The organism is bacterium (genome assembly GCA_021371935.1).
GTDB lineage: Bacteria > Armatimonadota > UBA5829 > UBA5829 > UBA5829 > UBA5829.
The window spans coordinates 230,686-288,356 of record JAJFVF010000002.1 but is presented as its reverse complement, the minus strand read 5'-3'; the positions used below and the strand labels follow the sequence as shown (position 1 = coordinate 288,356).

At 50.3% G+C, this 57,671-nt stretch carries 52 protein-coding genes and 4 tRNA genes (2 of these 56 only partly in view); 30 read left to right on the top strand and 26 right to left on the bottom strand.

The window, feature by feature from the left end; all coding sequences use genetic code 11:
* A protein-coding gene (locus tag LLG46_01375; GenBank protein MCE5321944.1) for a site-specific DNA-methyltransferase crosses the window boundary here: on the bottom strand, positions 1-779 show its 5' portion. Its footprint begins 40 nt before the window's first position; the window shows 779 of its 819 coding nt (coding positions 1-779); the start codon lies at positions 777-779; the stop codon falls past the left edge of the window.
* A gap of 233 nt (positions 780-1,012) precedes the next feature.
* Here LLG46_01375 and queA point away from each other — a divergent pair, with 233 nt between their 5' ends.
* The 16 genes from queA to pheA all read left to right on the top strand — a co-directional run bounded on the left by queA (position 1,013) and on the right by pheA (position 15,602).
* Complete coding sequence (gene queA / locus LLG46_01370; protein MCE5321943.1) at positions 1,013-2,023, top strand: tRNA preQ1(34) S-adenosylmethionine ribosyltransferase-isomerase QueA; 1,011 nt, start codon at positions 1,013-1,015, stop codon at positions 2,021-2,023.
* A gap of 22 nt (positions 2,024-2,045) precedes the next feature.
* Positions 2,046-2,984, top strand: a complete 939-nt coding sequence (locus LLG46_01365) for a helix-turn-helix domain-containing protein (protein MCE5321942.1) — start codon at positions 2,046-2,048, stop codon at positions 2,982-2,984.
* Positions 2,985-3,075: 91 nt separating this feature from the next.
* Entirely contained in the window at positions 3,076-4,254 is a 1,179-nt protein-coding gene (locus tag LLG46_01360; protein ID MCE5321941.1) for a glycosyltransferase family 4 protein, read from the top strand.
* Positions 4,251-5,399 (top strand): aminotransferase class V-fold PLP-dependent enzyme, encoded by a 1,149-nt coding sequence (locus LLG46_01355; protein ID MCE5321940.1) that lies wholly within the window; start codon positions 4,251-4,253, stop codon positions 5,397-5,399. Before LLG46_01360 ends, LLG46_01355 begins: the two co-directional genes overlap by 4 nt.
* Positions 5,396-5,620, top strand: coding sequence for a DUF3343 domain-containing protein (locus LLG46_01350; protein MCE5321939.1), 225 nt, complete (start codon positions 5,396-5,398; stop codon positions 5,618-5,620). The genes LLG46_01355 and LLG46_01350 overlap by 4 nt, the downstream gene beginning before the upstream one ends.
* 60 nt (positions 5,621-5,680) lie before the next feature.
* Entirely contained in the window at positions 5,681-6,073 is a 393-nt protein-coding gene (locus LLG46_01345; protein MCE5321938.1) for an ASCH domain-containing protein, read from the top strand.
* Positions 6,074-6,084: 11 nt separating this feature from the next.
* Positions 6,085-7,821, top strand: coding sequence for a glycoside hydrolase family 2 (locus tag LLG46_01340; protein ID MCE5321937.1), 1,737 nt, complete (start codon positions 6,085-6,087; stop codon positions 7,819-7,821).
* Between the two features lie 106 nt (positions 7,822-7,927).
* A tRNA-Val gene (locus LLG46_01335) sits at positions 7,928-8,003 on the top strand.
* 1 nt (position 8,004) lies between these two features.
* A tRNA-Asp gene (locus LLG46_01330) sits at positions 8,005-8,081 on the top strand.
* A 52-nt stretch (positions 8,082-8,133) separates the two neighbouring features.
* A tRNA-Phe gene (locus tag LLG46_01325) sits at positions 8,134-8,209 on the top strand.
* Between the two features lie 25 nt (positions 8,210-8,234).
* A tRNA-Thr gene (locus LLG46_01320) sits at positions 8,235-8,309 on the top strand.
* A 15-nt stretch (positions 8,310-8,324) separates the two neighbouring features.
* Positions 8,325-9,113: an NTP transferase domain-containing protein gene (locus LLG46_01315; protein MCE5321936.1), complete on the top strand. Its 789-nt coding sequence runs from the start codon at positions 8,325-8,327 to the stop codon at positions 9,111-9,113.
* Positions 9,114-9,603: 490 nt separating this feature from the next.
* Positions 9,604-12,048: a heparinase II/III-family protein gene (locus LLG46_01310; GenBank protein ID MCE5321935.1), complete on the top strand. Its 2,445-nt coding sequence runs from the start codon at positions 9,604-9,606 to the stop codon at positions 12,046-12,048.
* Between the two features lie 239 nt (positions 12,049-12,287).
* Positions 12,288-13,145 carry a glycosyltransferase gene (locus LLG46_01305; GenBank protein ID MCE5321934.1) on the top strand — a complete coding sequence of 286 codons (858 nt, stop codon included), beginning with the start codon at positions 12,288-12,290 and terminating at the stop codon, positions 13,143-13,145.
* Between the two features lie 136 nt (positions 13,146-13,281).
* The gene (prs, locus tag LLG46_01300; GenBank protein ID MCE5321933.1) at positions 13,282-14,481 is read left to right on the top strand and encodes a ribose-phosphate diphosphokinase; all 1,200 of its coding nucleotides are present in this window, start codon (positions 13,282-13,284) and stop codon (positions 14,479-14,481) included.
* A gap of 56 nt (positions 14,482-14,537) precedes the next feature.
* Positions 14,538-15,602, top strand: coding sequence for a prephenate dehydratase (pheA, locus tag LLG46_01295; GenBank protein MCE5321932.1), 1,065 nt, complete (start codon positions 14,538-14,540; stop codon positions 15,600-15,602).
* A 36-nt stretch (positions 15,603-15,638) separates the two neighbouring features.
* Here the strand turns inward: pheA and LLG46_01290 are convergent, their stop codons facing one another.
* The 12 genes from LLG46_01290 to LLG46_01235 all read right to left on the bottom strand — a co-directional run bounded on the left by LLG46_01290 (position 15,639) and on the right by LLG46_01235 (position 27,692).
* Positions 15,639-16,724 carry a hypothetical protein gene (locus LLG46_01290; protein ID MCE5321931.1) on the bottom strand — a complete coding sequence of 362 codons (1,086 nt, stop codon included), beginning with the start codon at positions 16,722-16,724 and terminating at the stop codon, positions 15,639-15,641.
* Positions 16,725-16,806: 82 nt separating this feature from the next.
* A complete protein-coding gene (locus LLG46_01285) occupies positions 16,807-17,436 on the bottom strand; it encodes a prepilin-type N-terminal cleavage/methylation domain-containing protein (protein MCE5321930.1) in 630 nt (209 codons plus the stop codon).
* The gene (locus tag LLG46_01280; protein ID MCE5321929.1) at positions 17,411-17,785 is read right to left on the bottom strand and encodes a type II secretion system GspH family protein; all 375 of its coding nucleotides are present in this window, start codon (positions 17,783-17,785) and stop codon (positions 17,411-17,413) included. The genes LLG46_01285 and LLG46_01280 overlap by 26 nt, the downstream gene beginning before the upstream one ends.
* Before the next feature lie 6 nt (positions 17,786-17,791).
* On the bottom strand, positions 17,792-18,193 hold the full coding sequence (locus LLG46_01275; protein MCE5321928.1) for a type II secretion system protein GspG: 402 nt from the start codon (positions 18,191-18,193) through the stop codon (positions 17,792-17,794).
* Positions 18,194-18,228: 35 nt separating this feature from the next.
* Positions 18,229-19,458: a type II secretion system F family protein gene (locus LLG46_01270; GenBank protein MCE5321927.1), complete on the bottom strand. Its 1,230-nt coding sequence runs from the start codon at positions 19,456-19,458 to the stop codon at positions 18,229-18,231.
* A gap of 1 nt (position 19,459) precedes the next feature.
* Positions 19,460-21,172, bottom strand: coding sequence for a GspE/PulE family protein (locus LLG46_01265; GenBank protein MCE5321926.1), 1,713 nt, complete (start codon positions 21,170-21,172; stop codon positions 19,460-19,462).
* Positions 21,173-21,180: 8 nt separating this feature from the next.
* Entirely contained in the window at positions 21,181-22,506 is a 1,326-nt protein-coding gene (locus LLG46_01260) for a hypothetical protein (GenBank protein ID MCE5321925.1), read from the bottom strand.
* The gene (locus LLG46_01255; protein ID MCE5321924.1) at positions 22,493-23,161 is read right to left on the bottom strand and encodes a hypothetical protein; all 669 of its coding nucleotides are present in this window, start codon (positions 23,159-23,161) and stop codon (positions 22,493-22,495) included. The genes LLG46_01260 and LLG46_01255 overlap by 14 nt, the downstream gene beginning before the upstream one ends.
* Positions 23,161-23,724, bottom strand: a complete 564-nt coding sequence (locus LLG46_01250; GenBank protein MCE5321923.1) for a hypothetical protein — start codon at positions 23,722-23,724, stop codon at positions 23,161-23,163. The genes LLG46_01255 and LLG46_01250 overlap by 1 nt, the downstream gene beginning before the upstream one ends.
* Complete coding sequence (locus LLG46_01245) at positions 23,725-24,324, bottom strand: PilN domain-containing protein (GenBank protein MCE5321922.1); 600 nt, start codon at positions 24,322-24,324, stop codon at positions 23,725-23,727.
* A 2-nt stretch (positions 24,325-24,326) separates the two neighbouring features.
* The gene (pilM, locus tag LLG46_01240; protein ID MCE5321921.1) at positions 24,327-25,496 is read right to left on the bottom strand and encodes a type IV pilus assembly protein PilM; all 1,170 of its coding nucleotides are present in this window, start codon (positions 25,494-25,496) and stop codon (positions 24,327-24,329) included.
* Positions 25,497-25,625: 129 nt separating this feature from the next.
* Positions 25,626-27,692, bottom strand: coding sequence for an alpha-galactosidase (locus LLG46_01235; GenBank protein ID MCE5321920.1), 2,067 nt, complete (start codon positions 27,690-27,692; stop codon positions 25,626-25,628).
* Between the two features lie 353 nt (positions 27,693-28,045).
* On the opposite strand from LLG46_01235, the gene LLG46_01230 reads away from it, so the two are divergent.
* Positions 28,046-28,462 (top strand): ATP-binding protein, encoded by a 417-nt coding sequence (locus LLG46_01230; GenBank protein ID MCE5321919.1) that lies wholly within the window; start codon positions 28,046-28,048, stop codon positions 28,460-28,462.
* A gap of 14 nt (positions 28,463-28,476) precedes the next feature.
* Here LLG46_01230 and LLG46_01225 read toward each other — a convergent pair whose 3' ends face one another.
* From LLG46_01225 to LLG46_01190, 8 genes are all read right to left on the bottom strand, one after another.
* Positions 28,477-29,448: a hypothetical protein gene (locus LLG46_01225; GenBank protein MCE5321918.1), complete on the bottom strand. Its 972-nt coding sequence runs from the start codon at positions 29,446-29,448 to the stop codon at positions 28,477-28,479.
* A 12-nt stretch (positions 29,449-29,460) separates the two neighbouring features.
* The gene (locus tag LLG46_01220; protein MCE5321917.1) at positions 29,461-30,582 is read right to left on the bottom strand and encodes a hypothetical protein; all 1,122 of its coding nucleotides are present in this window, start codon (positions 30,580-30,582) and stop codon (positions 29,461-29,463) included.
* 87 nt (positions 30,583-30,669) lie between these two features.
* Positions 30,670-32,448 carry a glutamate mutase L gene (locus LLG46_01215; protein MCE5321916.1) on the bottom strand — a complete coding sequence of 593 codons (1,779 nt, stop codon included), beginning with the start codon at positions 32,446-32,448 and terminating at the stop codon, positions 30,670-30,672.
* Between the two features lie 76 nt (positions 32,449-32,524).
* Positions 32,525-35,149, bottom strand: a complete 2,625-nt coding sequence (locus tag LLG46_01210; GenBank protein ID MCE5321915.1) for an NTP transferase domain-containing protein — start codon at positions 35,147-35,149, stop codon at positions 32,525-32,527.
* Positions 35,150-35,752: 603 nt separating this feature from the next.
* Entirely contained in the window at positions 35,753-35,956 is a 204-nt protein-coding gene (locus LLG46_01205) for a type II toxin-antitoxin system HicA family toxin (protein ID MCE5321914.1), read from the bottom strand.
* Between the two features lie 20 nt (positions 35,957-35,976).
* Positions 35,977-36,177: a type II toxin-antitoxin system HicB family antitoxin gene (locus tag LLG46_01200; protein MCE5321913.1), complete on the bottom strand. Its 201-nt coding sequence runs from the start codon at positions 36,175-36,177 to the stop codon at positions 35,977-35,979.
* 216 nt (positions 36,178-36,393) lie between these two features.
* Complete coding sequence (locus LLG46_01195) at positions 36,394-37,605, bottom strand: electron transfer flavoprotein subunit alpha (GenBank protein ID MCE5321912.1); 1,212 nt, start codon at positions 37,603-37,605, stop codon at positions 36,394-36,396.
* A 1-nt stretch (position 37,606) separates the two neighbouring features.
* Positions 37,607-38,404: an electron transfer flavoprotein subunit beta/FixA family protein gene (locus LLG46_01190; protein ID MCE5321911.1), complete on the bottom strand. Its 798-nt coding sequence runs from the start codon at positions 38,402-38,404 to the stop codon at positions 37,607-37,609.
* Between the two features lie 115 nt (positions 38,405-38,519).
* Here LLG46_01190 and LLG46_01185 point away from each other — a divergent pair, with 115 nt between their 5' ends.
* Positions 38,520-39,893 (top strand): sodium:alanine symporter family protein, encoded by a 1,374-nt coding sequence (locus tag LLG46_01185; GenBank protein ID MCE5321910.1) that lies wholly within the window; start codon positions 38,520-38,522, stop codon positions 39,891-39,893.
* 1 nt (position 39,894) lies between these two features.
* Here the strand turns inward: LLG46_01185 and LLG46_01180 are convergent, their stop codons facing one another.
* From LLG46_01180 to LLG46_01170, 3 genes are all read right to left on the bottom strand, one after another.
* On the bottom strand, positions 39,895-41,817 hold the full coding sequence (locus tag LLG46_01180; GenBank protein MCE5321909.1) for a polysaccharide biosynthesis protein: 1,923 nt from the start codon (positions 41,815-41,817) through the stop codon (positions 39,895-39,897).
* A gap of 211 nt (positions 41,818-42,028) precedes the next feature.
* Positions 42,029-43,138, bottom strand: coding sequence for a hypothetical protein (locus tag LLG46_01175; GenBank protein ID MCE5321908.1), 1,110 nt, complete (start codon positions 43,136-43,138; stop codon positions 42,029-42,031).
* A complete protein-coding gene (locus LLG46_01170) occupies positions 43,135-44,973 on the bottom strand; it encodes a hypothetical protein (protein ID MCE5321907.1) in 1,839 nt (612 codons plus the stop codon). The genes LLG46_01175 and LLG46_01170 overlap by 4 nt, the downstream gene beginning before the upstream one ends.
* 244 nt (positions 44,974-45,217) lie before the next feature.
* Between LLG46_01170 and LLG46_01165 the strand changes: the two genes are divergently transcribed.
* From LLG46_01165 to smpB, 5 genes are all read left to right on the top strand, one after another.
* Entirely contained in the window at positions 45,218-46,525 is a 1,308-nt protein-coding gene (locus LLG46_01165) for a phenylacetate--CoA ligase (protein ID MCE5321906.1), read from the top strand.
* 43 nt (positions 46,526-46,568) lie between these two features.
* Positions 46,569-46,985, top strand: a complete 417-nt coding sequence (locus tag LLG46_01160) for an ACT domain-containing protein (protein ID MCE5321905.1) — start codon at positions 46,569-46,571, stop codon at positions 46,983-46,985.
* Between the two features lie 192 nt (positions 46,986-47,177).
* Positions 47,178-47,930, top strand: coding sequence for a YebC/PmpR family DNA-binding transcriptional regulator (locus LLG46_01155; protein ID MCE5321904.1), 753 nt, complete (start codon positions 47,178-47,180; stop codon positions 47,928-47,930).
* Positions 47,931-48,005: 75 nt separating this feature from the next.
* On the top strand, positions 48,006-48,230 hold the full coding sequence (locus LLG46_01150) for a hypothetical protein (protein MCE5321903.1): 225 nt from the start codon (positions 48,006-48,008) through the stop codon (positions 48,228-48,230).
* Between the two features lie 173 nt (positions 48,231-48,403).
* Entirely contained in the window at positions 48,404-48,880 is a 477-nt protein-coding gene (gene smpB, locus LLG46_01145) for an SsrA-binding protein SmpB (GenBank protein ID MCE5321902.1), read from the top strand.
* On the opposite strand, the gene LLG46_01140 is transcribed toward smpB, so the two are convergent.
* Together LLG46_01140 and LLG46_01135 are read right to left on the bottom strand one after the other, a co-directional pair.
* Complete coding sequence (locus LLG46_01140) at positions 48,877-50,085, bottom strand: DUF4349 domain-containing protein (protein ID MCE5321901.1); 1,209 nt, start codon at positions 50,083-50,085, stop codon at positions 48,877-48,879. The two genes, smpB and LLG46_01140, sit on opposite strands and share 4 nt — an antisense overlap.
* Before the next feature lie 112 nt (positions 50,086-50,197).
* On the bottom strand, positions 50,198-50,749 hold the full coding sequence (locus LLG46_01135; protein ID MCE5321900.1) for an RNA polymerase sigma factor: 552 nt from the start codon (positions 50,747-50,749) through the stop codon (positions 50,198-50,200).
* Positions 50,750-51,098: 349 nt separating this feature from the next.
* On the opposite strand from LLG46_01135, the gene recF reads away from it, so the two are divergent.
* The 7 genes from recF to LLG46_01100 form a co-directional block, all read left to right on the top strand.
* Positions 51,099-52,283, top strand: coding sequence for a DNA replication/repair protein RecF (gene recF, locus LLG46_01130; protein MCE5321899.1), 1,185 nt, complete (start codon positions 51,099-51,101; stop codon positions 52,281-52,283).
* Complete coding sequence (locus LLG46_01125) at positions 52,280-52,789, top strand: DUF721 domain-containing protein (GenBank protein MCE5321898.1); 510 nt, start codon at positions 52,280-52,282, stop codon at positions 52,787-52,789. The genes recF and LLG46_01125 overlap by 4 nt, the downstream gene beginning before the upstream one ends.
* 39 nt (positions 52,790-52,828) lie before the next feature.
* Positions 52,829-54,283 carry an RtcB family protein gene (locus LLG46_01120; protein ID MCE5321897.1) on the top strand — a complete coding sequence of 485 codons (1,455 nt, stop codon included), beginning with the start codon at positions 52,829-52,831 and terminating at the stop codon, positions 54,281-54,283.
* A gap of 167 nt (positions 54,284-54,450) precedes the next feature.
* On the top strand, positions 54,451-55,758 hold the full coding sequence (gene mtaB, locus LLG46_01115) for a tRNA (N(6)-L-threonylcarbamoyladenosine(37)-C(2))-methylthiotransferase MtaB (protein MCE5321896.1): 1,308 nt from the start codon (positions 54,451-54,453) through the stop codon (positions 55,756-55,758).
* Between the two features lie 110 nt (positions 55,759-55,868).
* Positions 55,869-56,213: a histidine triad nucleotide-binding protein gene (locus LLG46_01110; GenBank protein MCE5321895.1), complete on the top strand. Its 345-nt coding sequence runs from the start codon at positions 55,869-55,871 to the stop codon at positions 56,211-56,213.
* Between the two features lie 177 nt (positions 56,214-56,390).
* Positions 56,391-57,167, top strand: a complete 777-nt coding sequence (locus LLG46_01105; GenBank protein ID MCE5321894.1) for an AAA family ATPase — start codon at positions 56,391-56,393, stop codon at positions 57,165-57,167.
* On the top strand, positions 57,145-57,671 hold the 5' portion of the coding sequence (locus tag LLG46_01100; GenBank protein ID MCE5321893.1) for a ParB/RepB/Spo0J family partition protein. The gene runs 343 nt beyond the window's last position; only the first 527 of its 870 coding nucleotides appear in the window; the start codon lies at positions 57,145-57,147; the stop codon falls past the right edge of the window. Before LLG46_01105 ends, LLG46_01100 begins: the two co-directional genes overlap by 23 nt.

Genomic DNA, 57,671 nt, shown 5'->3' with positions numbered 1-57,671 from the left:
TAGAATCCACCGCTGAGGGCGCGGTAACGCCAGAGGTTGGTGTCTTTGCCTTTGCCTTTTTCATTGCCTTCGATATTTTTCACTATGATCGACTTGGTGCGAAAGCCCACTTCATTCATTTTCAGCATGCACTTGAACCCGAGCGGGTCGAGTTCTCCTGCGCTGTATTTGTCACCAATTACGAGAATGGCAAAGCGGCCATTTTCAAGCGTATCGTAAGCATTTTGAACCACTTTTGTGAAACCGGCAAGAAATTCATCTGTGGAAGGGCAGTTTGACAGATCTGCCTTTAGCTCGCTGAACTTGATTATATCGGCGTATGGCGGGTGCAATACAGCCAGTTGCGCCTTATCGGCACCCATCTCCTGCAGCGCATTTTGGACGCTCTTTTTAGCATTGTTTGAAGCACTGTCACCCTGAATAATCCTTATGCTGTTGCCGACTGCCCCGGCGGGCAGCTTGCCTTTCACATACTCGACAAGCTCATGCTTGAGCTCGATACCAATCAACCTTCTATTCAAGTTGACCGCTTCTATGGCTGAAGTGCCAGAACCGAGAAACCAGTCTACTACAATATCGCCTTCACGACTGTAGCGCCTGAATACCTGGTTAGGAATTTGAGGAATGAAGTTTCCATGATAGTCAAAAGAATGACCATTCGTTCTATCGCGTGATTTCATATCCCACCATGAATCGGTAAGAATATCCTCATATTCTTTCCAGCGCGACAGGTCGATATCCGAATATTCGAGTTTTCGAGGACGTCTTTTGTCAACCACGATGAGATTCTATCAGTAATTATCAGCCACGGTCAATACATGCAGCAACCAATCCAATTTTATGACGGCTGTTGAAAAACATTTCGCCGCCTGCTAAATTCGTGGCAGCAATATGGCGGCAAATTACATACTTTAACCTTGACATTGCGCCCTACTGAGGATACAATCAAGGTCGTAGGTTTCGTATAGGTTTAGGCGGGCGAAGTTGTACATAATATGCCCCTTTGTAAGATATGCATTTAAGTGAGTTTGATTATCCGCTCCCACAGGCACTGATTGCACAGGAGCCTTTGGCGCAGCGGGACAATTCCAGGCTGCTCGTTGTAAACAGGCAGGATCAGACAATCGAGCACAGGAAGTTCTTTGAGATTCTTGAATATTTGAGGGACGACGACCTCATTGTCTTTAACGATACCAGGGTCACAGCCGCCAGGCTTTACGGGCACAAAGAGACCGGCGGGCATGTCGAGGCTCTGCTGATGAAGCACACTGGGCAGGGGCTTTGGGAAGCAATGGTAAAACCCGGCAGGCGGGTCGGGGTTGGAAGCACCATTTTATTTGATGGCGGGCTGAGCGCATTTGTTAAAGACCGCGATGATCAGGGCATCAGGACACTGAAATTCAGTGCTGCTGTTGACCCGGATATGTTGATCAAGGCGGCAGGTCAGGTGCCGCTGCCGCCGTATATTCACAAGCAGCTGAATGATCCTGAGCGTTACCAGACTGTGTATGCACATGCCGGTGGGTCTGCTGCCGCGCCGACAGCAGGCTTGCATTTTACACCTGAAATTCTTAACAAGATAGCCGAAAGAGGCATACAGAAAGTCTTCGTGACGCTGAATGTGGGAATTGGAACATTTAGGCCAGTGCGGGTGGATAACATTGATGACCACGAGATGCATACCGAAGAGTTTGAGATCACTGAGTCGGCGGCTGATGCGATAAACTCCGCGCAGGGAAGAATTGTATGCGTCGGCACAACGACAGCGCGCTGTCTTGAAAGTGCTGCAGTCTCGAAACGCAGAGTCAGACCGGGTGGGGGAGCGACCAATCTTTTTATCAAGCCCGGATATGAATTTAAGATTGTGGAAGCGTTGGTAACCAACTTTCACATTCCAAAATCGACTTTACTGGTGCTTGTGAGCGCATTTGCGGGCATAGACACTATTAAAAGAGCGTATGAAGAAGCGCTCCGGGAGCGATATAGGTTCCTGAGTTTCGGTGATGCAATGTTTCTTTGCTAATCAATGAGAAGGGGGAAGAGTTATGGCTAACTACGATAACAGATTAGGTGAGTGGTTTAAGCAGGTAGAACGCAGTGCTCAGGAACTAAAAAAGAAAAAAACGGACGATGTTCCGATACAAATAGAAGATAAGCAAGAACCTATAGAACAGATTAATACCACATCTCAGCCAAGGCCTGTCAGTCAGCCGACTTTTGATGGTATGGCCGCAGAGAGTGTGGATTCTTCAGTCGCAGTGGATTCTTCAGTTGCAACCATTGAGGCTGGTGAAGACACCGTAGACGAGCCGAGGGCTCATATGGATAGACCCGCAGCCGGTCGAGCCGCAGGCTCCCCTGGGCTTTTCGACGACAATGACATTTCTCCTGTGGAAGACTTTTTCTCTTTCATGGACCATAAAACTGAGTCCGATGAGCAAACAGATGAAGCCCAAACAGTTCCACTGCAAAGCGATATGCCGCAATCCAGTGTGCTGCTCGGAAGTGAAGGCACGGGAGTCCCGCGTCCAATTGATCTCAACACCGCCGACCGGCCAAAAGATCAGAATGAAACCTTACTAGCCCAGGAGACGTCGTTTGCGCAGCCTGATATCGAGCCGACAGTCATATTGCCCGTCGAGGAACAGGCAGTCAAAGAAGACTCAGACCTGCAGCAGAATTGGGACCGCATGCCGCACCATTTGCAGACACTCTTCGGCATCGCCGGTGAAGAAGTCGCGCAGAACTCATATAAAGCGTTCAAGGAAAGCAGGGGTGAACTCATTCAAAGACTCCTCGATCCACCGCTGACTCTTGAAGAGGCCGCCAGAATTCTCAACGTCTGCCCGACAACCGTCAGACGATATACCAACCGCGGTGTGCTTGCTCACTTCAGGACAGCAGGCAACCAGCGCCGGTTCAGGCTCTCTGATGTTCTGAGCTTTATGGAGAGCAATGGCCGCACATTACAGGATGCGGAGTAACAGGCATCTGTTTATTATATAATTAGTAATGATTCACTCCTGGTGGCGGTATCTTTATCGCCACCATCACTTTGTGAGCCAGATTGTATTTATGCGCATAGGCATTTTTTCAGAGAGTTATGAACCCATCATCAACGGCGTAAGCGTGAGCGTGTGCACGTTGCGCGATGAGCTGTCCAGACGCGGTCATGATGTTTTTATCTTTGCGCCGACTTTTAACGGCTATGAAGACGAGTCGACCAATGTGTTCAGATTCCCCTCTGCTCATACTCCCCTGATGCGGGACTATCCGTTTCCCATCCCATTTGCACCCGAACTGCGGCGCACCTTTGCCGCGCTCAAGCTGGATATCGTCCACACCCAGACTCCATTTCTGTTGGGAGTCGTGGGTGCAAGATGGGCCAGAAAATACGGCTCCGCGCTGGTTTCGACGAACCACACGCTGTATACGGAATACGCCCACTATGTCCCAGTCCGGCCAAAGTCACTGACACGCGGCTTTCTGACAAGACTAATGAAGTGGTACTATTCGGGCTGCGACGGGATCGTGGTACCTTCAAACCCTGTGGAGCGGACTCTGCGCTCATATGGGATCAAAAACCGCATCGAAGTCATCAAGACTGGCGTGGTAGCAATACCGCCGTCAGAACCCGAAATGCGCAAAGAAACGAGAGTGCGCTATGGTATCGCGGATGATGAATTCCTGCTGCTGTATGTCGGCCGTATAGCCCGTGAAAAGAACCTCACAATGCTCCTGGATGCGTTCAAGATCATATCTACAAAGCGCGATAAGGCCCGGCTGTTGATGGTTGGGGGAGGTCCGGCTCTGGAAGAGACGAAGCAGTATACATCCGGGATCGGGCTTATGGGCAAAGTCGTTTTTACCGGCATGCTTAAGCGCCATGAGATCGAACCAATATACACCAGCGCAGATATATTTGTTTTTCCATCGACCACGGAGACCCAGGGCATAGCGATATGTGAAGCGTTGAGTGCCGGTCTGCCCGTGGTGGCGGCAAATGCGGGCGGCATCCCGGAAAATGTCCAGCCGGAGATCGACGGATTCTTGACAGAAAACGACCCGGGCGAATTCGCTGACCGCATTGAATTTCTTATCTCGCATGAGGCCGAGCGAACAAAAATGGGGGGAAATGCAAGGCGCAATGCTTCCCAGTTCTCAATCGAAAGAATGGTAAGTGACTTTGAAAGTCTCTATGCTTCAATTATAGAGAGCAAGAAAAGCGCAGCCCCTGTTGGAGTTCGGTCATGATATATCTGGACAACGCAGCCACATCCTGGCCGAAACCTGCACAAGTCGTTGAAGCGATGGTCGGATATATGCGTCACTCAGGCGGAAACCCAGGACGCTCGGGGCACCAGCTATCAGTCGATGCAGGCCGGATTGTGTATAACACGCGCGAAGCAATCGCAAAACTGTTTAATGTAAGCGATCCCCTGCGAGTAATACTGACTATGAATGCAACCCACGCCCTCAATATCGCGCTCATGGGCATGCTCAAGGCCGGCGACCGGGTGGTGACTACATCCGTCGAGCACAATTCTGTGATGCGGCCGCTTCGTGCCCTGGAAAAACAGGGAGTGGAGCTTGAGATAGTTAATTGTGACCCGTCTGGAAAGATAGACATAGCCGACTGGCAGCGTGCACTTGCCGGGGGAGCAAAACTGGCAGTTGCAGTGCACGCGAGCAATGTCACCGGCAGGATTTTTCCAATAGCACAGCTTGCTCAGGCAGCTCACAGCTCGGGTTCAAAAATACTCGTCGATGCCGCTCAGACTGCCGGCGTGGAGGATATCGATATGGAGGCCATGGATATCGACATGCTGGCCTTTACGGGGCACAAGGCTTTGTTGGGTCCGCAGGGCACTGGCGGACTGGTTCTGGGCAAGTCGGTAGATCCATCAGAGATAGACCCAATAATGCGCGGGGGGACGGGCAGCGCATCCGCTTCTGAAGAACACCCCGATTTTTTGCCTGACAAGTTTGAGAGCGGGACACCAAACGGTGTAGGCATAGCCGGTCTGGGAACAGGTGTATGCTATATTGCCGAGCGCGGGCTCGATAATATCCGTGCCCACCATAATGATCTTATGCTCAGTCTTGTATCAGGTCTTGCGGAAATTGATAAAGTCAGAGTATATGGACCCAGCACTAATGAGCGCCGGGCAGGATTGGTTTCATTCCGCATTGAAGGGTATGAGAATTCCGACATCGGGCTGACACTGGATGAAAAATATGAGGTAATGTGCCGTGTCGGACTGCACTGTGCTACAACTGCTCACAAGACTCTCGGCACTTTCCCAGACGGAACAGTTCGTTTTAGCATCAGTCCACTGACAACTGCGTCAGAGATAGATCAGGCTCTACAGGCAGTTAAGGAAATTGTGTCGAAATGAACTATGCAGTTATTACATTCCACAACTCATCGGGAGCATTTCGGGCAGAGAGCGTGCTCAAGGCAGCCGGCTTGGAGTGTAAACTGATCCCGACACCACGCAAACTGGCCAGTGATTGTGGGGTGGCGCTTCGCTTTGACATCCTCAGCACTAATGATGTGAAAAGCGTGATTGAGAGGGAAAATATACATATTATGGTGCTGCAACCTATGCCTGCTTGACAGCATATCCGGCGGGGTCTACAATGGCTTCATTGCTTATATGGAGAAACCAGTAAATAAATGTTTGCAATCAACTTCTATCCTGAGCTTTATGCGGATGCACTTATGCGAGGGCGCAAGAGTGCGACTATCAGGCTCGGTGACAAGTCACATAAATATCAGAGTGGCCAGATCATCTGGATAACCGTTGGTCGGCGATATCAGGTGCGTCAGAAACTCTTTACGGCCATTATAGATGATGTCGTGGTCAAAAAAGTCGGCGACCTCACCAACATGGATATCGAAAAAGAGAACCTGGAGTTTCGCAGTGCTGAAGATGTAATGACCCTGCTATCGAGGATCTACGACCGCGTGGTAACTCCTATGGATACTGTGACCATCATCACATTCTCTCCAGTAAGAGAAGCCGGAAGCAGGGAAGAGTTCGAAGAGATATTTGACCGCTGGGTCTAATAAAGAGGAGTATGAAAGTGCTAAAAAAAGTGGTCACCCCTTTAGTGTTTTGCTGCCTATTTGTTGCCACCATGTGCCAGGCAAACAATGTTGATTTAAGCTATCCCCGTCCTGATTTTCGACGCAGTGAATGGACAAGTCTAGATGGCAAATGGGACTTTGCATTCGATGACAAAGATGCAGGCTTGAACGAAAAATGGTTTGCTGGGCATCACTTCAACCGCAAAATCAACGTTCCCTATCCTTATCAAGCAAAACTATCCGGTATCGGTGAGACTGAGCATCACAAAGTTGTATGGTATTCGCGCAGCTTTAACGTCCCCGAAAAGTTTTCAGGCAAGCATGTTCGCCTCAATTTTGGTGCAGTGGACTATGCCGTGACAGTGTGGATCAACGGCAAAGAAGCTGGTAAGGACGAAGGTGGCTATGTGCCGATGAGCTTTGATATCACCCCGTTCTTAAAGGATGGCGATAACCAGGTAGTCGTTAGAGTGTTCGATGATCCATATGATCCTGCCCAGCCGCGTGGAAAGCAGCGGCCAAGCGGTCAGAACCGGTGGCATTACACACATATTACAGGCATATGGCAGCCGGTTTGGCTGGAGGCTGTGCCCGGCAGCGCCATAGAGTCATTCAAGGTCACACCCAGGATTGAACCACGCGGGGCTGATATTGCAGTGAATGTGTCCGGCGGTGATGAAGTCAGGGTAACCGTTTTGCATAACGGCAGGAAGGTCACAAGCGTTTTAGCGCCGGTGAACAGCTCAAAGGCGCAGATCAGTCTGTCGATGCCTGACGCTCAGCTCTGGTCACCTGAGAACCCCGTGCTCTACGACATTGATCTTGAGCTATTGCAACACGGGATGCTTGTCGATAAGGTGCAGTCCTATTTTGGGATTCGCGCCATAGGCATTGACGGAAACAAAATTTTGCTCAACAACAAGCCGATTTGGCTGAACATGGCTCTGGTGCAGGGTTATTGGCCGGACGGACTGTTAACTCCGCCTTCGCCCGAGGACTTCGTGAAAGATATCGAGTGGTGCAAGGAGCTTGGTTTGAATGGGATCAGGATGCACCAGAAGGTGGAGGATCCACGTTTCTTGTATCTGTGTGATAAGATGGGGCTGTTGGTGTGGGGTGAGATGGCAAATGCGGCTGAGGGTCATTTTTCTTTGCGAGCAGTGCAGATTGCAAATGCGATATGGGAGCGAACAATCAAGAGAGATTACAATCACCCATGCATAATGGCCTGGACCTATTGCAACGAAGGCTGGATGCACCAGAAGGAAGATGCAGCTGAGGCCTTGCAGTATGTAAAGGCATATAGGCTCTTGAAGCAACTGGATCCCACCCGGCCTGTGGTCGACAACAGTGGGTGTCTGCATGTAAAAACCGATATTTTTGACGTCCATGGGCATGGCAACAAAGAGGTTATATCCTGGATGCGCGGTGAAGGTGGGCCGGAATGGCCTTATAATTATCAGGGTCAGCCTTTTATTCGCAGCGAATGGACATTGAACGATTTCGATAAGGCTGATGAGAAATGGTATAACAGTTATGTGAGTTGGGTTCTCGACACTGCCAAAACCGGCATGCTGTGCGGTCAGTGTTATGTCCAGCTCAATGATATAGAAACTGAGTGTAACGGCTACATGACCTATGACCGCAAGTGGAAAGTCGATGTGAAGCGCATAGCCGATATACATGCCGAGGCAACCCAAATATACGAGGCGGGATTGAAGCAATAGCTTTATCTCCAGCCAATGCGAATTTTGTGTTGACATCGGTATCGGCATATTGTTATAATTAACCTTGCGCAGGGGAAGATACCACCCTAGACGCCTGCTTAGCCATGGGCGAATAGCTCAGTTGGGAGAGCGCTTCCCTTACAAGGAAGATGTCGGGGGTTCAAGTCCCTCTTCGCCCACCATGGGGGTGTAGCTCAGTTGGTTAGAGCGCCTGCCTGTCACGTAGGAGGCCGCGAGTTCAAGTCTCGTCATCCCCGCCATTTGGTCGGAGGTTCGTATGGACCTCCGATTTGCAACATAAGCCCGGGCCGTGCCGAGGTAGCTCAGTTGGTAGAGCAGCGGACTGAAAATCCGCGTGTCGCCAGTTCAACTCTGGCCCTCGGCACCATTTATTATGGCCTTACCGCTGTCCGGCCGACGTAGCTCAGAGGTAGAGCAGGGCTTTCGTAAAGCTCAGGCCGTGGGTTCGAATCCCTCCGTCGGCTCCACCTGCAGAGGACATTTTGAACACCGCATGCAATAGAAAAATCACTAAAGCTGTAATACCTGCCGCGGGAAAAGGCACCAGGCTTATTCCCCTGACTAAAGCCGTCCCCAAAGAGCTTCTGCCACTTGGAAATAGACCCATCCTGGAATATATCATAGACGAGACAGCCTCTGCCGGCATCACTCAGGTGCTTTTTGTGATCTCTGAAAGCAAGACTGCAATACGCACCCATTTCGGGAACAAATCCGGTGGGATCGAGTTTGAATATACATTCCAGGACGAGCAAAAAGGTCTGGCAGATGCCGTATACTGCGCAAAGGACTGGGTTGGTGACGATCCTTTTGCAGTAGTGCTTGGTGATTCCATTATCACAACAGACCAAACCGTGCTCCCATTCAAACGAGTCCTGGATACATATGAGAACACCAGCGCGTCGGGTGTGATCGTGGTCCAAAAGACCCCGCTTGATGAGGTTTCACGTTACGGCATAGTCAAACCAAAGCACTCGGTTGCCCCAGAGTTCGAGATAGACGGCCTGGTCGAAAAACCCAGACCTCAGGACGCCCCCAGCGAGTATTCCATCGCTGGCAGATATGCATTCTCCCCAACGATATTTGACTGCATCAAACGCACACCGGTCGGCGCAAATGGAGAGTATCAGATCACGGACTCAATAGGCTGCATGCTCGAAGATGGCAACAGGGTATGGTGTGTGGCGCTCGGAGAGAACGAAATTAGACGCGACATAGGAACCTTTGAAACATACTTCGAGGCTTTCGAGTTTTCAATAAAGCAGATTTCTTAACGTCAATATTATTATATACCGTCATAGAGACTCCTCAACCATATCCGGCAAGCATCTTTTCCAATTGAGCCTGCACAGATATTCTTGTTTTTCCGCATTACATCTCCATTATATGCGAATTCATTTACGGATTTTGATAGACATGTCAGTGTGAAAACCGGCCGTTTTAGTGCGTAAATGAACAAGAGCTAAAAAAACAGATAAATGAAATCGAATGCTTGTCAGACAATTCTCTGTGATTTCGATAGTAAATCGTTAATTTCGTGCAGGAGTTTGTATCGATTGTGGGGAAGTACTGTTCAGTTGTAGCTGGCAGGCAGCACGCTGTGTGAAATACTTGGATGATCGGTGTCTACATTGGCATCTTAATCCAACTGCTGTGCGATGCTGGCCAAGGCCTGCCTAGTAAGCCATCTTGCTCACGACTAGGATTGATCACGAGCAAAATGGTGACAGAGTTCCAAGAACTGGATAACTGGAGCAGAGCACAATGGTAGAATGGAAGCTAAGCGCAGCAGGCAAAGCCCTGCACTCTGCGCATGTTTCGGATGGCAGTATTAACATCGGGCAACTGGCGCGTGTTATAAATATGTCTCCGAGGCCGTTCGTGCTGATCAATGAACGTGAATTGAGCGTTCTGCGGCGTGGACTCACTAAGGACGGCTGGAAAAGAATCCTCTATTTACAACCTGCAGAACTTCGACACAATATTTACATGGGCGCCGGTGTATTGTCGACTGCAAATCAATGGCTGGAAAAAGATATTCATATCCCCAAGCCCATTACAGGGATGTGCCAGTTTGCATGCGAATGTGGCGTGGAACTAAAAATCCCGGAAGACCTTGAGATTCAAGAACAATACTTATGCCCTGCATGTTCGCGTAAATACTCAGGCGATATCTACGATAACGCGATTCGACATATGCAACATGCCCGCTTGGCAGGAGCAGCACTCTCACTGGCTCTTGTCTACAACATTGAAAAGGACAAAATCTACTCCGACAAGGCTGTCCAAATACTGCTTAAGTATTGTGAGTATTGTCAGGAAACAGGCACAATTAATAACTCCGATGCTGAAGCTGCATGGGCCATAGCAATAGCACAGGCTTATGACCTGACCTACTACTCCAGAAGTCTGAATGAGCACGACAGGGAAACAATTGAAACACAACTGCTCAAACCTCTTGCCGACAGATTCCGCGATCTTGGAGATGAGGGGATATCAGGAGCATGGTGCCTGTCTGCAGTCGGCGTAATAGGACTGAGTATCAAAGATGCCCACCTGGTCTCTGCCGCTATAGACTCCTTTGGGAAATGGATAAGGACACAAATTTATGATGGTGGAATTTTCCCGACAAACCTGAAAGAGCATTATAGCGCGACATCGGCTCTGCTGCATCTGGCTGAAGCTTGTTATCGCGGAGGGATCGACATTTTTTCCATGGGTTCACAGACTCAATCCCTTAAAGCAATGTTCCTTGCTCCACTAAACCTTATGTATCCGTCTTTCCGTTTCCCTGCACTGAGTGACGGAGAATTCGACTCGTTTCTTCCACTTGATCTATATGAAGTGGCATATAGGAGATGGGGTGATCCGGAACTGTCATGGGTATTAAAAAATGGCTATAAGTTTGGTCACGCTCCGGTAAACAACTATCAGTTCCAGCATCCCGAACTCTTTAGCAGGTCCGGATTTTATGCTTTTTTGTTCGGACGCGATTTGCCCGGACGTTCAGCAGTTCCATCTGTAAAAAGCGCCGATTACCCATCGCTGGGAATTTGTACATTGAGAAGCGGCGATGACCTGATGGCGACTATTGACTATTATGCCCATCGAACGAACAATCACCTGGGCAGACTGGGATTCACGTTTTCTGCTTGCGATGATGTTGTAGTTGCAGATTACGGCACGCCAATACAGTTCGATAGTGCAGTTTCCGAATGGTCGAGAAGCACTGCTGCACATAATACAGTGATGGTTGATGGGAAATCACAGTCGCTGTCAGGCAAAAGCGGACTTGCAGCCCTGTGTAATGGGACTTTCATTCAAGGAGCCGAATGTATAGCGAAGAACTGCTACCCAGGCGTAAGTCACAAGCGAAAGATTATAGTTTTGGACCGCATATGTATCATACTAGATACACTCACAAGTGATAGTGAGCATGAATACGACTGGCTGATGCACAGTCAAGCCATTGCACACATTCGTGGATGTTCGGAACCCATTACAGCACCGGAGCCAAACACTCCAATGATAAAATGGGACAAAGCATACAAGACAGTCAACGGATGTCGAGTCGATTGGCAGCTTTCAGATGCTACACTTGCTGCTGCAATATGGCACTCTAGCGGCGAAGGAATGCTTGCTCTTGGAAATTGTGCCACGCAAACTTCACACAAAAGCGTGTCGATATTGAGCTGCCGTCAACATGGAAGAGAAGTGGTTTTTCTTGCAGTGCTTACGCCATTACCTGCCTCAGATGAAATTACCATTGAGAGAAATGGAAACCTAATTACGCTCACAAAGAAAGAAAGCATCGATTATATGTTCATACGGGGATGCGACAATGTTGGGGAAGATATTGCTCACAATGGCGGTTTGGTACTCGAAACCGATGCAAGTTTTGCTGCGATCAGAGCCCATAATGGCATAGTCAGGTCTATGGTGATTTCTGACGGCTCCTGGCTGAAGTGGAACGGCACATCCATATTGGAATGCTCTTCACAAGTCGGCTGTCTTGAACTGGTATTTGAAGAGAGGGGTCCGCAGATGAAGTATCATGGTGAGGCCTCGGGTATGGTAAAGATCAGGACCAATGCACGAGCCCTGAAAGTAAACGGTGTTCGAGCACAAGCCTATAACACCGATGGCTATGCAACTCTGCGAATAACCGGGCATATGATTGCCGATGAAATGCATCCGCATAAGAATTAACCCAATGCTCCTGTCTTGGATATTTGTGCTAAGCAGGAGCACACTAATTTTGACGATTACAACCAGTTAGCCCGGATTATGCGGAAAGAGCATTATTCACGCTCCTCGTGTTTATTGCGAGTTAGTAGCAACCGGAAAATTTGCCGCAATTTGACTGCTTAACTCGATCATTTGAGAAACAATCGCACGGAAAGCCACTGGGAATTATTCAAAACACAATTCTTCCTTTGCACGCCACCTTGGCCAATTATCGATTTTGCGATACAATCATATGGATGGAAGCGCAAAATCCGAATGTGTCGGTTGTGGTTCCCGTCTACTGCGCCACGGATGAACATGAAGAATTCCTCCGCGAGGCTTTAGAATCGGTCGCCGCACAGACATACACTGATATCGAGCTTATAATTGTTGACGACCTCTCGCCACGAGACATCATGCCGATTGTGGAGGATGTCAGTGGGCTTAAGGACATCAGCATATTAAGGAACATTGTAAATGCCGGGCATGCCGAGTCTCGAAACGCGGGTATAAGAGTTGCAAGGGGGAAATACGTCGCTTTCCTTGACCATGATGACATTTGGCTGCCCGATAAACTGGCGCGGCAGGTAGATGCAATAGACTCGAACCCGGACGCCGCAATGGTCTTCTGCGATATGATAGTCTTTGGCGAGCATGTCAACAGACTGCAAATAGACCAGCGAATAATTCCGGAAAGGCCCAGCTTCTACTGGTTTGTGACGCATGGCAACTATACGGTTTCGGCAAGCGCGGTATTGATTAAGAAGCAGGTCATGCTCGATATAGGATTGTTCGACAGCCGTTATTCGACCTGCGACGACTTTGACGCATGGCTCAAGGTGCTGATGAGAACGTCCATAGTTCATATGCCTGAAAGCCTGGCGAAATACAGGCTGCACAATCTGAATGTGAACTACGGCGTCGACCGCCTGAATGATAACAGACTGCTGACGTCGTTGATATGGCAATACTGGCAGACAGCGCCGATGTGGGAAAAAATCAGGCTTCTGCCCAGGCTTGGACGTAAATACATAGGCAGAGCGTACTTTACGTTTTGCCGGTTTAGGAAATTCAAGTAGCCGTTTGAGTTATTGACTGAGGCTCTTGGCTATTCAAGGAATCGTGGCATGCACACACTCGCGACTGCTCCGCAGCACTGTAGTGTCTGCCACGAAGAAAACGAAAATGCTCCGCATTTTCGAAGGAGAAAACAAAGTGATAACCAGCGATACCCCGGTGCTAATAGTCGGGACGGAATCGGATAACCCTTTCGCTATCGACATAGGAGTCTTCTGCGGACAGGCAACCGATATCGCGGATATACTGTCGCTGAAAACCTTTGCCAACAGTGAGTTTTGTCCAAGGTTCATTAGCGACGAGAAGGACATGCTCGATATCGGCAAAAAACTCAAAGGCATTACAGTCGCGATGGTATCCACAGTCTCTAACACTCTCTCTCGAAACGAACTGAGCCTGAGAAGCTTCCTGGTCGCTCGTGCAGCAAAAGATAATGGAGCCGAGAAAGTAATCCTGATTGAGCCGGACCTCTACTACAGTGCCCAGGATCGCGGTCCGCGTCTCGAACATGGTAGTGTTGCATTCGAGCGCACACCGGAGGATTACAAAAAGTTCGACGGGCAGCCGTTTACCAGCAAGTTTTATGCCGAAGCTCTGACCCTGGCGGGGGTAGACACGGTCATCACGGTTCACAATCACTCCAGCTCGGTCGAAAAAACATTCAGCAACACCATGTCCGGCGGATTTGTAAATTTATCTCCGGCTGAGGTTTTTGCGGACTATATCAAGTCATCCGACGTCACCCCCAGCCTGCACAAAGGCAAAGGACTGTTGGTATGCGCACCTGATGCCGGAGCGAGGGACTTCGCCGCCCAGGTTCACGACAGTCTGGACATGCCGGCTGCAAACCTGCTCTATATGACCAAACAACGCAGGGATGAGCGCAATGTATCGGTCTGCGTGGATCCCGAATCGCCATGCGGCACCGATTCAATCGCGGGCAAAGATGTAGTTGTGTTTGATGACATGGTCCGCACCGGCAACACTATTCGGGAGTGCTGCAAGATTCTTAAGGATGCTGGCGCAGGCCGTGTGGTCTTCTTTGTGACCCACTTTTATTCTTCACCTGAGGTGCGTGAGTGTCTTAGCGCGCCGGTCATCGACGAGATCGTCACGACCAATACCCTTCCCTGCATCCTCAATCGTGATATGCAGGGACGGCTGAGGCGAAAGCTCACCGTGCTCAAACTGGAGAAATGGATATCGCGATGCCTGCTCGATTATCTGGGACTGGGGACTTCTCACCTGGTGTGGGAGGACTATAGCGTGGACATGTCTTCCAAGAACCCGCGCTGGATGTCGATGGCCGATATGCGCGTCAAATTCCCTGTTGAATAAATGGATTATCAGTCAAAGAGATAGACCCACTTTTGACTTTCAAACTTGAGGAAGAAATGGACATATCAGAATACCGCAAAAGAATAGATGAGATAGATAAGCAGCTTGTCGAAATGATTAACGAGCGTGCGAACTGCGCTCTGGAAATCGGCAAGATGAAAGACAAAGGCTCCAAGAGCATTTTTGCGCCGGAGCGTGAGAAACAAGTGCTTTCTGGAGTGCTCAAAAATAACAAAGGACCCCTAAGCGATGCCGCGATGAGCGCTGTATTTCGCGAGGTAATATCGGCCTGCCGAGCGCTGGAAAAGCCTATTAGTGTGTCATACCTGGGTCCGGCGGGAAGCTATTCTCATATTGCCAGTATCATGAAATTCGGAGACTCCACGGATTTCATCCCCGTCAACACTATACCGGACGTCTTTAGCGCCGTTGAGCATAGTGAGGCCAACTATGGCGTTGTTCCGGTAGAAAACTCCACAGAAGGAATTGTCAGCCATACGCTCGACATGTTCTTGCTATCGGACCTGCGAATATGTGCTGAGATATACGCACCTATATCACATAACTTACTTTCAGCTGGAAATGATATCTCCCAGATCAGACGGGTATATTCGATTGCACAAGCCATTGCTCAATGCCGCAACTGGATTGCGACCCACCTTCCCGGCGTAGAAATTTTAGAAGTTTCCAGTACGGCCAAGGGTGCAAAGATGTGTGAAGACTATCCGACCAGCGCCGCCATTGCATCCAACCTTGCCGCGCGCGAGTATGGTCTAAATATAATAGCCGAAGGAATTGAGGACAATCCGCACAACAGAACCCGCTTTCTGGTGGTCGGCAACTCGAAGCCTTCCCCCAGCGGCAAAGACAAGACCTCAGTGGTATTTGCAGTTCCCAACAAGGCCGGTGCGCTTTACCATGCCCTGACTGTTTTTGAAAGTCAGGCAATCAACCTCACGTTGATAGAGTCACGTCCAACCAAGCAGATGCCGTGGGAGTATATCTTCTTTGTGGACTGCCAGGGACATGAAAACGATGAGAATATGCAGAGGTCTCTGAAGAAACTCGGCGAGCAGGCGCTCTTCGTCAGAGTACTCGGCAGCTATCCTGAGGCTGAGTAGAACAGCCCGTATTATGCGCTTCCCGCAAAATGCGGGCTACAGCCCCGGCAGCTTTAACTGCCTCATCACATCGATTGTCAGCAGAGAGTTTCCATTTATCACAGATGTGTATTCGGTCGCAAATTCATCAGCAGATGCAGAGCCGTATATGGTCGGGTATCCTCTGATGTCGATTCCGCCGGTGCTTAGTGAATTGTGAGAATAGAGCAGTGCGCTGACATATCCGGAGCTGTTATTGATCGTAATCTTATCCAGCGTAATCAAAGCCAGGAATGAGCTTGAATTTGCAGAACTCAATGAGCCTGTTACAATTATATCGTCTGTTGCGACAAGAGTGTATGTGCCTGTGTATGTTCCGCTTACATATGCCTGGCCCATAACATAGATTACCCCGCCTGACAGCCCGTATATTGGGAAATTTATATTCGTATTATTCCAGTATACTCGTGATGCAATTGAATAATAGTAACTTAGGTCGATGCTGGGAAATGCAATTGCCGGGCTGTTGGGATATCGCGGTGTAGCCGCGCCGTTTGCAGTAATCGAGCTTGCAGCCCATGCGCCTGAAGTCATGGTGGTGCCGTAGTTTGTCAGCCATATTTGGCCATTTGTGCGCACACCTCCGTAGCCGTTATTGTTTATTATTGCATCACCTTCAATAATGCTTTTTTTGACACACAATGCATAGTGATAAGGCAGCAGACCCTGCACTATACGTTTGATAGTATGTTTGCAATTACCGTATGTTCCTGTAGACGTCACAAGCATCAGAGAAGTCTCTCTGGCTCCGTCATCAGTGGCTACAATATGGATTGTGCCTGATGTTGTATCAACATCAGTAGTATAAGGCAGCTTTTCACCCTGATAGTGGACTTTCCAGTAGGCATAGTCCACGCCTGCCTCGGCGAGATCGGCTGCTGCTTGCTTCTTTTGACGGCTGACCTGAGTAATATACTGACTTTCTGAAGATCTCAGCATTGCCAGCCCTAGAGTTATCCCCACAAGCAGAGTGGTAAGGGCAAGCAAATATGCCGCTCCGTGTCTTCTCTTGTAAAGATATGGAGATGCTTTCATGCTAAGTAAATCACGGTAGGTCGCTTGTATACCACTATAGTTTTTCACATTAGTAACACCACATACAATCGTGCAATTTACTAGGTCAGATTTCCGCAGGAAATGTGACTCGTTACTGACCGTAAATTGCTTAGTTCCTCAGGCAGAATGTTGCTGTCTGATTCAGGGTCTTTTGCGTCGTCTTGATCTTATACACCGACTCTGCTGTGACAAGCACACGGCTCAGGCCGTCACCTGCCGTTACATCGAAGCGGATAGACCTGAGCGGCGTTATCCTGCCCGGTCCGCCTACTGCATAAAGGCTCCATGAAAAATCCGGGGTTACAATTGAAGTTGTCGTGTTAAGCGAACCCGCCCATAATATATCTCCGTTTCTAGTAAAGCTGCCGGTCGTGTCAGAGAGATAAAACACAACCCACTGGCCGCTGCGTGTTTGCACTATGCCGTCCGACCACGTCGGCACGTAAATGCCATATGCCTTGTCCAGAGGCAAGTTGACGGCAAGAGTATCGTTCGTAGTAAAGCGTGTGGATACCTGCACTCCCATAGACTGAGTAATATACTCACCCAAACGATCGCAGGACATTGACACGGCAATAAGCGCATCGGATTCTCCCTGTTGTCGCTCCCAATCTCCTGCAATCGCAAAATACACCTCGCAAATACATCCAATAATAATAGCCGCAACCGTGCCTGCAATAAGCAGTTCAACAAGTGTGAATCCCTGATTAGCTCTATTTGGGGCTGATGTAAGTCTCATAAAATACCTTCTGGGTGCCGCTGCCCTCCGGCCAAGTGACAGTAACCGAGGCATAGATCAGCTTGGTGGCGCTGCGCGAGCCTGAGACTGGTGATACGCTTATTATTATTTTATTGCCGGACGGCAGACCGGTGACAGTTGAAGAGGGCCGGGTATAGCTCTGATTACTGCGCAGTTGTTCGATAGCGCTCTGGGCGGCGAGGCGTCCGATAGACATGCGCACCGCACGCTGCTGCGTCTCCTGTGCAGCTCTGCCCGCTGATAGCACGGCAAGCAGCCCTATGGATAGAAGCAAAACGGCGGCCAGCACCTCGACGAGTGTGAAGCCGCCGTTTCTGGAAGTGTTCATCTTCTTTTACGGTGCAGTAACTGATCCGTCAGAATGGTCGTATGTGAAAGCAACATTCTTGACAGGATCGTTCGGCACTTCCTGTAAATATGGACCATGATAGTCGGTGGTCGTCGTTAACGACGCCTCAGCTGTCCCGTTCCATATCTTGGCAGTCGTGCCGTCGTCTCGCGCAAGATCGTCCAGCGTAGATGGATAATAACCAGTATCGGTGTAAAAGAGCTGAACAGCGTTTCTGATGATCTTAAGATCGCTCTTCTGTGCAGACTCTTTGCTGCGCGAACCGGAGTCCATGAATTTTGGAAGGACAATAGCCGCCAAGACTGCAAGCACAACCACGACTACCAGCAATTCGACCAGAGTGAAGCCCAGGCTGCGCCTTCTGGCTTTCCCCAACAAATGATACATTTCAACAAACCCCCTTGTAATATGGTCGAGCCAGCTTATTTGACCCCACCTACCAAAGAATAGATCGGTACAATGACCGACATTGCAATAAAACCTACTATCATACCTAACACGACAATCATTATCGGCTCTATGACGGAGGTGAGGGATTTGACCTTGGCATCCGTATCCCGCGCATACATAGAGCAGATATACTCCAGCATCGCCGGCAGTTCGCCTGTTTTCTCTCCACTTGCCACCATCTGCAGCACCAAAGGCGGAAAAATGCCCGTAGTTCTGAGTGACTGAGACGTCGCGCTGCCCTCTGCAACATCCCTTTTGGCCTGCAGAAGGGCCTCTTTTACTATTTCATTATTGGCAGCAGCAGCTGATGTCTCTAGTGTTTTTACCATGGGAACTCCACTTGAAAGTAAAGTAGACATTGAAGCGAGAACCCGATTTAATATAATTTTATTGACTATATCGCCTATAACAGGAAGTCTGAGAGCCAATTTGTCAAAATTTCGCCTGCCGACTGGGCTGGAAGCATATCTACGCACAGCATAGATAATTGCCGCAACAGCAGGCACTATCAAATACCAGTAACTAATTGTCGCGTGACTGATACTCATTAGTGCTTTGGTGGTCCATGGCAGTTTTGCACCCATCTGATCAAACAGTTTCATAAACCTCGGCAGGATGAATGTCACCATCACAATGACTGTAATCACCGATATGAACAAAACGACCACAGGATATGCCATAGCGGATTTGATCTTGCGGCCAATCTCCGCTCCACTCTCCATATGATCGGCGAGCCTGTCCAGAGATTGAGACAGGTTGCCGCCCGCCTCTGCCACCTTCGCCATCTCCACTGCCAGGCTGGGAAAGAGTTTAGGGTGTCTGGCGAAGGCATCAGAGAGGTTCATACCATGACTGATGTTGAGTGTAATGTCCTGCATCGCATCTCTTAACGTCAGCGACCTTGCCTGCTCGGTCAACCCTTGCAAGCCTTCCACTAAAGGAACACCCGCGCGAGTCAGTATGCTTATCTGCCTGATTGCGCTTGCAACTTCTTCGGGAGAAGATTTTTTCTTGAGTCGTTCGCCGGTTTCGGTATTACGGGCAGGCGTTGCCTTGGAATCTGATTCGACAATTCTGATTTGAAGCACCTGCTCGCCTTTTTTGCGTAGAGATGATTTGGCTTGAACCTCAGACGTCGCTTCAACCCGGCTGTTTTTGATCCCGCCCGCAGGTGTTATAGCTTTGTAAGCATAAATTGGCATGTCAGTCTGTAGTTACGCGCATGACTTCTTCGATTGTCGTAACCCCCGCTTTAACCTTTTCGAGTGCATCTTCGCGGAGGGTGCGCATACCCTTTTTCATAGCAATTTGGCGGATCGCTGCGGCTGAACTGCGTGAAATGATCGCAGATCGAATATCATCATCCATTTTCAGAAGTTCATAGATACCGACGCGGCCCTTATATCCTGTTCTGCCGCACTGTTCGCATCCAGCACCCTTCATTGCTCCAGCAAGTTCGGCTGTGCTCGTCTCCAGTTTGAGTTGAGCCAGCAGTTCGTCGTTTATAACAAATGGACTGGCGCATCTGGGGCAAATGGTCCGTACAAGTCTTTGGGAGAGCAGACCTACAACGGAAGATGCCACCAGAAACGGCTCGACCCCCATATCAATCAGGCGCGCGGCAGCACCGGACGAATCGTTTGCGTGCAGGGTCGAAAGCACCAGGTGACCTGTAAGCGCAGCCTCTACGGCAATCTCGGCTGTCTCAGAGTCGCGGATCTCACCGACTAATATAACATCCGGGTCTTGCCTGACCATAGTCCTCAGACCGGTAGCGAAGGTAAGCCCGGCTTTGCGGTTCACATTTGCCTGGACAACACCAGCAAGCTGGTACTCCACTGGGTCCTCGATTGTGATTATGTGCCTTTCAGGCGAGTTGATCGCGTTCAGGACTGCATACAGCGAGGTAGTTTTGCCTGCGCCTGTCGGGCCACAAGCCAGGATCATGCCGTAGGGAGCGTTTGTCATACGCGCGAACTCATCAGCGACATCGGGCCGCAAACCCAGCTTATCCAGAGTGATCTGCGCTGCACTTTTTTCCAGCACGCGGATTACAACGTTTTCCCCGTGGACTGCCGGGTAGGTCGAGATTCTGAAATCATATTCCTGCGGACGGGCAACCAGTGTAATACGGCCGTCCTGCGGCGCCCTGCGCTCGGCCACGTCCATGCCTGCCATGACTTTAATGCGTGAAATCACAGGTGACTGCAAGTCCTTCGGCACGTTCATTACTTCATGCAAAATACCATCTACCCTAAGGCGCACGCGCACGCGTCCCGCTTCAGGCTCTATGTGTATATCGCTGGCTCTCTCGGCAATGGCGCGGGCTATCATGGCATTCACAAGCCGCACCACAGGCGCGCCCCCCGCCAAATCCCTCAGCTCGGCTACATTGGCGTCAGTCTCCTCAGGCTCGTCTTCACGGATTTTGACCTCGGCGTCGGCGTCTTTGATGGCCTCCACGATGATGTCACTTATATCCCCTGCCGCCCCGAAACAATGGAAGATGGCTTCCAATATTTCATCTTCCACCGCTATCAGAGGGATAGGTTCGAGGCTGGTCATTTGAGCAATGTCGTCGATAGCCTGCACGTCCAGTGGATTGGCCATGGCCACTTTTATGACATCCTGAGTACGTTCGACCGGTATGGCCTTATACCTCAGAGCCATTGCATGGGGGATGAGTTTGGCAATATCAGCATCCATCTCCGGACCGGAGAGCTCGACATACTGAATGCCATGCTGAATGCCGACACAGCGCACGCGGTCCCGCTCAGAGATCATCTGCAGCCGCACCAGGAACTCGCCGATATCTTCAGCGACGTCCGAGCGCATCGCAAGCGCCGCATCCATTTCTTTCGCCGTTATAACGCCCTGCTCAATAAAGACGGATGTAAGCGTATTGTCTACGACCACCCTATCACCTATGCCCCATCCACAATTTTGGGTGTGAGGAATATCACTATCTCAGTGTGCTCCTTGGTGGTATTCGAATGCCGGAAGAACGAACCTATCACCGGCAGATCGCCTAGTATCGGAAACTTCGATACGCTTTTTATGTCATCATTCTGTATCAGGCCGCCTATGGCTAGTGTGGAACCGCTTCTCACCGATACCGTGGTCCTTGCCTCACGGGTGCTGATCTGCGGGTATTTTGCATAATCCGTTTCAAGGTACCCGCTCACCAGGCTCACCTGTGGATAGAGGGAGAGCACTATATCCGAATCTCCCGCAATTTGTGGAGCTATTTGCAGATATATGCCCACCTTGACCTCATCTTTGTCATATATAGGCGTGCCGTTGTCGCTGTAGCTGGCAATTTTCGGGTACAGCAGTTTTTCACCGATCAGAATCTCAGCGTTCTCATTATCCAGCACGGATATATTCGGCTTTGCGAGCAGCTTACTATTACCATTTTTAAGCGATGCCGACACTGCAGCCGATACATTGGTAGAAAACCTGCCGATCTTTATACCGGTAGTTGAATCGCTCTCCGGTTCGGCAATATCACTCCACGACCACTCCGTACCCAGGTCTTTTGCAAATGACGTGCTGAGTTCGATAACCGATACTTCTATGTTTATCTGCCTCCGCGGCACATCAATCTGAGCCAATATGTCTTTTGCCCGCGCGATATCTTCGAACGAACCGATCAAAATAAGGACCGAACTGTTGCTGGTCGAAGCAGTCGATGTTGAAACGGCGGAAGATGAAGATGCTGACGAGGATGATGAATCGGACGACATGCCGCCGCCGGAGACAAGTGATGGCGTGATAAGATTCGGGCCTTCAATAGCTTTCAGGTTGGGTACAACTTTGGATATGACGGCAGCAAGCTCCGCAGGTCTGCTGTGCTTGCACTGCCAGAACGCTGTTTGCTCTTTGCTGGGCTCTGCATCCTTTGAAGCAGCAAATTTGTCCATGCCGGCAATTAGGTAAGTATCACCGTTCTTCTCCCAGGCAAAACCATGTACGGTTGCCAGGTTATCGAGAATGGAATCGATTGTCATCTGCTTAAGGTGCACTGAAACATCACCTTTGATATCCGGGCTGACCACAATATTTACGCCGGACCTGCGTGCAAGGGCTTCAAGCACATATTTAATGTCACTGCCGCTGGAATCGAGATCATATAATCCCACCGGTCCACTTGGCTTAGCAGACTGGGCAAGACAGCAGCCAGCCCCCGCTGACATCACGCATATGACGACCATTGTTATTATCACAATGCCATTTTTACTCAGCATCATTTGCAACACACTCCACTCCCTGAGCCTTGACCGACTCAGCGCTTCTCATCAGTCTTCTTGCGAAAAGTGTATTCCTGCCGTCGGTAAGGATCACATGGTCCGGTTCTATTGCGACCACTTTGTAGCCACCTGTGACCCTGTCTCCCATATCGACCACTTGACTCTGAGAGTGGTCGGTCTTTATCACCGCGCTGCTTCCTTTCGGTCCACTGATCGTGGCCATCAGCTCAAATACCGGCACCGGTTCTTTTGCCGCCTCAATTTGCACTGAAGTGGTGCGCTTCTGAGTTACATCCATGGGGGCAATCTTCTCATGTCCGAATTCAACGCCATCCGCTCTCCACGGGTTCATCTTGATATTTGCCGGCAGCACTCTGCCTGATGAGTTTCTATCGACTATACTTACGCCCTGCTTGGCAGAAGCAATATACATTGGGCGTGCAAACGGGTTTCGCGAAGTCTCACGCTCGATATAGGGCGCAACGGCTGCCTGAGCCCGGTTTGCTGTTTGCACTTGTGCCTGAGCCTTTTCTACAGGTGGAGGCGGCGCCTTATGCGAGACCCTGAACGCCGTGATTCCTATGGCCGCCACAAGGATGACCAATAGAGCAATAACCGTCTTTGTTTGGCTGGGATCTGTCTTTATAAAAGCCATCAGCTTGCACTTGCCTTTTCATAAACCGTTAAAAGGAGGTTATAGTTAACCTTTCCAATGCGGCTGTCAGCAGACTCTATTGAAAATGAATCGAGCTGGATCGGCATGCCGGGGTTTCTGAGCTTTTCGAGCAGCCGAGTGAGCGAAGTGAACTCTCCATTGCCCCGAACACGCACTTTATTTGCATTCCAACTGCCCAGCTTAACCTTCCCCAGAGTTATCTGTGACGCAGCAGGCGGTCCTTCAGGAACAATAGACTCCACACTCACTCCGTCAAGCTTTGCCCAACACGTAAATGCCAGCGCAAATGATTCCACACCACCCATACTCGCCAGTGGCTCTGATGCATCGCGATTGCGCTTGATATCAGCATCGCGCTTTATACTTATTACAGCAGACTTTTCTTTACGAAGCGCTTTGTTGGCACTCCAAATTTCGCGCATACTTATCGCGCTGGTTGCTATTAAATAACCACATATTATAAGCGCAACAACTCCGGCACCAATGCGCGCCTTGCCCGCTCTGTCCACATTTTCTGGAGTATAGTATTTTGCGCTGATCATCTAATGACTCTCCCCGGCAGCAGGCACTTTGCCGCCGCCTGCAGCCACTTGAGAAACAGTGACTTTCATCTGAAGTTGCAGGGAGAATTCAACATATGTTGTTCCATCCGCGCTGGATATTTTCGTGCTTGTGAGCCTTACGTCCTTAAAACAACCAGTATCACGCAGCCTGGTTATGAACTCGGTCATGGATTCAAACGAGCCAGCCTGACCGTCCAGTGTCAGTCCTACGTCTTTCTGGGAGTTTTCAATTCTGCTGAGCCAAACATCTTTGGGCACGCTGCCCAATATTGCGTCGAGTATGCTAAGCCACTTTCGGCTCCCGGTGGCAAGCTGTTTCTGCCAGTCGCGCTGGCCAATCCTGAGGTCAACTGCTGATGTGGATCTTTTCATCACAACACATTTTGACTGAACCGCTGCCAGTTCGGATTTGACATGCGTTGCTCTGTTGCGGATACTCTGGCGGCAGGCTTGGGATGCTGCCGCGACAAACAGCGTTATGCCGACGAAAACCGCTATCGCTTGCAGATGGCGGTTCACATGCATTCTGCAATATCTGCGCTCAACAATCCTTGATTGGGCTAGATTAAATGGCCTCATTCTCAAGCCGCCGCTTTCATTTGGACGTTGTCATATACAGCGTCCGAAAGCTTCCTCCCCCAATAGTCAGCACTGGCGAGACCCATGGCGGTGGTATATGAAGCGGCGTTCTCGCCGATATTACGCATTCCGCCACCCTCATCGGCTACTAGAAAGCCCGCAAATGGGTTTACTGTTCCGTTGATCTCTATCCCCCGTTCCTGCAGACATGTCCCCAACCCCTTAAGCAAAGCACCGCCGCCGCTCATAGTGATTGCACCTATCATACCTAGATAACTGCCCTCAGCATATTGGCTGGTAAAAAACCTCAGCGATCGCTGAATCTCCCTTGCAAGTCTGCCGATTACCTGCTCGCAGGGCACTTTTATCCCACCGCTGCTTGTTGATACAGTAAGCAGGCCGTCCTCGCTAATGTGCGTGCCGGGAGTGAGTTTTATCTTTTCAGCTTCTTCCCAACTCACCTGTGAATGCTCGGCTATGCGCTCGGTGAAGTCGTTGCCGCCTACAGGTACTGTGCGAGCGAACTCAGGTGCATCACCACGGAATACCGCAATCGTAGTGTTTCGCGCGCCGATAACGACGTGGGCTATAGGCTGTCCACTCCACAGAGGGCTCGACGATTTCGCGCGTGCACTTGCGCTCCTTACTGCTGCCGCAATGCCGATATCGACTGCCACCGGCTCAAGGCCGGAGCTTTCGGCAATATCCAGCACTTCGTCTACCATTGACGATGATGCAGCTGCCAGCAGTGTAAAATATACATTCCTGGGGCCCATGCTTCTCTGTGAGAGCACCCGGTAGTCAATTATCACGTCGTCCGCTGCAAATGGCGTACCCCGCGCGGCGGTGGCCTGCGCAGTCTGTTCCAACTCCTCTTCATCCGCAGCTTCGAGATGAAGCCACTTCATATAGACCGCCTGTGGCGCCAAAGCCAGCACAACTGAGCGTGATCCAAACCTGGCAGATGACCAGAGGTTCTTCACGGCTCCCGCTATAGCGGAGGGTTCGGGAAGATGCTGCTTTGATTGCAAAACAGGTATCGGCACACTGCCTGCGGACCGTATTACTATCTCTGAGCCGCGTTCCACCACCTCAACACCATTTATAGTGTGGCTGCCGATATCAAGACCTACCCTGCTTGTAAAATCGTTTTTGTTGTTGTGACCAAGCATGCTGCTTTTCCGATACGTACATATGCAGCCCCTTTGAATAACATTTCCGAAGGGATGCTAATAATAGTATCGGCAGGTGGACGCTCTGTCTTGATGAATAACCGAGGGAAGATGACTTCTGTAGACGAGTTAGATTTCTATGTTCACGCCTATATACTTCACATCGAGCCCTGTCAGTTCTATCTCGGGGGCGGAGTCTATTTTTGCCGACCCGATATTCCGGCCTGAATCGAGACCACTCCAGTCCGCTAGAACATGTTTCTTCTCGGATGAAAGCTCCAGTTCAGGCGCACCGAGCGGGATTTTGACCGCAATGTCTTCCTCTGTGGGATTAACCAGCACAATAAAACCGGCTCCATCGATGATATGACCCGAACCGTCCACGCTCTTACCGTCAGGAAAACCCAGCACATGCTGATAAGTGTCGAAGTATTTCTCGAACCGCATCCTGAAAGCAAAAAGCCTGGCCAGAAACTCCATAAACTCAGGTCGAGCCTGCTTCAGATCTATGCTGCCGCCGGCATGAGCCAGTCCGTAGGCGATCATGCTCATTTCGGCATGAAACAGCTCGTGGAGAGGACGCTTAGTAAGATTGTCTTCGCCTGCCTCGTGCCAGTTGACGCCATGCCAGCCTCCGCGGATCGCATGAAAAGGATGCTCCCAGGTCATCTGATATATCTGCTGGCGCCCTATAAGCTCGGAGTGCAAGGTGGGAAAGCTGGAAGTATCCGCAATCTGTTCCTGATCGAGTGCACAGAGTCTGTGATTATCCACCGGCAGGTTGAACGCAGAGATGACAAGATCGGCTCTGGCTTGGTGAGCCTCGCCGCAGATTGCAGCCAGACGCTTGCGTGCCTTGATCTCGAGTTCATTTTGATCCATGTGATCATGATTGCGGGCGCTGCAGGCAGGTATGTTCCAGTCGTTACCATCCCAGAATATCGATCGCGCATTCACCTCAGTTACGAGAGCCATAAAACGATCACGCACATAGTCGTAATAGTCCGACATCACGCACAGCGAAAGTGCGCCCGACCTATGCGATGCCGAGTCGGGGACTGTCCACTCCGGGTGCTCGTCTTCAACGGATGAGCGCCAGTAGCTGCAGGTGAACGGGTTTATCCAGTATCCCATATCAAGGCCAGCCTCGCTTGCGCGCTTAGCTATCTCAGAGATTCCATTGAGAAACTTGCTCGAGTCCACACGCATCGGCCATATGGCTTCCCATCCCAGGTCGAGTTGGACCACGTCATAGAATCCAGCCTGTTTGATCCGGTCTATATAATCAATCAGGAGAGTGCGGTCGTAGCCGGACAGGACCGGTTGGTTACCCTCACGCGTCACCAGCCAGGTGTCCCACACGACTGGAATGCTCTTTGCCCTTACTGCGCACCAGTTGTCCATCAGGTGTTGATTATATCTTTTGAATCCTATCTCAGGCGGACCTGCATACCCGCCGATTATGGCTGTTCCAGTGATAAGACCCTCAGTCAGCGGCACGCAGTCATGATGCTTCATCACAAGGCCGGTCGGGCGGTTAAAAGCCTCTTCACCAGTCAGAGACTCGGTGAAGAAATACAACCCCTCGCCATAGCCCCAGTAGCCCAGCACTGCACGCGAAGTATCTCCAAATACAAATGATGAATTGGGGTCGTCGACATTGACCGAATCGGGCTGGACATGGACATTATCCTCGTGGTTGGAATACGTCTTGGTATAGCGAGATATGGGCATGACCCCTTCGACCATCTCGCGGAATTTCATATTCTCCAGGGTCACGCTGCGCAATGTCCATCCGTCGAGCTTGCATGGATGCACCTTGACCCATTTCCGCAGATAGTCGGCGTCTGCTCTGGCTTCATAAAAGACAGATACTGCCAGAGGCACATCATTTATTTCAGTCTCCAACAGGACTTCGACAGTTCTGAGTTCATCGCTCCAGTTGGGAGTGCAGCAGTCCTCAAAGGTGAAGTCTTTGAAGTCGAGTGTGACTCTTTGGCCTTCGCCTGTGATGGTGATCTCAAACTCGGCTTTAGTCTCTTCCAGATATTCCTCGACGTTAAGCGTATTTACCAGGCTGGTCGTCCCAATCTTGCCTGAGATCACGTGGACTCTGCGCTGCATCCAGCCATTGCCTATCTCGAAGACCATCCCCCCAGGTATTTCCTGCACGTAACCAATAGCTTTGTCTGTCATAATCTCACTCCTCTATAAGATTGATGCAACGGGGCTCAATCTCCTTCTTATGATCGGCTGTAGAGTAGAAGCAATTGCCCATCAGAATCCGACAAAAAAGATGTGTTTCAACTATCGGCTGAGTGGGTATGAAACGGTGCATGAGTTGCCTGCTCGCTAACCCGCATTATTCACGTTCCTCGTGAATAATGCTCTCTGAGACCCGGATTATGCGCTTCCCGCATAATCCGGACTAAGCAATTTACGCTTAGTAAATTGCACGTCTTGGCCGAGAAACCGGTATATTCGAGGTGTATTTGCTAATACAAGTTCAAGGCCGTATGTTACTTAGGGGTTGACAACGAGGCAAGAAAATGGAAGAGAGTTTATGTAAATCTTTGGAGTTCAAAATACCTGCCGATACCCGCTATGTCGCGATAGTCAGGCGCGGCGTGCGCAGTCTCGCGCAGTCTGTCGGTTTCTCATGTGAAGAGGTGACGGATATGGAGGTAGCCGTCTCCGAGGCCGTCACGAACTCAGTGACGCATGGCAGTCCTGATGCAGATGTGGATGTGGTCGTTGTCAGATGCCAGGCCACAGGCAAGTGTCTGGTGGTGGAAGTGGAGGACGAGAGTCCGGCAGAGTCGATACCGTCTCCAGTGCTCATGGCCGATTCATATGACGAACACGGCAGAGGATTGGCGATAATGCGTGAGCTGGTTGATGAACTCGAAGGCAGCCGCACCGAACACGGCATGAAGGTCAGGCTGGAAAAACAGAGATCATCTTGACTCTTCGCTCCCTACTATTTCTGAGGCGGTGCCGGGAGACTTTCCTGAGAATCTTGTTTCGGCTTGGCGTATTTTGAAGAATAGAGCGGCGCGCATGCCGTCGACCTTACAATGACCTGCGTTTTGATCCCGTCTTTCTCCTGGATAATATCCTCGCCAATGGCAGTTATATTGAACATGACCCCCGTGGAGCCTTTGAATATCCCCGCCGGGATTGTAGTCGATGTGACATCCGGTCCAATGAGTGCCTTTTGTTCAAGCATTTTGGTGACATCGTTATGGGAAAGAGCAGTATCGATATTCACATCCGCACCGGATGCAGAACCGGCAGTCCAGGCGATGGTCTCGCTCTCGTTTCCGCCATATGCGACCACCCAATAGGCCAAAGCGCCCACCACAGCTTTCCATTCCAGTTTGATCGACTTTTCGATATCGATATCCTTGCCCGGATCTGCAAGCTCTATCGGCGCAAGAAAGTTTTGCGCAGCGCCTAGTGTGACGGACGTTGAACCGGTATAGTTGGTGGTAAGCTTATAGGTCCCCACAGCGGAAGCGTCATCACTTATAGGTCCCGCTTCAAAGCCTTTACCGCGTCCCGGCCAGAGTGCGGCTGTCTTGTAGTTTACCTGATCTGTCTCGCACACTGTTGATATCTGGTTGACACTAGGTTGGCCGGTCTGTATAGCCTCGGATGAACCCCAATATGTCTTTACAGTAACCTTGTCCATGCTTTGAGACTGGCTCGGCTGTTCAAACGGAGTGACCTGCATACGCGCCGTCTTTGAGAGTTTGAGCCCTTCAGGCAGCGTTACGCTTACTTCAGGGGCTGTTATCGAATTACTGGAATAAAGCTCCATGGTAATGCTTCTGACAGCAGGACTTGTCTCGGGTACCTGGTCAGATTGACTAGGGATATATGCAGGCACACCAGGAAAAACCATCCTGGATGTGGTAACTGCTATGATAAACAAAGTGCTAAGCGACATTACATATCCTCGCTATGTCTCGATGATTTCAACATTTGCTCTAGGTACTGAGACGATTTTCCCGTCGCCAAGTTCCGCCTCGAGCACACGCACCACTGCCCCCGATTCGACCTCCACCAACTCAGGCGGCAATTTTGTGACCGTGCCGAGTGCGCCGAAATACGGCTCACGTATGATTCGCACCGTGCTGCCGGTCTCCAGGCTCTGGCTGGACGATTCACTCTCACCGCTGTTGGCAGGCTCGTCCAGTGACGCAACCACTTCAGGCCGGATTACACCGGCTCTAATTTGCGTTGCGCCATTAATGGAGACCGTGCGCCCCTCCAGCGATTTCAGGAGCTTATAGGTCCTTTCGGCCATCTGGATAGAGCCGAAGCCTTCGGTAAGGATGAGTGTGGTCGGAATGTCTTCCTGGCCTGTGATCGCGACACCTATGTCATGGCCGAGATACTCTATCAGGTCAGTGTCGACTATAGCTCCGACGACTATCCCATTCACACCAATGCTGGCCGCCTTTTTGAGCGCGCCGAGTGTCACTCCGGCACCACCGATCAGCACTTGACCGGCATGGCTTTCATTTATAATGTCCTCTGTCAGTGCATCTGAAATAGAATGCGTGGGCACCACTATCTTGCCGGTCCGCTCACCCCCTACACCAAATATACCCTGAACCAGGGCACCATATGTCTGAACAACAACGCCTTCATCAGGGATCACTTCCGAGATCGTTCCTTTTATATAGGCATCAACCTCCACCGGAAGTGGTTTGAGCCGCACGCCGACATGCCCTGTTGCGCTTGTAATCAGCTCAACCGTTCCATTGTATGGGGACTTACATTCACTCTTCAGCAGGCCAAAGAATGATTTGGTCATTGCCATGACCTGACCGGCCTCAACCTTATCACCCTGCTTTATATTGAGCGCTGCAAGTGCGTCAGGCGGCTCGAGGCCGAGTATCTCTGCGACCCTTATCGTCTGCATCACACCGGGGATTTCCGTGCGCGCTACAATAGTGCCGGATTCGACTTTGTCGCCGACCTTGACCAGGACCTGCCCCTTCAACGGCAGCCTGCGAGTCTTGTTGATTATTGTGCCCGAGCTGATCTTGAGCCCGGGAGTATATGCTGTTCCCATATCTACTCCATTTCAGGCAACAGGGCACAAGTATACGTCATCGTAATCTTTCTTCGCCTATCTATACTGTTGCCTATTACCTGTTACCTAATTCTCCAGTCCCAGAGCTTTGTGCCATTCAATCAGCTTAGCGATCCTTGCGCTGTGATCTTCAGGCAGAACCATCGGGCGGCCGCGGCAGTCTATAATTAGGCCGACAACCCCACCCTCTATCTTGCACTTTCTCTCTCTGCCTCTGCCTTCGCCAACGTCCAGCTTTCGCGCAGGCTTTATTACGGCATCTATGCTTTCACCGGCGGGAATAGGCACAAGTTTGAGTGTTCCAAATGGGACTTCATATACGTCATTGCCTATTGTCACAGTGCATGCCAGTTCGCCGGGCTTGATCCTGCCGACAGGCGCAATCACATGTCCGAGCTTGATAAGGCAGTCCCGCTCAAACACTTGAGCAGCCGCCTCCGGGTGAACCACCGACAGAACTCCGAGCTGAGGCATCATAAATATCGAGTCGACAGCCAGCACAGTGACCCCTTCAGGTTGGTAGGCATCCAGCATCATATATGCCGCCTCCACACGCCTGGGGGCATGGCTCAAGACGCCGCCGCTGCCTATAATCATATCCAGGCTCATCATGTCGACCAGGGTCTGACCGGTCTCCTGCTGATCAATGCTGTCGGCCATAGTCCGCACACTCTGCACACCCTTGAGTGACCGAGCCAGAGTCTTGTGGTGTTCAAAGGCAAGCCTCAGAGCTTCGCGTGAGACTGCCTGTTCTACGCGCAGGTCTCGAAGTGTCTGTGGAATGGTGGTCGGACGGATCATTTTGTTGCGAAGGCTGTTTCTCAGGCGTGCTTCATCAAAATCGAACGGTACCCACCTGCCGATGCCGGTTGTTTTCGCTTCGGCAAGCACGTTACAGATAGAATAGCTCATACCCAGGTTGGCGCTGACAGTGCGGTTATATATTCCGCCAAATACGGAGAAGACATCAGTAGTCGCCCCGCCGATATCGGCCGCCAGCACATTGATATCGAACTGCTCCGCCACAGTCTGGATTATCTTGCCGACCGCATTCGGCGTGGACATAATCCCCGAACTCACCCAGTCGCTGAGTTTACTGTAGCCGGGAGCCTGCTGCATAACATGCTGGAGGAACAGTTCATGGATAGCTTCACGGGCGGGGTCGAGGTTTTCGCGGTCGAGCGTTGGGCGAAGATTATCTACCACACGCAGGTCCACTCTCTTATCGAGCACTTCAGCAACCGGCTCGCGCGCATCTTTGTTTCCTGCATAGATGACCGGAATGTTCATGCCGATCCCGAGTCTGGGTCGTGGATCAGCAGACACAAGCATCTCAGATAACTCGACAAGATGCTTGACAGTGCCGCCGTCCGTGCCCCCGCTCATCAGGATCATATCGGGACGCAGCTCCCTGATGCGTTTGACCTTTTCAAAGTCCTTGCGCCCGTCGTCTACTGCGATGACATCTATGATAATAGCGCCCGCACCGAGTGCAGCACGCTCTGCACTCTCCGCACTCATGGCCTTGACCACTCCGGCAACTGTCATCTGCAGACCGCCGCCAGCACTTGAGGTGGAAAGATATATATCCACACCCGAGCCATCGCTCTGAATCGGTGTTATAATATGGTTGTTCTCATCAAGAATACGTCTGCCTGCGAGTTCCTCGACTTCTCTGACGGCATTTACTACGCCTACGGTCACATCGTCAAATGGAGCCTCCACAGTGGTCGGAGCCTCGCCCCTGACTACAAGTCTGTATTCATCGCCCTGTTTTTCAATTAGAATTGCTTTGGTTGTCGTGCTGCCACAGTCGGTGGCCAGAATGCTATTGATCTGCGTCATTTATCACCATGCTTCGTTTGCAGTGAGTATGTACAGATTCTATCATTTATGGCAATTGGGGGCAATGGTTTTGTGCTCAAAAGAATATGACTCGGCTGCCTGCTACCGGTCTGCACGCAAACATCTCCGGCACAAGCTCCAGGGGATCGTAATATTCACTTACCATTTTATGCTCGAAGTCAGGATAAACGTCTTTAGGGATCAAAACAAGTATGCAGCCGCCGAGGCCAGCGCCGAGTATCTGCGCGCCGAGCACATTTGGAGATGACAGTGCAATATCGACCATTTTGTCGATCTGTGGAGTGCTGCATCGATATGCTCCGGGCAGGCAAATGAGGTCGACGTTCGCTTCTTTGCGCTCGGCTTTAGCGATAAGAGTATCCATCGCCGCGTCCGAATAATCCGCAACACCATTGGTGTAGTGGTCCGCATCAATCCACTTCGCAACACGATCACCGTCATGAGAGGCATTCATCAGACTCCCGTAATCGGCGATTTCTCCATTTCTAATCAGTTCACCACAATGGCGTGCCCTTTCACATTCAGCCAGACCAAAGATCACCGCGCTCCGCACAGTATATCCTTCCGGCTGAGGCACATGAGAATTCAGATATTGATCGCAAAAATCAGCCGGCAGATTTGCTTTTACCTCTTCCAGAGTCATCACGTCTGGAATGGCCTTCAGCATTCGCAGCAGATCGACATGACTGACGCCCAGGTTGCTTGTATTAATGTCGCGCAGGTGTTCGATTTTGGATGCATATTTTTGGAATCTGATTTTGAAGAGTTCTCTGCCCATTGCGTAACATGCCAGGCGGTGATTGAATACATCCTTGGCCCCCATTGTCTTGTGAGCCTTGATCTGTGAGTTGCATACAACAAACAAATACTCTGAAGGAAATGGCATGGTATCGATCATTCTAAACGGCAGGAAACCGACATTTATAACTCTGCCTATTTGAGCAAATTTCATTGCGGCATGGTCTGCCGAGCCACCGCGTGTTCCCACATACCACTCACCCTGACCGCACAGCTCCACGAACTGCTCCGGCGTGAGGTCCATGTCGTTTATATGGGCGATGGCTTCAGCAACAGCCACAACCAGCGCTGACGATGAACTCAAACCAGCAGCCATAGGCACATTGCCCGCAGCAACGATGTTCATGCCCTTGATCGGCACGTGCGGGTAACTAGTCTGGAAACGGGCTATAGGAGCCATTACATAGTGCGACCAGTCGCCTGGAGCACTTTCGAGACGGTTTTTGATGGCGGCACTGTCTACAAATGTCTGCCAATCGCTGCCATCGCAGTCGGCTATGATCTCGTCAGTATCAAAACTTCGGCCCGGTATATCGCGAGAGCGCATATTGTGCAGCACTACTTTGCGGTCATTGCGCGCTCCGACTATCAGATATAGGTCTCTGTCGATTGCGATCAGATTCGCATAGCCGCCCTGCCTATCTATATGGCGTCCCATTATATTGACTCTGCCCGGCGCCCTTGTAATAATTACTGGCTCATCACTGAAGTGGCTTACATAGCTGCGGAGCATCGAGATGACCTGACGCCGCTTGCCATCAGATATAAGGGGGTCACCATAGATTTGATTGAAATAACTGCGCGCAGGGCTTTCGTCTGATTCCAAGCAGCGGAGCCATTCGCTTGCCGGACGTATCGTCTTAGGCACTTCCCATACGGATACCCGTTTTCGACCGGCAAGATAATCATCTATCGCCCTAAGCTCCTCAGGCGTGTTGAAGGCCATTACCTGCTCTGCGTAATCCACTGGAACCAGGGTTATCTTTGCCCCGGACTCGGCCAGGATGCCTATGATGTCGGTGAGATATTCTTCGTGCTGTGCATTGTCTGAAGTGAGCTTGCTTATCGCCGAATAGAGCAGTGGAGCCTTGATCATATAAATCGACTGATTGGCATAACTGATATTTGAAAGCGTATCCTGAGATAGTTCGTGCCCATTGACTTTCACCGACAGATCACAGTCGGAAAATGCGGAATCGAGATCAGTCTTTTTGATAGGATTGCCGTTTGCAATCAAGTCCCAAATCGGACCAAGCGCAAGGGCAGCTTTCTTTTCAGACTTCATGTATGCAAGTGCAAGGCTCTTGGCATCGTCTGCGGATATATCTGAGTCATTTGCAGAACGCATAAGCACCTTGAGCATTTGTGCTCGCGAGATGTCGAAGTCTTCAACAATCCCCAGCACATTCGAGCCATCATCGCATACGATCTTGCCCGCGCTCGGAAAATCGTCGATGTCACCCACCAAAATGGCCATATCGCTGCCGGACTCTCGAAACTTGCTTATAAACGAGCGCAGCACAGACTCATCTATAACCTTATCCCCTGCAGCAATAAACACATCGCCGTCGTAGTCCATTGCCTGCAGGAGCCGGGTTGCAGACCTGGCTGCATTGCCTGTGCCTTTTTGCTCCTTCTGGTGACAGAAAAACAAATTACCCGGCGCAAGGGATGCCGCCTGGATAACCTGCTCCATGAACTGGCCGACCACAACATAGTGGTTATTGATATCACAGGCGCAATAAGTCTCGATTGAACGCTGGATAACAGGTTTACCGGCAAGTTCGAAGCAAACTTTGTGCAGATGCGGAGACCTCATGCGGGAGCCTTTACCCGCAGCAAGGATTATGGAGGTAATTTCATTATTACTCGTCTTTTCCAAACCTGATCCACCTCGATCTCTTATATCTTCTGATTAGCGAGGTGGCGGGAGAGGTCCTTCTTGGCAAGGATAACCTAGTTCTTTTAGAATGTCTGGCCAGTCGGTACGGTTCGGTCTTTCCCTGTAAGACCGCCCGATTGTGCGGAACACTTTTTGTGCCCACTGTTGCTGATCTGCGCTGCCCTGCGATTCCAGAACCCATAGAGACTTAACAAACTTTTCTCTTTCTGTGGCACTGGGCAAACACTTCAGCACAGCTATCATCGCTTCGTCAGGCACATACCACCTCAGCAAAAAGTTTGATGAGTAATCTCTATGTATGCCGATATTGCTTTTACATAAACGAACCCAGTGATGAACATGATGCGGGTCGACATGCTTTTTCCAATAAGCAGCCAGAGGTCCTTCTTGCGTTTTGGCCGGTAAGTTGAAGAATACTATTTTCGTACGTGACTCGACCGCTCCGCAATATGGGCAGCGGTAACGTGTCCATTCCCATTTGCTGGAAATACACACTATGGCAATCAGACATATTAAGAGAACAAATGGAGTTAGGAACTTCTTAGTCATGTTCTTATCATTCAACAAAGACCTTACAGATATTTACACTCTCCACTCTTTTTCAGGTATTCCAGCATTAATGAAAATATTGCGCAGTGTTCCCACTGGTAAGTCACGACCAGCGTGCTCAGGCACGATAATCTGTGCTTTGCGTTCAGAGTTACGCCATTTACGGTGGCTGCCTTGCTGGGAGACAAGCTCAAATCCATGACGACGAAGAATCTCTTCAACGTCGCGGCATTTCATCCTGCGTATGCGTTCTCCCATCAGGCTGCTATCTCAGTGATTATCGCCTCCGAAGAGACTTCGATTGGGTCCTGCTGAAGATAAAGAGCAATTGCCTCACGAATATTCTTCAGGGCTTCTTCCTGTGTTATTCCTGCTGAAACACAACCAGGCAGTTCCGGGCACCAAACCGCCCAGTCACCGGTCTCGGTATCTTGTTCAAGCACCACTCGCCATTTCATTATTGCTACGCCTCCATGACTCGCTCGCTGTGGGTATTTTACCATGACACTTGTAATAAATGCCTGATCCCTTAATAAGTTTTGTCTCTCTTAGCTATCCTTTTCATATTCAGGTGGTGTAAAAGGCACCATAGTGAACCTCCCCAAACTTGAAAGCCGGAGCGCATCACTACACTCCGGCCCATATAACCATCAAACTATCTAACTATCAAACCATTATGCCTTGCATGAAGCAGGCGCACCCCTCATCTGCTTGATCTTCTTTGTAAGCAGAGGCAGAATTTCGAGCGCATCGCCGACAAAACCAAAGTCCGCAATCGAGAAAATTGGGGCATTGGGGTCTTTGTTTATGGCTATGATGGTATCCGAACTCTTCATGCCCACCTGATGTTGAACTGCACCGCTTATACCACAGGCGATGTATATCTTGGGGCAGACAGTCTTGCCTGTTTGGCCGACCTGGTGCGCATACGGTATCCAGCCAGCATCCACAGCAGCACGGCTCGCTCCCACTGCAGCGCCTATCTCATCCGCAAGCTCGCGAACGATAGAGAAGTTCTCAGGGCAGCCAAGACCGCGTCCACCTGAGATGATGATATCTGCATCCACCAGGTTTACCTTCTCGCCCACACTCTCGATAAAATCGAGCACCTTGCTCCTTGAGTTAAATAAATTAGTCTTGGGAGTAAGGTTCACAATTTCAGCCTTGTCCGATGTGCGCTTGGCGCTTGTCGGGAAGACTTTGTGACGAACAGTGCTCATCTGCGGCCTTGTGTAAGGGCACAGGATCGTCGCCATAATGTTCCCGCCATATGCAGGCCTGGTTTGGTGCAACAGGCCGTCTTCGCCTATCTCAAGGCCGGTGCAGTCTGCGGTAAGACCGGTGTAGAGATTGATTGCCACACCGGACATAAAGCTGCGACCTGTCGTGGTCGCGCCAGCCAGGAAAATTTCAGGCTTGAGTTCACGGGTGATATCAGTAAGCACACGGCAGTAGCACTCGGCATCGTAATTTTCAAGTTCGGGCGCTTCGCATACATATACCTTGTCTACAGGATAACTCGCCAGTTCTTCTACAGCTTCGGAAATGTTATTGCCCAGGATCACTACAGCAAGCTCTGTGTTGCGGTCATCGGCAAGTGTGCGGCCAACATTTATAAGCTCGAATACGACAGGAGCCACCTTGCCGTCTCTCTGCTCGCCGAATACCCACACTCCCTTATACTTTGAGAGGTCTTCACTGGCCTGTTTTTCGATATTGATCGAAATAGCTTTGAAGTGGCAGGCCGATACACATGCGCCGCACATCGTGCAGTTTTCTATGGTAATGGTAGCAAGTTTGTCCTTGACCTCAATAGCATTGCTTCCGCAGCTCTTTGCGCACAGCCCACAGCCATTACACTTGGACGCATCAACCGATATGGACATCTCACACTACCTCCATGCACTTTAATACATCATACAGCTTGTCGGCGAGCTCGGGGTTCTCGCCCTCAAACGTCTCGCCGCCGCCTCTGCATGGCGGAGTCATGATCTTTACGACCTGCGTTGGCGAGCCCTGCAGCCCGACTTTATCTGCCGGAGCATCTACATCAGCCGCACCCCACATAGTAATCTGGGCTTTCTTCGCAGCCATCTTGCCGCGCAGGCTGGGAGTGCGGGGTTCGTTTATCTCTTTGACGACCGTGAGCACCGCCGGCAGCTTCACCTCGCAGACTTCGTAACCGTCTTCGATCAGGCGCTTGACTGTCATCTTCTTGGAGTCCAGCTCCTGGATCTGGGCGACATATGCTACCTGGGCATAATTTGCATGCACTGCGATCCCAGGACCTACCTGGCCGGTGTCGCCGTCGATGGCCTGCATTCCGCAAAAGACCATATCCGGCTCCAGTTTCTTAACGCCCATAGCCAGAGCAAACGATGTGCACCATGTATCTGATCCGGCAAACGCGCGGTCGCAAAGCAGGATTGCATCGTCAGCGCCGAGGGAAATAGCCTCGCGAAGGGCATCTTCAGCCTGGGGAGGACCCATCGATATAACGGTCACCGTAGACTCTTCGCCTGCGGCAATCATTCTTTCTTTAACACGCACGGCTTCTTCGAGGGCATACAGATCGAACGGGTTGATCTGGGTCTCAACGCCTTCGCGCACGAGGGTGTTGGTCTCCGGGTTGATCTTGACCTCGGTGGTGCCGGGCACTTGCTTAATACAGCAGCAGATTTTCAATCGAAATCACCTTATAATGCATTTTTTGTATTATGAACCCCGGTACAATACAGGGCTCACCGGATATTGTATAATGTTTTATCGCCATATGGCAAATCTGGAGTGCGGAAGTAATATGAAATCAATCGAATGCTTTATATGTTATCTGAACGATAATTACCTGTGGGGACCGCCTATGCTGGTCCTGCTGCTGGGCACACATTTGTTCCTTACGATAAGGCTGCGCGGCGTCCAGCGATATATTCCTCTGGCGATAAAATTGTCTCTCGGTAGATCGAAGGAGGGTGAGGGTGATGTCAGCCAGTTTGGAGCACTCATGACTGCACTGGCCGCAACAATCGGAACTGGCAATATTATCGGTGTTGCTGCTGCGGTTGCAGCGGGTGGACCGGGAGCCGTGTTTTGGTGCTGGATGACCGGCGTGCTGGGGATCGCCACAAAATACTCCGAGGCACTGCTGGCCGTTAAATTCAGAGTTCAAACAAAAGATGGCCACATGCTTGGTGGACCCATGTATGCGCTTGAGCGTGGTCTCAAGATGAAATGGGCTGGCGTGCTTTTTGCGATATTCACCACCATCGCGGCGTTTGGAATAGGCAATATCGTACAGGCAAATGCACTCGCGCAGCGTGCCAATAGTGCATTTGGCGCTCCGTATTGGGTGTCGGGAATAATAATGACTATTCTGACAGCAGTTGTAATCCTTGGTGGAATAAGGTCTATAGCAAATGTCTGCTCGGCGTTAGTTCCATTTATGGCAGTAGTCTATATTCTCGGCAGCCTGATTATTCTCGCCACAGGATTTGCTCATATCCCATATACAATAGCACTCATATTCAAATCGGCATTCACCGGACAGGCTGCAATAGGCGGTTTTCTCGGGTCCACCATAATGGTCGCCGCAAGATGGGGAATTGCCAGAGGATTGTTCTCAAATGAGTCCGGCCTTGGCTCCGCTCCGATAGTCGCGGCTGCGGCACAGACAAAAAACCCCGTCCGTCAGGCGCTGGTATCATCCACCGGCACATTCTGGGATACAGTCGTTGTCTGCGCGATTACCGGCTTGGTACTCGTCAATACGGGGGTCTGGAAGATGCATTTCGACGGTGGTGCGGGCGCTCTCACTGCGGCCGCATTCGGCACCGTCCACAGCCTTGGACCAATTGTGCTGACTATTGCCCTCGCGACATTCGTGTTCTCGACAATACTGGGCTGGTCATACTATGGTGAGAAGGCGTTGGAATATCTGGTCGGGCGGCGGGCGATTTTGCCATATCGAATAATCTGGGTAGGCCTGGTTATGTTCGGCTCAGTATCCACTCCCACTCTCGTCTGGGGGTTCGCCGATGCTGCAAATGCTCTTATGGCTCTGCCAAACTTGCTATCGCTTCTACTGCTCAGCGGCGTGATTGTTGCGGAGACACGTAAGTACTTGTGGGAAAACAACCTGGATGAAACTGCGCCGACATCAATGGAGCAGAAAAGCTAAATCATTTGGCTTCTGCCAGCAGGGTGTTGCTGGCAAAGCCGGGCACAATTTCTTCCAGCAGGTTGCGCATCTCAACGGTATCACCCGCATTTATGAGCTTGCGCAGCCTTTTTATGACCTCACCTACCTCTTCGCCAACAAAATACTGCGGTCTTCGCACTATGAAAAATCCGTCACAGTCGGCAGGCTCCATTATCTCATCGGGTGTAGTAAGAGCCTCATACAGTTTCTCACCGGGCCGCAAGCCACTGTATATAATGGGGATATCAACGTTGGGCTCATATCCGCACAGCCGAATCATATCGCGAGCAAGATCAACAATCCGCACCGGTTCTCCCATATCCAGCACATACAGCTTGCCTGAATCGCCCGATGCACTTGCCTGCAACACAAGCTGCACTGCTTCAGGTATGGACATAAAGAAACGTGTCATGTCCGGGTGTGTCACATAGACCGGTTCTTTTTTCATAATTGCTTCATGGAAGATCGGCACTACACTGCCCCTACTGCCCAGAACATTACCAAAGCGCACAGTGACATATTGCGTTGACGAATACCGTGTAGTCGCCGCCCTGACAACTTCTTCGCACAGCCACTTTGTGGCTCCCATCACGCTGGATGGGCTTACAGCTTTATCCGTGGAGATCAGCACCATTTTTTTGGAGGCGTAAATCCCACAGCATTCTGCCACAACACTGGTGCCTATGACATTATTTTGTACTGCCTCAAGCAGGTTGCTTTCCATAATAGGCACGTGCTTGTGCGCAGCAGCATGAAATACAATATGCGGACGATGTGCTCGAAAGACCTGATCAATGCGTACTTCATCAGACACGGACGCTATGATAACGCGAAGTCTATCCACTTTGTCAGGGAAAGTATGCGCGAGCTCCTGAAAAATCTGATGGATTGAATTCTCGCCATGGCCAAGAAGCACAAGTGTGGCAGGATTTTGTTTCATAATCTGGCGGCACAACTCAGAACCTATGGAGCCGCCTGCGCCCGTCACCATTACCCTGGCACCGGTCAAACACTCACCAACACTGTCTATATTTATGCGCACCGGCTGACGTCGGAGCAGATCTTCGACACTGATCTCTTCCATACGAAACGAGGCTTTACCGTTGAGGACTTCCTCCATACCGGGGATTATCTTGACCGGGACTTTCTTCTTGCGGCATGCCAAGACATACTCGCGTATTTTGGCTCCGCTCGCGCTGGGCATGGCAATTAACACTTCATCAACGCTGTGCTCTTCCAACATTCTATAGAGTTGCTTTAGTGGACCAAGCACACGCACTTTTCTGATATACTGGCCTTTTCTTTCAGGAACGTCATCCAGAAAGCCTCTCACATCATACTGAACACTGACTTCGTCTGTAAGTGCATTCAGCAGTCTTGCTCCAGCAGGACCGCCGCCGAGTATGACTACCCGCCGTGGGCGGGTATCCTTTGGTATAACCTGAAACATTCCCCTGCCGTAATTGGCGCTCAAACTTGCCATTCGGAGCAGGATTCTTACTCCACCCACCAGTACTATACTGAACATCCAGAATATTATGATTACTGAAAGTGGAAAGGCCTTACCCTCACAGGCATATTGAACACCCAACAGCGCACAAAGCCCTACGGTATTTGCTCCTATTACACTCGCTATTGTCTCAATACTGGCAAAGCGCCAGGCATACTTATAGAGCCGGAATGCATGAAAAACAAGAAGGTAAAGGCAGAGGACCAGAGCAAAGCGAACAGAGTGGCCTTGATTGAATTTCTCGAAAATCTGTGAAAGAGTGAGGGTGTCGTAACGCAGCCACAGCGAGAGTATGAGCGCAGCGCTCAGCGCCAGTAGGTCGCTACAGATCAGCATGAGTAGGCCTGCACGAGAACGAATGCGCCGAAATACACGAGCTGTTGCTTCGTTCATCCTACTACTGCATCCTCCCTTGATTTTTCGGCAATAAGGTGCGCCATCTGCACGCCAAATCTCGGCCGGAAATAATGATTGTCTCGAAATTGTATAAATATCTTACCTGGTAGACGCGCTTGGTATTCTAACACTATGATTTCTCGATTGTCAATACGCAAGCACGCTTAATGTCGATCCAATCTGCAGCCGACTGCAACGTCTAGTCAAGTTAGCCCTTTGTTAATCTAGCCAACAAGCAGGTTTTTGTGCTCTTCTCCACTTTTAGCCCGAGTCTCTTTGCTGCCGAGCAGTTTTCAATCAGTTTGGGCAGATCATCCTTGTAATCCGACTTCACAAAAACATTAAGTTCAAGTACACCGCTCGTATAGCGACGGCGTTTGAGTTGAGTAATACCAGGCAGGTCACGAATCACATCTTCAAGGCTGTTTGCAGCCATGATACCCTTGAAACCCGTAATTTTCACATATATAAATGGCATCATATCGGCTGGAGCCACCAAAAGGTCCTCCGCCAATATTGTGCCGATCCTCAATCCCACTCTGTTCAGTCCGGCCTCGGCAGACAGGCTCTTCGTCTGATCCAAACCATCGGCGCATGCGCTGGTTGATGTGAGCAGTTCGCCGGTATCGGTGTAGTATGCCTTTGTATCCATGCGTCCCCGGCTCCGATATAGTGTCACGCCGCCATAATCGTCCTGATCGACATAATCGACGCTTGCCTGGCCTGTCACCAGTATATCCACATCGAACTCACTGCCGATTGTTCGCAGCGAGTCCTCATCTCCATTGACTGCGCCGGCAGCCGATGCATCTACTTTAAGGCACCTTTGCTGTTTATCGTCGATTACACTGAAGCCCGCTGAAATCAACTGCTTACAGACCGCGGACTTGGCAATAGAATCGGACACCAGCACACCTACCCGCCACTGGCGAGTGAGCCCAAGTGCCTTCAACATTTGTGCTAACGGTCGGTTGCTGACAGTCGCTTTGACCTTTACTTTAAAGAGTCCTTTTTCCGTTGACGAAGAGAGCACCTGGTCGCAAGTTGCATAGCCGTTCGGCTTGAGTAGTATCTCATCGCGCACCACGCTGTAATTTCTGCCGACCGTCACCGAGTCTATATATGTTCCAAGCCCTTTCATTATTGCGTTTCGCAGAGCGTCGGCAACGGCCTTTTCTTTCGCGTTTGGCAAATCAGCCGGAGCTTCACCTTCGGCAATGACAGTTGCAGTCTTGGCAGGATGTTTTTCAGCCGATTCACAGCATACCGTGCAGCAGACCAGCATTCCCAATATGACGAGGCAGGACAAGTGTTTCATTGAGCAGTCACGCTCCCTCCAGCCACCACATTAATAGTATCCATTGGCAATATCGCGCGGGCGAACATTTCGTCCACCGCATTTTTGCATGCATCGCCAAATGCTTCCGAGGCCACTGTCTGATCCAGAATACAGGTCGTCGATCGCGGCACGCTCGGTGTTGAAGGTTTGTTCTGTTCGCCCTGGATATTTACATGGTCAGACCAATAAAGACCGCTTCGTGATCCCACCCCGTCCAGCGAACAAGAGAAAATCACCTTGCCTGCACAGTCCGAGTCAAGTTCACCGATATCGTATATGCGCAAATTCCCCGAAACACGCACGGTCTGCGTAGAGTCTATAGAGACTTCCCAGTCCATCTGATGATATAACCGAGCCTGTTCATAATCACGTTTACGATGCTCCCATCGATCATGATCACGGCGGTAATCGTGCATGTCTTCTTCCCATCGCCTATGGTCGCGAATAAAATCAGGGTCGTTCGACCGGCTGCCGTCCACCTCACTATATTTGTGAGCGCCAAAGATGCCGAACTTGCGTTCGTTGGGGTCCGGTTCATGCGGTCGACTAGGTTCAGATTCGCTAAACGGCGCCAGAGCAGAAGTGCGGCATCTCGGAGTGTTTGCACTGTAGTCTGTCTGAGTGGTATATGCCGCCACATCCACAACAGCAAGTGCGCGCGCTCCATCCGCAGCCTTGCGAATCTGCATAATATCATCGCTGTCCAGGTTGCCGTCCTTTTGGTGCAGCAGCGCCATATATATGAGTTCCTTGAGGTCCTGGCGGCCAACACATTCAAAACCGGTCCCCTCCGCCAAAGCCGAGGTCATCTTGCCCGCCAGATCATCAATTGCCGATGTCGGTATCTTATCACTCCTGTCACCGGCGCGGGAAATTACAATCATTTGTCTATACTTGCCAAGGTCAGCAAGGGCAGTTGTAGACAGAGCCTGGGGGATTGAATCGACCGAGGGGTATCCGGCAAGCACACTCTTTAGCTGGCGCTCACATGGAGCTGCCAGTGCGCTGATCGTGCGTATATTGCCGGTTTCTTTGACGATCGATTGCTTTGCTGCTCCACATGTGTCTGTGCTTTCATCCGAGTCGAGCCAGGACCGCATCGCCACAGGTAAATCCGGCAAGTCCGACTTGCTGTTTTTGCCCAGAACACCTTTATTGATGATATATAACAGGTCCATATCAGGATCGATATTGTCCAAGCCCGAATCAAGCTGGATATACTGCCAGTCGATGGTGTCACGCCCCGGCTTTAGCTGACGTGACACCCAGTCATCCGCAAGCTGCCTGCTTGCATTGGATATCACGCAGAGCCGTTTTACCTGGTATCTGTCCAGTATGCTGCCGCGCTCCTCCAAACGCATTAAGTCCAGATTGGATTTGCACAGCCTGTCCAGTTCCCAATTTAGCCACTTCTCATTCGGAGCACTTACGATGATTTCCCAGCCGTTACGCCCCGAGGCTTTAGCTGCATAGAGCAATACTTCACCAGCATCAACAGCTGCGGGCGGATATGGCAGCAGCTTCTTCTCCTCGTCTATCAGCCGGCGCGCTTTCTCGCGGTCGATCACAAAGAGCAGGCTGTCTTTGTCCTTAAGGCGTCCCTTGCCGATCAGCAGATTGGTAGTGGTAATGTAGCTTTCATTGCGTACGCCGAGCCTGAAGAGATATTTGCTGATGGACTCCAACTTTTCGGTGGTGACGACTTGGATTTTGTGCTCGCGCAGGATCCTTGATACCGTCACTTTTGATGCGTACGCACTCGAGCATGCCATCGTAAAAAAGAGCATTGGTATTATGAGATTGCGATTACGCATAGCTATGCCCTCCCAACGTATATAAAGCCCAAAGCGGCAAATCGAGAGCCATGGCTGCTGCCGCTCGGCCAAGTGTTGGATATGTAAAAACCTTATATAAAAATAGACGTGTATATTCGCTGTATCTTTCCAATCGAGAGTCATGATTTGTTAACAAGGGAGGAGAATGTGCGCAGAGCAAGAAGAAGCTCATGTATGCATTAGTTGCTGAGGCATAATTGCTTTTCATATAGAGGGATTTACCATGATAGATATCTCAGAACGAATTGGCGAACGATTCAAAAACATGTCGCGCGACCAGATTGAGGCCTTTCAATCTGAAGCACTGCCAAAAACAGTCGCACAGGCTGCAAAGTCGCCATGGTTTGCAGCCAAATTTAAGGAAATGGGCATCGAGCCTGGGGATATCAAGTCCAGAGACGATGTAACCCGGCTGCCTTTCACCACAAAAAATGATCTTCGGCTGAGTTATCCTGCTCAAATGCTGACCGTAGACCCGGTCGATATCATACGGATGCACACTTCCAGTGGAACCACAGGCAAACCCACCGCCATCTTTCATACTGCCCAAGATGTCGCAAACTGGGCAGAGCTGATGGCTCGATCATTGTATCTCGCAGGTGCAAGACCCGATGACGTCTTTCAAAACATGTCCGGCTATGGTCTGTTTACAGGCGGCCTGGGTCTTCATTACGGTGCCGAAAGACTTGGGATGTGGGTTATTCCCGCGGGACCCGGCAACACTGCGCGCCAGATATTGCTGATACGCGACTTTCATGTAACCGTCATTCATGCGACCCCGAGCTATGCCATGCATGTAGCCGAGCGCATGATCGCGGAAGGTGACGATCCGCGAAGCCTCGGCATCAAGATAGCCGCTTTGGGAGCAGAGCCTTATACCGAAGAAATGCGCCATAAACTGCAGGACCTCTACGGTTTCAAGGCGATGAACAGCTACGGACTTAGCGAGATGAACGGTCCCGGCGTGGCGTTTGAATGCAAATATCAAAACGGCATGCACATCTGGGAAGACTCATACCTGGTCGAAGTCATAAATCCAGACACACTCCAGCCTGCCGCCGAAGGTGAGGTAGGAGAACTTGTCCTGACCACACTCCGGCGCACCGCCATGCCACTGATCAGATATCGCACCCGCGATCTTACGCGACTAATCACCGATGAATGCCCATGTGGCTGCAAGCACTCACGGCTGTCGCGGTTTGTAGGCAGATCGGACGATATGCTCATCATCCGGGGAGTAAACGTCTTTCCCAGCCAGATCGAAGAAGTGCTCATGCGCAACAAGTGGCTGGGCGGCAATTATGTGATAGAACTCACCAAATCCGCCGCTCTCGATCAGATGAACATCAAAGTGGAACTGTCCAAAGACGGCTTTGATGGAACCGTCGAGACACTGCGCAAGCTGCGCGGCGACCTTCAGCGTCAACTCAAAGAGCAGATCGGCTTTACCGCAGCAGTCGAAGTCACTGAACCGGGCAGCCTGCCGGCAAGCGAAGGCAAAGCCAAAAGAGTCGTTGATTTGAGATCTTAGATTTTATATTGAGTATTTAGCGGGCGAATCAGAGGTAATCGATATGTATAATGAAATTAGAGTATTTGTAGAAAATAAGTCCGGCAAGCTGGCTAAGGTGGCCGGTGCGCTCGGCAACGCGGGAATTGATATCATAAACATTGAGCTTGCGGACGAAGGTCAGTTTGGCGTCTTCAAACTTCTTACTGCCGATCCACAAAAAGCAAAGCAGGCCCTTGAGAATGCGGGGATGACTGTCGCATTCAACAAAGTGGCCGTAATCGAGATTGCCGATCAGCCTGGCAGCCTGGTCAAACTTGCAAAGGCACTCGAAAATGAGGGAATGAGTGTGCAGGATGCCTATGGCTGCATCCTCGACAGGGGCAAACGTGCCATATTTGTCGTGAAAGGCGATAACCTGGAAGCGATAGAGTCTGCCGCAAAAGGCGCGGGGCTGAAGGTTTTGGATTCACTGGAATAGTCATTATATGAGTGACCGGTGGCTTGTTGCCAGCAGCCTGATGGCACCCTCTACATATGATCATCCCGGCAAGAAGTTGACCCTGCCTTATTTTTGCGCTATACTACATCGGGTTTGGGCTATGTCAGCATGCCCTTGTGCGACTGACTCCTTGCCTCCGCAACCACAAACAATCCCGAGGTGAAAACATAAATGTCCGGTCATTCCAAATGGCATAATATAAGACTTCGCAAGGGCAAACAGGACCTGCAGCGAGGTAAAATATTCACAAAGCTCGCCCGCGAAATAATCGTTGCGGCAAAAGAGGGCGGCGGCAACCCGGAAGCCAACCTGCGGCTGCGAATGGCTGTTCAAAAGGCACGAGAAAACTCTATGCCCGCCGATAACATCAAACGCGCGATTCAGCGCGGCACCGGCGAAATTGAGGGAGCCAACTTCGAGGAGATTACCTATGAAGGGTATGGTACCGCCGGAGTGGCGGTCCTTGTTCCATGTCTCACGGATAACCGCAATCGGACGGTTGCCGAACTTCGCAATATTTTCTCCAAAAACGGCGGCAATTTAGGTGAAATGGGCTGCGTGAGCTGGATGTTCGACCAGAAGGGCATGGTACAGATAGCTGCAGATAAATCTGATGAAGACAGCGTGATGATGGCAACCATGGACGCCGGCGCCGAAGACATCAAAGTTGAGGAAGATGTCATTGAAGTAACATGCCCGCCGGATGCTCTGCCAAAGGTTCGTGATGCTCTGACCGGGGAAGGAATTGAATTCACCTCTGCTGAATTGACCATGATCCCGAAAAGCACAGTCCGGGTGGAAGATATAAAAGAAGCAAGTCGCATTCTTCGATTAATGGATGCGCTCGAAGATAACGACGATGTGCAGAACGCTTACGCCAATTTTGATATCCCCGATGATATCCTCCAGGAAGCTGCCGGATAACTCGACATAATTTTTTTCGCATGATGCGAACCGACGAGCCAGCAATGTCGTCAAACAGGCGGGACGGTGAGCACTATGATCAAAATTAAGGTCGAATGGCGTTATAGGTGTCCAAGTTGTGGAACTGAGTTAGTCTCCGATTTCTTTGCCGATTCTGCCGAGGGTTTGTCTTGCCCATGGTGCGGCAGCATGTGTCCTGATGCACGCAGCTCCTGCGATGATGAGATCAAAAGCTATATCGAAAGGGTCGTAAGAGAGACGGAGCAGAGAGCAAACGGGATATTAACTGCTCAAAGCTAAGCAATTTATGCTGTGTAAATTGCACGTCTCGGCCTGAATTCCGTATTCAGAACACATATCTCTGATACAAGTTCAAGGCCGTAATTTACTTAGCTATCATTTATTTATACTTTGACTAAGAGCCGGGAGCTAGCCTCCCGGCTCTTGGCTTACCGTGGTATAATATTGCGATTATGGCAAAAGACACAAAAACCAAACCCCAGGAAGTTTCGATCACCAATCGTAAAGCCTGGCATGAATATTTTATAGACGATCAGTTCGAGGCCGGGATCGTGCTCGTAGGCACCGAAGTCAAGTCTCTGCGCCTGGGCAAAGCCAGCATAACAGAGGCTTTTTGCAAGATTGAAAACGGCGAACTCTGGATACATGGGATGCACATTGCACCGTATGAACAGGGCAACCGGTTCAATGTGGACCCACTGCGCCCGCGCAAATTGCTCATACGAAAGGCTGAGATCGAGAAGATCAACCGGAAGCTCCAGGAAAAAGGCTTTACACTAATACCCCTTAAGCTCTACTTCACTCGTGGCTACGCCAAGCTCAATGTCGGTCTTGGACGGGGCAAGAAACTCTATGACAAGCGCGAGTCAATCGCTGCCAAAGACGTAGAGCGTGAGCGCCGCCGTGAGGAGGCATCCAGACGAGATTAATCTTGAGCGGCAAGATTTCGCCTGCGATAATACAGAGCCACCAATATCGGTATTGCCCAGAACGGTGAGTAGACAGCCAGCCAGATCAATAAACCGGCTATGCTGCTGATTGTCCTGCCGAGTGAGGCGACAGCGCCGGTCATACTCTTATGAATTTGTGATTGCACCGGCTTTGCTTTCGCTTTTTCATCCAACGTCAGGTCAATTGTGGACATGGCTGCTGTGGACTTCAGATATTTGATGCGTCCTGCCGTCTCCTCTATCTCTCCGCGCACACGGTATAACTCATTTGAAACAGTAATGATGTCGTTTATACGATGTGCTTTATTCATTATTTCCAGGTATTGACGCTCCTCAGCGCGTTTGTTTCGCAGGCGGGATTCAAGATCGACTAGTTCACCAGTCACATCTTCACCGTTGATGCTCTTTGAAGTAATCTTACCGAGTGCGCTCAGTCTTTCTATAGCACGCTCAAACGAACTGACCGGCACACGGATTATCATGGTTTCCGAGGTCGATGAGCCTGCATCCCTTGTCAATGAAGAATCCGAGACATAGCCCCCCAGAGACTTTGCAATATCAACGGCCTTATCGCCGGCCGACTCGGCGTTTTTGACTCGCATGCTCATATTGGCCGTCTTAACAATTACCTGGCTGATTCCGACATCAGCATTACTGTTGTCTATCCGTCCAACTATATTCAAGTCCATATCACGAACAGCCCCGACTTTCTTTTCATAAGCTCGTGACTGTTTGGCAGCAATCTTTGACCTGGGCTGCGCCGGTGGAGGTAATGCGGCAGGCACAGCCTGATTACATAGTTTTCGGTCTGCAAGACTATATTTTTTTGCTTCCGACGAGCGGCTCTGACCATTGTTGAACATCGGTACCACTACTGCTGCCAAAGCGATTGTTACAAGCATAACCAGGGCAACACTCACTGGTCTTGTAGTGTATGGCCACCTCAGGCGCGGTCTTTCCGCAGGTTCAAAGTTGATACTGCTGAGAACCTTTTCGCGCAGCCCTTTTGGGGCAGAGTAAGTTTTGGAATTCTTGACCTGGCCGGATAACTCTCTCATCGCGGCCTCCTCAGCCCGACACCCTGCGCATTGCCTGATATGGCGGGCAATGAGTGTACGTGATATGGGGTTTAGTTCACCATCGATAAACGCCTTAATATTGTCTCTTACTTTTGGGCATTTCATATTACAGCCTCGCTTTTCGAGTCCTAATCCGCATTATTCACGTTCCTCATGAATAATGCTCTTGGAGACCCGGATTATGCGGGAAGTGCATAATCCGGGCTAAGTAAATTGCTTATGAGCAATAGCCTCCAAGAAGTTCTCTGAGCTTTATAAACGCATTGGACAAACGGGATTTGACAGTTCCGACAGGGCAGTTGAGCACCTGCGCACATTCGCGATAAGTCAGCCCCTGTATTTCATGAAGAATGACAGCATCTCTGTGCTTCTCCGGCAGCATTTCAAGCGCTGCATCCACATCACCCTTGACTTCATTCCGGATAACGGCCACAGCCGGATCAATATGCGTGTCGAGCTGTGCCTCAACAAGATCGTCCTCTAATGGAACGCAAAGGACCCGGCGCTTGCGTCTGTGCTCAAGGCAGACATTTACGGCTACACGATAAATCCAAGTGTTCAGCTTTGATCTGCCCCGAAAACTGCGGACCGAATTGCATATTTCGATCAGCGCCTCCTGAGCAACATCCTCCGCGTCATGTGTTCCGATCATCGCGCGGACGACGTTGTAGACACGGTCCTCGTAAAGGTCCAACAGTTTTTCAAAAGCGCCGCGCTCTCCCGCTTGCAGGTCGCTGATCAATTGTCTCTCATCAAAGGATGTCATCATTATCCCTCTATCATGGAGATTAGTTGCGCAAAAGAGCAAAAGGGTTCACTGCCCGAAAAAGATAGGACCATATCAGCTTACAAATGAGTCTGCAGACTCATGGCCGGCCGTCAGCTTCAGGCTAAAATCACTATGGATGCACTTGGCCAGCATTATTCACGAGGGACGTGAATAATGCTCTCGGAGACCCGGATTATGCGCGAAGTGCATAATCCGGGCAGGAGGGTCGGCACGGCTAATGGAACAGACAGTGATTCGCGCTCACCCCTGCAAACAACGGCAAACCGCCGACCCTCAGGCATCCTCCCCACAGTGACAGCTTGCGCGTATAATATCAAACTGATAAGATTTGTATCAAGAACCGCCTGCAAGCAAGCTGTTCTATCGACACCACACCACTTCAGACAGACCCGATATGCATATAAAAACACTGAACCTGACAAACTTTCGCAATTACGAAAATCTGGAGGTAAAGCCCGACAACGGTCTGAACGTGCTCGTCGGGATGAATGCTCAGGGCAAGAGCGCCATACTGGAAGCCATATATCTGCTTGCGACCAGCAAGTCACATAGAACGTCGCGCGATATGGACCTGATCCGGCTCGGCGAGAGCGTCGCATGGATATGCGCTGAAGTTGTTCGCTCTGAAAGAAACGATGCCCTATTGGAGATTGCACTGAGCAGGACAGAACCCAAAACAGTCAAGATAAACAAAGTCAGGCACCCGAAGATAGGCGATATTGTTGGCCAGCTCAACGCTGTCATATTCAGCAATTCGGACATTGAAATGGTCCGCGGGGAACCGTCACTGCGCAGGAGGTTTTTGAACCTAGAGATATCTCAGGTCAGCCCACAGTATATATACGCCCTCGGCAGATATAAAAGGGTGTTGAGCCAGAGAAATAACCTCCTTAGAGATATTAAGGCAAGCAAGATTCAGAGCGCCGATATTGACGCATGGGACAGCCAACTAGTTGAGTATGGGTCCGCGATCATCTCGCGAAGGGCCAAGTTTATAGGTTTTCTGGCTGAATGTGCCGCCAACATATATTCATCATTAACAGACAACACTGAAGAGTTGAAAGTGACATATAAACCGAATATTGACCCCGCATCGCTGCATTCGGAAAAAGAGATCGCTGAAAAATTCGCAAATGCACTTATTGGACGGCGGTACATAGACATTATGCGCGGGACAACAACATCAGGACCTCATAGAGACGACATGGCTCTAAGCGTCAATGGGATGGCCGCAAGAGAGTTTGCGTCTCAGGGACAGCAGAGAAGTATTGCGATTGCTCTCAAACTGGCTGAGATCGATCTCATGCTGGACTCTGCGGGGGAAAGCCCGGTCGTGCTGTTGGATGATGTAATGGCCGAACTCGATGATGCCAGGCGCGCAAAAGTTTTGGAAGTTACACTGGGCAGGTGCCAGACATTTATCACCACAACGTCTCTGGACGAAATAGATAAGTCGGCCACAGATAAGGCCAGGGTATTTAATGTTTGTGCGGGCAAGGTGACTGCTGTATGAGACGACCGATGTATAGAGGCGGCGGCATTAGTAGACTCGGCGGGCTGTTGAACGCTTCGCTCAATGACCTGGGAATCCGCAAGAAGGTGATGGAGCAGCAGACTGTCTCGCGATGGGCTGAGGTTGTTGGTCCAAACATTGCCGCGGCGAGTATGGCAGATAAGTTACGTGACGGTGTCCTATTCGTCTGCTGCAAGAGCAGCACATGGGCAAACGAGCTTTCATTCCATAAAGAACGAATTATGAAGAGGCTAAACTCAGCTGCCGGCAAGCAGATTGTAAAGGATATCAGGTTTACTGCCAGAGGATATCGCAAGATAGTTGAATCTCGAAAGGATGACAACAGCGGGTCTATGGGTCTTGAAAAGGTGGAATTGGATGCAAACGCAGCTGCAATAGCTGAAAAGATAGCATCCACTGCTTCTTCGCCCGAGCTTGCACAAAAGATTCAGAGCGCTGTAATGACGAGCAAAAGGTTGGAGAAGGTTAAGAAAGAAACTAATTGAGAATAGTAATTCGATACAACCAACGCAGGTTACATAAAGATGGATAACAAATGGTCCCATATACTCCAAAAGATAGATGATTTCCGATGGAGGATTCCCCAGTCATATAAATCCGGGATGCGCACGGCCGGGATTATCTACTCCACCGAGAAAATGCTTGAGAATCTGGATGAGTCACTCGAGCAAGTGGCCAATGTCGCATTTCTGCCGGGTATAGTCGGACCGTCTATGGCAATGCCGGATATCCACTGGGGCTATGGCTTTCCTATAGGCGGGGTCGCCGCTATGGATTATGAGTCAGGCGTGGTCTCACCGGGTGGAGTCGGTTTCGATATCAACTGCGGTGTGCGCCTGCTATGCACAGACCTCACTGTGAATGATATTAAGGGCAAAATAGGCGAACTGATCGATCAGCTGTATATAAACATACCATCAGGTGTCGGCAGTGAGGGCAATATCAGGGTCGATGAGCAAGAACTCAAACAGGTGATGGTCAAAGGCGCCAAATGGATGGTCGAGCGCGGTTTTGGCTGGGCGGAGGATTTGGAGGTAAGTGAAGAAGGCGGCGCAATATCGATGGCCGACCCGATTAATATCAGCAAAGAAGCCATCAAACGTGGTCGGCCTCAGCTCGGCACGCTTGGCGCTGGAAATCATTTCCTGGAAATACAGGCTGTCGAGTATATCTATGATGAGGATGTAGCCGGCATGTTTGGGATCACCGAGCCTGGGCAGATTACAATTATGATCCACACGGGCAGCCGGGGGTTCGGTCATCAGGTTTGCCAAGATAATCTAAATGTCATGCAGCGCGCAATGGTCAAATACGGAATTTCATTACCGGACAGGCAGCTTGCCTGCGCTCCGATTAAGTCTGAGGAGGGTCAGGCATATCTGGCGTCTATGGCATGTGCGGCCAACTTCGCCTGGGCAAACCGACAGGCTATAGCTCATTGGGTCCGTGAGAGCTTTGAGAAAGTTATGGGCGCAGGTTCGCATAAACTGGGAATGAGCCAGGTATATGATGTGGCTCACAATATGGCCAAGATCGAAGAGCACCCTGTGGACAAGAAAATAAAGAAGCTCTGCGTTCACCGCAAGGGAGCGACAAGGGCATTTGGACCGGACAATGCATATGTGCCACAGCAATATCGCAAGGTCGGTCAACCTGTGATAGTGCCGGGTGATATGGGCAGATACTCATTCCTGCTGGTTGGGACCGATACTGCAATGAAACAGACATGGGGTTCGACATGCCATGGCGCAGGTCGTGTAATGAGCCGCCATGAGGCCATTAAGAAGATGCGCGGCAGGCAAGTGCAGGATGAGCTTGCCGAACGAGGAATATTGGTGAAGGCCAAAGGACGTGACACACTCTCTGAAGAGGCATCCTATGCGTATAAGGACGTGGCGGATGTGGTCGGCACATGCGACGGTGCGGGAATTTCAAGATTAGTTGCAAAAATGAGACCTTTGGGCGTAGTTAAGGGATAGCTAATTCTCCCAATGGCGGCCGGAGAATTTTATAGTTACTGCTCTGGATAGTACTCCCACATAACCCGAATTTGCTCGTCGAGCACAATTCGGGTCCGGGACGCGCATTATTCACGTTTCTCTTGAATAATGCGCGATAATTGACCTCACTTCATGCTGATGCTACCATGACTACAGATATGCCTACAATTGCTTACCATACACTTGGCTGCAAGGTCAATCAATATGAAACAGAGAAGATACGCCAGTCGCTGGAAAGCATGGGATTCACCACAGTCCCGTTTTCTGCGCGTGCGGATGCTTATATTATTAACACTTGCAGTGTAACTGCAGTTGCGGATGCTAAGTCGCGTGCTGCTGTTCGCAAAGCTCTCAGATCGAATCCCGAAGCTTTTGTAGTGGTCGCGGGGTGTTATGCTGAACTCGGACCCGCAAAGATAAGCTCTATAGAGGGTGTCGACCTGATTGTCGCGCACAAGGACAAAAATGACATCCCTGAACGGCTGGCGGCACATTTCGGAATTTCTGAGAAATCAGCATCTGAAAGTGAATTGCATCCACGTCCGCGAAGTCGGACCAGAGCCGTGGTGAAAGTCCAGGACGGCTGCGATAATTTTTGTTCATACTGCGTGATACCATATGCCAGGGTGGGCATGACGTCGAGGCAGGTTGGAGATGTAATCGATGAGTTGAAGTCCCTGGCAGATTTCGGATATAAGGAGATCGTGCTTGCCGGGATCAGGTTAGGCTCATATGAAGACAAAGGTTTGAACCTCCCTGAGCTTATAATACGCGCAGCCGACATAGACGGGATCGAGAGGATAAGGCTCAGCTCAATAGAGCCCTGGGAGGTAAACGACCATCTTTTGGACGTTATGAATCATCCCAAGGTCTGCAAGCACCTTCATATTCCGCTGCAGAGCGGCGACAGCCGTGTTTTGACATGTATGAACCGTCCATATGATGCGGATGAATATAAACAAATCATCACTCGTGTGCGAGAACGAATTGAGGATATAGGCATCACAACCGATGTCATCGTAGGGTTTCCTGGTGAGAGTGATGACGAATTTGCAAACACATGTTCTTTGATCGATGCAGTCGGTTTCTCAAGGCTCCATGTGTTTAGATATTCTCGCAGACCCGGAACAAAAGCAGCAAATATGCCCGACCAGATAGATAGTGATACAAGAAAAGCACGCGCTGAGAAATTGACGGAGATCGGCAGGAGCACGATGCACAAATTCGCGGTTGCTCATGTGGGCAAGTTCATGGATGTGCTGGTCGAAACGGGTGCTCCAATTGTAAGCAGTTACGATAATAGGTATGATGGAGAGCAGGCGAGGCTCGTTGGATTTACTGGCAACTATATAAGTGTCACGTTTACAGGTGATATTTTTCTCAAGGGTAATATAGTGAAAGTAAAGATTGTTGATACTGACAGTGATGGATGTGTGGTCGGCAGTCTCGGCTAAATGTGTCTCAGGATGCGTGGAATGGACAGTCTCGCGGCTGCTTCGCAGTGCTGTTGTGATCGCCACGAAGGAGACAAAAATGCACTGCATTTTCAAAGGAGGTGAGAGGAATGAGTGATTGCATTTTCTGCAAAATTGCAAACAAGGAGATGGGCAAACTGGTCTATGAAGACGATAGTGTCGTCGCATTTGACGATCTTAATCCGCAGGCGCCTGTCCATGTTCTGGTTATCCCCAAAAAACACATTGCGCGTATTTCTGATGTTTTCGAGGGCGAGGACGCGTGTTTAATGGGGCACATTCTTGTGGTCGCAAATAAAATTGCGTCTGAGCGCGGCGTTTCTGACGATGGATACAGGATAGTCACCAATTGCAATGAAGGCGCTGGCCAATCTGTCTGGCATATACATTTTCATCTGCTCGGCGGAAGAAAACTTGGATGGCCACCCGGATAGTGTAATATTGTTTTGCTATATGCAAAAAATTGGTTGACAGTCCCCGCATTATTGAGAAAGGCGTTTTGGAGACATAAAACAGAACTGGCGCAAGCAGTTCTGGTTTTATTGCACTTATCGAAGGAGTTGGGGATATGAATGGTTAAGACATGGATGAATGAAACTTAGGCAGGGATAATGACACAGATACTGGCAGTTGTAAATCAAAAGGGCGGTGTGGGAAAAACAACCACATCAGTTAATCTTGCAGCATGTCTTGGCGCGGCAGGCAAGCATGTATTGCTTGTTGATACCGACCCACAAGGAAATGCAACAAGCGGAGTTGGCGTAGTCAAGTCAGAATTGAATAAATGCATATATGATGTATTAATCAACGACGAAGATATCAAGAATGTGATTGTGCGCACTGATTCCAACGGGCTTGACCTAGTACCTGCGCGACTCGACCTCGCGGGAGCAGATATTGAACTAATGTCAATGATGTCCCGCGAGACAAAGCTCAAACAGTCTCTGGCGCATGTAGAGGATAATTATGATTTTATTATCATCGACTGTCCTCCTTCGCTGGGGCTTCTCACGGTAAATGTCCTTGCAGCCGCCGGTTATGTTGTTTTGCCAATACAGTGTGAGTATTATGCGCTCGAGGGGTTAAGCCAGCTATTGAGAACAATTGAGTTGGTAAGACAGCATTTGAATCCAGACCTGGAAATTGCAAAAGTGCTGCTAACAATGTTTGATTACAGAACAAATCTATCGATGCAAGTAGTTGAGGAAGTCAGGAAATTTTTTGGAGACAAGGTATCCTCTGTTGTGGTACCAAGAAATGTGCGACTGAGTGAAGCTCCGAGCCATGGAAAGCCGATAATCAGTTATGACCCTAAATCCAGGGGCGCGGAAGCATATACAAAGTTTGCGGCGGAGGTAATTGAATTTGGAGAAGAAGTCTCTCGGTAAGGGACTTGGCGCACTGATACCTGGTGCTGAACGAGAAGAAAGAAAACCCGACACAGAGATTGAAATCGGACAGATTACTTTCAACCCATATCAGCCTCGGGAGTCCATGAATGACGAAAAGTTCCAAGAACTCGTAAACTCCATTCGTGTTCACGGTGTGCTTCAGCCTATTGTAGTTCGGACAAAGGGTGAAGGCGAATATGAACTCGTGGCAGGAGAGAGGCGTCTGCGTGCTGCCACTGCTGCAGGTCTCACAAGAATACCGGCCATGGTCAAGGAACTAACAAATGAGCAGAGCCTTGAGGTTGCCCTCATAGAAAACATTCAACGCGAAGACATCAGTCCTGTTGACGCTGCCATCGCATACAAGAGACTCTGTGATGAATTTGGTCTTTCTCAAGAAGACATAGCTTTTGGGTTGGGCAAGAGCAGGTCAGCCGTCGCAAACACTATGCGTCTGCTGAATCTGCCCGAGGCGGTAAGAAGTTATCTGAAGGCAGGAAA

Bases quoted from the DNA above. Each gene is read 5' to 3' on its own strand.
- smpB (MCE5321902.1), top strand. From the start codon at position 48,404: ATGGCAAAAGACACAAAAACCAAACCCCAGGAAGTTTCGATCACCAAT.
- LLG46_01195 (MCE5321912.1), bottom strand. From the start codon at position 37,605: ATGTCCATATCGGTTGATGCGTCCAAGTGTAATGGCTGTGGGCTGTGC.
- LLG46_01255 (MCE5321924.1), bottom strand. From the start codon at position 23,161: ATGGCTTTTATAAAGACAGATCCCAGCCAAACAAAGACGGTTATTGCT.
- pilM (MCE5321921.1), bottom strand. From the start codon at position 25,496: ATGCTTGGTCACAACAACAAAAACGATTTTACAAGCAGGGTAGGTCTT.
- LLG46_01245 (MCE5321922.1), bottom strand. From the start codon at position 24,324: ATGAGGCCATTTAATCTAGCCCAATCAAGGATTGTTGAGCGCAGATAT.
- LLG46_01235 (MCE5321920.1), bottom strand. From the start codon at position 27,692: ATGACAGACAAAGCTATTGGTTACGTGCAGGAAATACCTGGGGGGATG.
- LLG46_01205 (MCE5321914.1), bottom strand. From the start codon at position 35,956: ATGAAATGCCGCGACGTTGAAGAGATTCTTCGTCGTCATGGATTTGAG.
- LLG46_01135 (MCE5321900.1), bottom strand. From the start codon at position 50,749: ATGATGACATCCTTTGATGAGAGACAATTGATCAGCGACCTGCAAGCG.
- LLG46_01360 (MCE5321941.1), top strand. From the start codon at position 3,076: ATGCGCATAGGCATTTTTTCAGAGAGTTATGAACCCATCATCAACGGC.
- LLG46_01105 (MCE5321894.1), top strand. From the start codon at position 56,391: ATGACACAGATACTGGCAGTTGTAAATCAAAAGGGCGGTGTGGGAAAA.
- LLG46_01125 (MCE5321898.1), top strand. From the start codon at position 52,280: ATGAGACGACCGATGTATAGAGGCGGCGGCATTAGTAGACTCGGCGGG.
- LLG46_01310 (MCE5321935.1), top strand. From the start codon at position 9,604: ATGGTAGAATGGAAGCTAAGCGCAGCAGGCAAAGCCCTGCACTCTGCG.
- LLG46_01215 (MCE5321916.1), bottom strand. From the start codon at position 32,448: ATGACGCAGATCAATAGCATTCTGGCCACCGACTGTGGCAGCACGACA.
- LLG46_01345 (MCE5321938.1), top strand. From the start codon at position 5,681: ATGTTTGCAATCAACTTCTATCCTGAGCTTTATGCGGATGCACTTATG.
- pheA (MCE5321932.1), top strand. From the start codon at position 14,538: ATGGACATATCAGAATACCGCAAAAGAATAGATGAGATAGATAAGCAG.
- LLG46_01355 (MCE5321940.1), top strand. From the start codon at position 4,251: ATGATATATCTGGACAACGCAGCCACATCCTGGCCGAAACCTGCACAA.
- LLG46_01250 (MCE5321923.1), bottom strand. From the start codon at position 23,724: ATGATCAGCGCAAAATACTATACTCCAGAAAATGTGGACAGAGCGGGC.
- LLG46_01150 (MCE5321903.1), top strand. From the start codon at position 48,006: ATGATCAAAATTAAGGTCGAATGGCGTTATAGGTGTCCAAGTTGTGGA.
- LLG46_01260 (MCE5321925.1), bottom strand. From the start codon at position 22,506: ATGATGCTGAGTAAAAATGGCATTGTGATAATAACAATGGTCGTCATA.
- LLG46_01180 (MCE5321909.1), bottom strand. From the start codon at position 41,817: ATGAACGAAGCAACAGCTCGTGTATTTCGGCGCATTCGTTCTCGTGCA.
- LLG46_01225 (MCE5321918.1), bottom strand. From the start codon at position 29,448: ATGTCGCTTAGCACTTTGTTTATCATAGCAGTTACCACATCCAGGATG.
- LLG46_01270 (MCE5321927.1), bottom strand. From the start codon at position 19,458: ATGCCAATTTATGCTTACAAAGCTATAACACCTGCGGGCGGGATCAAA.
- LLG46_01155 (MCE5321904.1), top strand. From the start codon at position 47,178: ATGTCCGGTCATTCCAAATGGCATAATATAAGACTTCGCAAGGGCAAA.
- LLG46_01220 (MCE5321917.1), bottom strand. From the start codon at position 30,582: ATGGGAACAGCATATACTCCCGGGCTCAAGATCAGCTCGGGCACAATA.
- LLG46_01285 (MCE5321930.1), bottom strand. From the start codon at position 17,436: ATGAGACTTACATCAGCCCCAAATAGAGCTAATCAGGGATTCACACTT.
- LLG46_01230 (MCE5321919.1), top strand. From the start codon at position 28,046: ATGGAAGAGAGTTTATGTAAATCTTTGGAGTTCAAAATACCTGCCGAT.
- LLG46_01110 (MCE5321895.1), top strand. From the start codon at position 55,869: ATGAGTGATTGCATTTTCTGCAAAATTGCAAACAAGGAGATGGGCAAA.
- LLG46_01185 (MCE5321910.1), top strand. From the start codon at position 38,520: ATGAAATCAATCGAATGCTTTATATGTTATCTGAACGATAATTACCTG.
- LLG46_01340 (MCE5321937.1), top strand. From the start codon at position 6,085: ATGAAAGTGCTAAAAAAAGTGGTCACCCCTTTAGTGTTTTGCTGCCTA.
- LLG46_01350 (MCE5321939.1), top strand. From the start codon at position 5,396: ATGAACTATGCAGTTATTACATTCCACAACTCATCGGGAGCATTTCGG.
- LLG46_01140 (MCE5321901.1), bottom strand. From the start codon at position 50,085: ATGAAATGCCCAAAAGTAAGAGACAATATTAAGGCGTTTATCGATGGT.
- LLG46_01170 (MCE5321907.1), bottom strand. From the start codon at position 44,973: ATGCGTAATCGCAATCTCATAATACCAATGCTCTTTTTTACGATGGCA.
- LLG46_01275 (MCE5321928.1), bottom strand. From the start codon at position 18,193: ATGTATCATTTGTTGGGGAAAGCCAGAAGGCGCAGCCTGGGCTTCACT.
- queA (MCE5321943.1), top strand. From the start codon at position 1,013: ATGCATTTAAGTGAGTTTGATTATCCGCTCCCACAGGCACTGATTGCA.
- LLG46_01200 (MCE5321913.1), bottom strand. From the start codon at position 36,177: ATGAAATGGCGAGTGGTGCTTGAACAAGATACCGAGACCGGTGACTGG.
- LLG46_01175 (MCE5321908.1), bottom strand. From the start codon at position 43,138: ATGAAACACTTGTCCTGCCTCGTCATATTGGGAATGCTGGTCTGCTGC.
- LLG46_01160 (MCE5321905.1), top strand. From the start codon at position 46,569: ATGTATAATGAAATTAGAGTATTTGTAGAAAATAAGTCCGGCAAGCTG.
- LLG46_01165 (MCE5321906.1), top strand. From the start codon at position 45,218: ATGATAGATATCTCAGAACGAATTGGCGAACGATTCAAAAACATGTCG.
- LLG46_01365 (MCE5321942.1), top strand. From the start codon at position 2,046: ATGGCTAACTACGATAACAGATTAGGTGAGTGGTTTAAGCAGGTAGAA.
- LLG46_01120 (MCE5321897.1), top strand. From the start codon at position 52,829: ATGGATAACAAATGGTCCCATATACTCCAAAAGATAGATGATTTCCGA.
- mtaB (MCE5321896.1), top strand. From the start codon at position 54,451: ATGACTACAGATATGCCTACAATTGCTTACCATACACTTGGCTGCAAG.
- LLG46_01280 (MCE5321929.1), bottom strand. From the start codon at position 17,785: ATGAACACTTCCAGAAACGGCGGCTTCACACTCGTCGAGGTGCTGGCC.